Source organism: Faecalibacterium langellae (assembly GCF_002549775.1).
In the GTDB taxonomy this organism is placed as follows: Bacteria; Bacillota; Clostridia; order Oscillospirales; family Ruminococcaceae; genus Faecalibacterium; species Faecalibacterium langellae.
Genome location: NZ_NMTR01000021.1, coordinates 114,920 through 171,349, shown reverse-complemented (window position 1 = coordinate 171,349; position 56,430 = coordinate 114,920). Strand labels below are relative to the sequence as shown.

The window sequence follows — 56,430 nt, the reverse complement described above, 5'->3', positions numbered from 1 at the left end:
GGAGCTGGATGAAGCGAAGCTGCTGGAAAAATTCAGCGACCGCGCTTCCAACGACTGTCTTTTGCGCTACCGGGTGGAGCGGGACACCGCCGACGCGGTGCGGGACTTCTGCGAAGCGAACGGCATCACCGGCATCCGCATCAATCAGGACTCCAAACGCTGGTACCCGCAGGGGGAATTTCTGGCGTCGGTGCTGGGCTTCACCAATGTGGACAACGCCGGGGTGAGCGGGCTGGAGCTGAAGTATAATGATGTGCTCACCGGCGACAACGGCGTGGTGCTGACGGCGGTGAATGCCTGGGGCTATACGCTGGAACAGAGCTACGAGACCGAGAAAGTGCCGCTGGAAGGCAGCGGCCTGCGGCTGACCATCGACGCCAACATCCAGCACTACCTTGAGAATGCGCTGGATTATGCCGTGAAGGAGCACCATGTCTCCGCCCGGGCCGTGGGCATCGTGATGGACGTGAACACCGGCGCGGTGCTGGCCATGTCCACCACGCCCGCCTACGACCCGAACGAGCCCCGGGTCATCTACGACAGCGCCGCCCGCAGCGCGGTGGATGCCCTGACCGGCGACGCACGGGCTGCCGCTTTGCAGCTGGCCCAGCAGACCCAGTGGCGCAACAAAGCCGTCAGCGACCTGTACGAGCCGGGCAGCGTGTTCAAGCTCATCACCTGCGCCGCCGCGCTGGACACCGGGGCCGTGAGCAAGCATTCCACCTTCTACTGCGGTGAGTCCATCTCGGTGGCGGGCACCCGGTTCCACTGCGCCAACCGCAAGCGCCACGGCAGTCAGACCGTGACCCAGGCGCTGGAAAACTCCTGCAACCAGAGCTTCATCCAGATCGGCGCGCGGCTGGGCAAGGAGGCCTTCTGCGATTACTTTGCGGCCTTCGGCCTGCGGGAGCCCACCGGCATCGACCTGCCCGCCGAGCCGAAAAAGAGTCTGTACTACACCGCCGACCGCATGGGCCCGGTGGAACTGGCGTCCTGCTCCTTCGGGCAGAGCAGCAAAATTTCCTATCTGGAAATGGCCGCTGCCGTGTGCGCTGTGGTGAATGGCGGCAGGCTGATGCAGCCCTACCTCGTCAGCGACATCCTGAACCCGGACGGCACAACGTTGCAGCACATCGACCCGGTGTGCAAACGGCAGGTGATCAAAGCCGAGACCTCGGCCACTATGCGGGAGATGATGGAGGCCGTGGTGCTCTACGGCGGCGGGCGCAACGCACAGATCGCAGGCTACCGGGTAGGCGGCAAGAGCGGCACCAGCCAGAAGCTGGACAGTGCCGACGAAAAAGCCCGCATCGCCAGCTTTGTGGCAGTGGCTCCCATCGACGACCCGCAGTTTCTGTGTCTCGTCTGTCTGGATGAACCCCACAGCTGGACGACAGCCGGCGGCAGCCTTTCGGCCCCGGTGTGCGCCGAGGTGCTGGAACAGACGCTGGTGTACAAGGGCATTCCCCGCGCTGCCATGGAGGAAAGTGCCGACTCAGCCCAGACCCTTGCCGATCTGCCCGCCGACGGCGATAGTTTTGACGGGGTGTAGCCGTGAAAAAAAAAAGACCGCCGAAGCGGTCTCAAATGCCCATAATATCATGAAAAAGCGGAGCCAACTCTTGAGTCGACCCCGCTTGATTGCTTCGCCCGGTCAATTTTTATTTTACCGATGTGTCAGAACCGTCACACATCATCTTCACTCGGTCACGTTTTATTTTACCGACGAGTCAGAACCGTCACTCGTCATCTTCAGCGAAGATGGAAAAGCCGAAACTTTTCTCATATACAGTATATCACAGCGCTCATTAAAATGCAACGTCTTTTTGTTCAATTCTGGTGCGGCTGGTCGCGGAAAACGATCTCGCCGGTGGCGCTGTCCATGGACTCTACAATGGCAAGACTCTCCAGCTGGATGCCCTTGCTGCGGATCAGCTCGCCGCCCTGCTGGAAGCCCTTTTCCACCGCGATACCGATGCCTTCCACAGTGGCACCGGCTTCCTTTGCCAGGTCCAGCAGGCCCATCAGGGCGCAGCCGTTGGCCAGGAAGTCGTCGATGATGAGGATGTGGTCCTCCGGGGTGAGGAACTTTTTGGAGACGATGACGTTGTAGATCTTTTTATGGGTGAAGGACTGGATCTTGGTCTCGTAGTTGTTGTAGTCCAGGTTGATGCTCATGGATTTTTTGGCAAACACCACCGGCACGTTGAACTCGCTGGCTACGATAGCGGCAATGCCGATGCCGCTGGCCTCGATGGTGAGCACCTTGTTGATGGGCTTGCCCGCAAACAGGCGCTTCCATTCCTTTGCCATCTCGCGGAACAGCGGGACGTCCATCTGGTGGTTGATAAAACTATCGACCTTCAGCACATTGCCCTCGCGCACAATGCCGTCTTTGCGGATACGATCTTCCAGCATCTTCATAATGAACCAGTTCCTCCAACCTATTCTTTTTTCCATCTGCAATGGTGAACACTGCTGCATTTTATTTCACCTAGTATACCGGAACGCGGCCGTTTTTACAAGGGGCTTTCTTGCCAAATCCGACAAAAATTGCACCGCAGTTTCGGGCACTCAGCCAAAATGCGGCCCTCTGTTCAAAAGTGCTGAAACTTGCGGCGGGCGGCGCACAATTTTGCATTTTTCGGCTCTTGTACTTTCTGCAAAATCGAGTATACTGAAGATAATTATAGATGTTCCGGCCGGATCTGTGCCCCGGCCGACGGGAGAGGGAGAGCTGTTATGAAAACAGGACTTGTGCTGGAAGGCGGCGCCATGCGCGGCATGTTCACTGCGGGTGTTCTGGATGTGCTGATGGAGCACGGCATCGTGCTGGACGGTGCCATTGGTGTGTCGGCCGGTGCGGTGTTCGGCTGCAATTATAAGTCGCACCAGATCGGCCGCACCATCCGCTACAACACCGAATACTGCCAGGATAAGCGCTATGCCAGCTTCGGCAACCTGCTGCGTACCGGCAACCTGTACAGTGAGCAGTTCTGCTACCACACCGTGCCGGAAAAGCTGGACCCCTTCGACGCAAAGACCTTTGCAGAGAATCCTATGGATTTCTTCGTGGTCTGCACCGATGTGCGCACCGGTGACCCCATCTACCACAAGTGCCGCACCGGCGACGCCGAGGACATCCAGTGGATGCAGGCTTCGGCGTCCATGCCGCTGGCGGCCAGGATCGTGAAGATCGGCCACTACCAGCTGCTGGACGGCGGCATTGCGGACTCCATCCCGGTGCGCTTCTTTGAGTCCATCGGCTACAAGCGCAACCTCATCGTGCTGACCCAGCCCAAGGGCTTTGTGAAAAAGAAGAACAAGATGCTGCCCGCCATCCGGGCACGCTACCTGCGCTACCCCGCCTTCGTGGAGGCCGTGGCCGACCGCCACGAGCGCTACAACGAAACGCTGGAGCACATCTCCATGCTGGAGCAGACCGGCCAGGCCTATGTCATCCGCCCGCCCATCCCGCTGGAGATCGGCTCCATGGAGCGCGACCCCGCCCAGCTGCGCCGCGTCTACGAGACCGGCCGTGCGGTGGCGGAAATTCAGGTGGACAAGATCGCGGCCTTTGTGACGGAATCCAAGGCACTGAACGAAGCATGATAACAGGAAACGGCCCGGCCGGAGTTTTTGCGCTCCGCGCCGGGCCGTTTTGTCATGTTTTCGGGCATGCCTCCTGCCGGTATTCCAGCGGCGTGCAGCCGGTCGCCTTTTTAAAAGCGGCCGCAAACTTTCCGGCATTGCGGTAGCCCACCTGCGCGGCGATCTCGGCCACGCTGCCGCCGCTGCGGCGTATTCCATGCGGCCCTCGCGGCAGTAGTCCACCGCAAACAGCCGCTGCCGGGTGGAAAAGCTGGAATCAAAGGACGCCATGTGGAAATCGTTGAAGCTCAGCGCCACGCCGGGGAACAGCTCGTAGGTGGTCATAGTGCCCTCGCCGGTCTCATTGCGGAACTGCCACACGCTCGCGTCGCCGGTCCGGGTCAGCAGCACTGCGCCCTGCCGGTGGAACTCCTGTTCATAGGGCATCAGCGGCCTCCGTTTCTGCGGGCGGCTGGGCCGGTGCGGCCCCGCGGCTGCTCTTGTAGGCTTCGCCCCAGGTCCACATGGCGTCCAAAATCGGTTTCAGGCTATACCCCAGCTCGGTGAGGGTGTATTCCACCCGGGGCGGCACCTCGGCATAGACCTTGCGGGTGAGCAGGCCGCTGGCCTCCATCTCGCGCAGCTGGGCCGTGAGCACCTTCTGGGTGACGTGCCCGATGGATTTTTTCAGCTCGCCGAAGCGCTTCGTGCCCTGCAGCAGGTCCCGCAGGATCAGCACCTTCCACTTGTCGCTGATCAGCGTCAGGGTCGTCTCCACCGGGCAGGCGGGCAGTTCCTGCATCCTTTCTTGTTCCATAGTTTCCTCCAATGGTATCCTTTTGGTAACTACCGCACAATATTGTGCTTACTTTACGAAATGGCTCTACAGCGCTATTATAGTGTCAGCGAGTGAAAAACGCAACCGCTAACAACCACTTTTTCTCATCTGGAGGTAATTTTCCCATGAACAAGGTCGTAGAATTTCTGAACGCAAACCCGGTGCAGTATCTGGCCACCGTCGGCCGCGACGGCAAGGCCAAGTGCCGCCCCTTCATGTTTGCCGGTGAGCTGGACGGCAAGCTGTGGTTCTGCACCAACAACCAGAAGGAGGTCTACAAGGACCTGCAGGCCAACCCGAACATCGAGATCTCCGTCTCCAGCCCGGAGTACGCCTGGCTGCGCCTGCACGGCAAGGCTGTGTTTGAGAGCAACATGGCGGCCAAGGAGATGTGCATCGCGAACCCCATCGTGAAAAGCCAGTACGGCGAGGCCACGAACCCCATCTTCGAGGTGTTTTATCTGGAAGATGCCCACGGCGTGATCGCCGATTTCTCCGGCAACCCGCCGTATGAGTTCTAAGTTTTCCGCATGACCCGCAGGCCTCACAGGGCATTCCTGTGGGGCTTGTGCCGGTTGCTGCGGTTTCGGGAAAGGAGCCTTGCATGAACCAGAGCGAGCGGCGGCTGTTTCTCATCCAGTCGCTTTTAAAGGAAGACCCGGCCTACCGGGACATCTGCATCCCGGCCGACACCGACGGCCAGCGGCAGCTGCTGCGCGGGCTGCTGAATGTGCGTGCGCCGCAGCCCGGCAGGGAAGACTTTTTGCAGGTGCAGGACGCCTACCTGCAGCAGCGGGCTGCGGAGAAGGGCATCACCGATGCCGCAGCCCTTGCCCCCATCCAGCCGGGGCTGTACCTGTGGCAGGGCGACATCACCACCCTGCGGTGCGACGCCATCGTGAACGCCGCCAACAGCGGCATGACCGGCTGCTACTGCCCGAACCACCGCTGCATCGACAACGCCATCCACACCTTTGCCGGCGTTCAGCTGCGGCAGGCCTGCGCGGAACTGATGCGCGCTCAGGGCCGCGAGGAACCCACCGGGCAGGCGAAGATCACGCCCGCCTTCAACCTGCCCTGCCGCTTTGTGCTGCACACCGTGGGGCCCATCGTTACCGGCCGCGTGACCCGGCAGGACCGTGCCCTGCTGGCCAGCTGCTACCGCTCCTGCCTGCAGCTGGCGGCGAATCATGGGCTGGAAAGCGTGGCGTTCTGCTGCATCTCCACCGGGGAGTTCCACTTTCCCAACGAGCTGGCGGCAGAGATCGCCGTGCACACCATCAAAGAATTTCTGGTGCAGGACACCAGCGTGAGAAAGGTGATCTTCAATGTTTTCAAAGATCTGGACTACGAAATCTACCGGCGTCTTCTCGGCGCAGGCTGAGCAGCTGAGGCAGCTGCTGGCAGACGCCGACGCCGTGGTGCTCGGGGCCGGAGCCGGGCTTTCCACCTCCGCAGGCTTCGTCTACGACGGGGCGCGTTTCCGGCAGTATTTTGCAGATTTTGCCGTGCGATACGGCTTTGCCGATATGTACTCCGGCGGGTTTTATCCCTACGCCTCTCTGGAGGAGCACTGGGCCTACTGGAGCCGGTACATTTATATCAATCGCTATCAGAACGCACCGAAGCCGGTCTACAACGATTTGTTCCGCCTGGTGAAGGACAAGGACTATTTCGTGCTCACCACCAATGTGGACCACTGTTTCCAGAAAGCGGGCTTCGACAAAAAGCGGCTGTTCTACACCCAGGGCGACTACGGGCTGTTCCAGTGCGCAGAGCCCTGCTGCCCGGAGACCTTCGACAATGAAGCGCTGGTGCGCCGGATGGTGGAAGCGCAGGGGTACACCATCGCACCGGACGGCAGCCTGACCGTGCCGGAGGGCGTCACACTCAAAATGCGCATCCCGGCAGAGCTGGTCCCCCGCTGCCCGCACTGCGGCCGGCCGCTGACCATGAATCTTCGGGCGGACAACACCTTTGTGGAGGACGAAGGCTGGCACCGCGCCGCCGGGCGGTACAGCGATTTTCTGCGCCGCCACGAGGGGCAGAAAATTTTATTTTTGGAGCTGGGTGTGGGCTACAACACCCCCGGCATCATCAAGTATCCCTTCTGGCGCATGACCGCCCAGAACCCGCAGGCGTTCTATGTCTGCATCAATCCGGGTCCGGCCCAGCTTCCGCCGGAGATCGCACCGCGCGCGCTGTGCATCCGCAAGGATATCGGGGCGGTTGTCAAAGAGGTATAAGGTACAGTCCGCACACCCGCGTGCCCCATTAGAGACGGACACAAAACAAAAAGCTCAACGCAATCGTCCCCCATTGAAATGGTCAGTTGTGGGGCAACCGTGGATTCGCGAGCCGCGCTGCTAAAAAGGAGCACGGGTTGCGGCTCCCTGCGTCTGCTTCGTGCCTTGGGCGGCACTCGCATCCTGCAGGCCGCTGCCCCAACAGCTCCTCCCTGTTTCGGCCGCTGGCCGCGCTCGTCGCCGTTGCACTGGGCTGTTTTTGCGCCGTCTTCAGCGACGTCGCCGCAGCTGTTCGAATCCACCCGCGTCTATGGCCGCAACGGAGTTACATAAGAAAAACGCCTGTGTATTTCTACACAAGCGTTTTCTTGGTGGGCGCGGGTGGATTCGAACCACCGAAGCTGAAAGCAGCAGATTTACAGTCTGTCCCCATTGGCCACTCGGGAACACGCCCATATTCACTTTTTGCTGTCCTGCGGACTGCCTGTATATATTACCACCGGTTCAGTAGTTTGTCAATATTTTTCGTCCAGATTTTCAGATTTTTGCGCTGCCCGGCAGGCAGCACCCCGGCTCCGGTTTTGTTGGCTCGTTTGTTCGCTTATCGTTCGTTTGTTTGGCTGCCCGCGGCCTTCCCCTGCATGGACCGGCGCTGGCGCGTTCCTTCTTTCGGGCCATCCGCAGGCCCGTCATTTCCCGCTTTACAGCAAAAAACGCTCAGGAATCAGCGTTCCTGAGCGGTTTTTCTTGGAGCTGGTGACAGGAGTTGAACCTGCAACCCACTGATTACAAATCAGTTGCGCTGCCATTGCGCCACACCAGCATGACCCGAACGGTTTTTTGATAGGATACCAAAAAAGCGGCGGGTTGTCAATATCTGCTCACCGGAAACTTTCACTGTCCCGGCGCAGCAAAGCGTCTGCGGCCCGGATAAAGCCCGGTTGCCGGTGCGCACCGTCAGCGGGCAAGGGCCTGCTGAAGCTTTGCAAAGTCTTCCAGCGTGAGGGCCTCCGGGCGGATGCGGGCGTCGAAGCCCGCGGCCTCAATGGCGGCGGTCACGGCGTCCTTGGGCAGGCCCAGGCCGCTGGCGATGGCGTTGGCGGCGGTCTTGCGGCGCTGGCCGAAAGCCGCACGGATGAGCGCAAAGTAGCCCGCCTCGTCCTCCACCTGCACGGCGGGGGTGGGGCGGATATCCATGCGCACCACGGCGCTGGTCACCTTCGGGGCCGGGTAGAAGCTACCCGGCGCGGCGGTGAACATGAGCTTTGAGGTGGCGTAGTAGTTCACCGCGCAGCTGATGGCGCTGGAAGCGCGGGTGCCGGGCACAGCGGCCAGGCGGTCGGCGGCTTCCTTCTGCACCATGACGGTCAGGCTCTCGATGGGCAGGCGGTCACCCAGCAGCTTCATCACGATGGGGCTGGTGATGTAGTAGGGCAGGTTGGCGCACACGGCCACCGGCATGCCGGGGAACTCCTCGGCAATGAGGGCTTTCAGGTCCACCTTCAATACATCTTGTAATACCAGCTTGAAATTATCCACGCCAGCCATGGTCTCGGCCAGAAGCGGCGGCAGGCGCTCGTCCACCTCGATGGACACCACCTTGGCCGCGCGCTTGGCCAGCTCCCTGGTCAGCACGCCGATGCCGGGGCCGATCTCGATGACGCCGTAGCGCTTATCCACGCCGCTGGCATCCACGATCTTGGTGGGGATGCCCGGGTTGATGATGAAGTTCTGTCCAAAGCCCTTGGACAGGGCAAAGTCGTATTTTTCGCACAGGGTGCGGATCACCGAAATGTCGGTCAGTTCGGGCATTGGGGGGCCATCCTTTCTCAGAAAAAGGCTGTTGCAGAGTTTGCAGCAGCCTTTTTAGGTGTTACGATTTGAATGCCCTCCGCATTCGCTCTGGGCATCTTCAGCGGAAATATTATTTTTATTTTGCGTTTTGCCGCACCCTGCGGGGCTCTCCAAAACGTCTTTTCATGAGAGGGGCGCACGGACGGCGATCGGCAGCGTACCGCTTTACGCGATCCTTACTCTGCGCTGGATGCGGCCTCACCGGAAGCTTCCGCTGCGGCAGAAGAAGCCGTTTCTTCGCTGGAAGCGCTCACCGCACCGGCGGCCTCACTGTCCGCCGCCTCAGAGGATGCGGCGCTCTCAATGACGCCGCCCAGGGTGGAGGTGCCGCTCAGCTGCTGTGCCGCGCTGACAGCACGCTGCACCTGCGGGTCAGTCTCCGGGGTGTAATCGTAGTAGTTCGCGGCTTCCTCGGTGGTGTAGGCCTTTTCCACATCCACGCTCAGGCCGGTTCCGTCAAAGCTGGTGCCGTCGCCGCAGATGAGCTTTGCCACCGTGATGCTCACGGCGCTGCCGTCCGAAAGGCGCTGCGGGCTGTTCTGGATGGTGCCCTTGCCCATGGTGGTGGTGCCCACCAGGCGCGCGCCGTTCATGCTGCGCAGGCTGGCGGCGAACAGCTCTGCCGCGCTGGCAGTGTTGCCGTTGACCAGGCAGACCATGGGCAGGTCGATCTTGCTCTCGTCGTCGCTACTGCCGAGAACGGTGCGTTCGCCGTTCTTATCCTCGGCATAGGCCACGGTACCCTCCGGTGCGATCAGGTCGATACAGCTGATGGCGTCGTCCAGCACGCCGCCGCCGTTGTCGCGCAGGTCAAACACCAGGCTCTGGACGCCGCTGCTGGTCAGAGAACGCAGGGCATAGTCCAGCTCACTGGGGGTGCTGCCGTCGAACTGGCGAATTTTGATGTAGCCCACGTTGTCCAGCACCTGGTAGTCCACCGTGGTGCTGCTGTAGCCGGAGTGGGTCAGCTCGGCCGTCTTACTGGCCGCCTCGCTGTTCAGCCAGGTGACGGTGACGGTGGTGCCGGCCTCGCCCTGCAGGCGGGTCTGCACGGCATCCACGCCGGAAAGGCTCTTGACGTCGGTGTCGCCGATGGCCGTGATGTAATCGCCCACCGCGATGCCGGCCTCCTGTGCGGGAGAGCCGTCGTAGACCTTGGTCACGCGGGCGTAGCCGGTCTGGTCCATGCCCAGCTCCACGCCAATGCCCATGACCTTGCCGCTCTGGATATTGATCAGTTCGGTGTAGGCATTGGCGGTGTAGTAGCGGGCATACTTGTCGCCGGTGCCCAGCAGGTAGCCTGCGGTCAGGCGGTCGTACAGCATCGTCTCGTCGATGGTGTAATAATCGTTGCTGCGGACATAGCGGTCCACCTCAGCGATCTTGTTGTACATGCTCTCCTTTTCCTTGACGCTGTTCACCGTGCTGTCGAACAGGCGCATGGCCACCAGCATCGTGATGGAAAAGGTCACGGTCATGGCAAGGATCACGATGGTGACCGCCATGCCCACAGAGATCTTACGATTCATGCTCGGCCCCTCCCTGTCAGTACAGCAGCATCATGACGACGCTGCCCAGCAGCGAGAGCGCGAACACGCCCGCCAGAACAAGGCAGCCGATGCGCAGCCAGCGCTTTTGTTTTTGTTCTTTCATAGAAAACCAAACTCCTTACAACACTCAGTTATGCGGGAACGGGATATAACCACGCGGATTGACAGCGTTGGCCTTGCTGCCGCCCTTCCAGACCTCCAGATGCAGATGGTTGCCGGTGGAGTTGCCGGTGGAGCCCACATAGCCAATGAGCTCACCCTGCTTGACGTACTTGCCGGCACTGGTAGCCACCGACTTCATGTGGCCGTAAAGGGTGCTGTAGGTATTGCCGTCCGACATTTTGCCGTGGTAGATGATGACATAGTTGCCGTAGCCGCCGCTGGACCAGCCCGCCACCTGCACATAGCCGCTGGCGGCTGCGTAGATGGGCGTGCCGCCTGCGGCCGCCAGGTCGATGCCGGCGTGCAGCTTGTTCACGCCGGACACCGGGTTCTTGCGCCAGCCGTACTCGCTGGAGATGCGGGTATAGCTCTTGAGCGGGCAGGCAAAGCCAGTAAAGCTCAGCTGCGGCTGGCTGGAAGCAGCGGACGCGATCAGCTGCTGGATCTGCTTTTTGACCGCCTCATAGTTCAGCTCATCGGACTCGATGGCTGCCTGAGCCGCTGCCTGGGCCTTCTTTGCGTCGGCCGCCGACATCTGCGCGGCAGAAATGCTGCCGTTCAGCTCGCTCTGCTTGGACTTCATCTGGCTGTTCTGGGCGTCCAGATCTGCCTTCTGGCTCTGCAGCTCGGCGCGCTGGTCTTCCAGCTCTGCCTTGTCGCTTTCCAGCTGGACCTTGTCCGCTTCCAAGTCGGCCTTGGCGGCCTTCATGTTGTCCATGATCTCGGTATCCTTCACCGAGATATCCTGCATGACCTCATTGAAGGTCAGCAGCTCATACAGGTCGTTCACCGCGCTGAGCATGGCGATGCTGCCGCCGTCCCGCAGCTCCTGCATGGCGGCCATGTGCTTTTTGAAATCGCTCCACTGGCCGTCGATCTCGGTCTGCTTGTCGGCGATCTGGCCTTCTTTTTCGGTGATTTCGGTTTCCTTGCCGCTGATCTTCTGCTCGGTCTCGCCGATGCTGTTCTGCACGGCGGCGATCTGGCCGCTGAGAACGGCGATCTGATCCTGGATGATACCCACCCGCTCGGTCAGCTCACTTTCCAGTGCCTTGGCGGCAGACTCCTGCTTTTTGGCGTCGGAAAGTTCTTTTTTGTGCTGGTCGATGGACTGGGAAAGCTTGTCCAGCTTGTTCTGCAGGCTGGACATGCTGGTGGCTGCCGAGGCGGGGTACACCGTGACGCTGAGCAGCAGGCAGGCTGCTGCCACGCACAGGCTGACGCCCCGCACAAGGCGGGTACCGGCAGGCTCCGGCTTTGCGTGCCGGGCTCTGCGGCCGGTCAGCTGGAACCGGAACGGCTTTGCATGACGTGCTTTTTTCATGTTCGGCTCCCTTTCCTTACACGTTCAGGTGCTTGCGGATGGAGAACATACTGCCCAGACCACCCACGATGGCACCGCCTGCCAGGCTGTAGGTGAGGATTGTGGGCCAGACGGCACTCACCGGCACCAGCGCCTGGCCCATGATCATCTGCCACACGCCGCCCAGGCCGTCAGAGGCCTGCACCATATAAGAGTAGGCACCCACGGTGACGGCTGCGGTCAGCGCGCCGGAGATCAGGCCCATGGCCAGGCCTTCCACCACGAAGGGCAGGGTGACCAGCCCGTTGGTGGCACCCACATACTTCATGATCTCGATCTCGCGCCGCCGGGCAAACACGCTCAGGCGGATGGTGCTGCCCACCGTGATGACGCTGACGATCATCAGCACCAGCACGATGCCGCGGCCCACCCGGGTGACGGACTGCTGGATCTGCACGAAGACGTTGGTCATCTCCACCGGGGCGGTGACGCTGTACACACCCGGGATGGCCTGTAGCTTTTTGCTCATGGCTTCCATCTGGCTCAGGTCGCGGATGGAGACGCGGTAGTTTGCCTTAAAGGGGTTGTCGGTCTCAAACTCATCCCACAGGGAGGAGTAGTCCTGCATGTAGCCGCGGTAGGTGTCCAGCACATCCTGCTTGGAGACGTACTGCACGTTGGTGACGCCGTCCATGGCGGCAATGGTATCACCCACCTGCTGGGCCGTTGCGTCGTCGCAGTCCGGGTCCAGGTAGACCACGGTCTCGTTCTGGTTGCCCAGATAGTTCACCATGCTGTCCACATTCACCTCTGCAAGGCTTGCGAAGGTGTTCAGGGTCATGCAGACGCTGAGGGAAGCGATGCAGGCAACGGTCATGGCCCAATGCTTGCCCAGGTTGCGGATGCCGCGCCGGGTGAGGAACCAGAAAGTCGAAGGTCTCATCATACGGTGGCCGCCTCCTTTTCTTCCGATTCCAGCGTCAGCTCCATGGGCTCGTCATAGAGCGCCCGGTCTTTGTGGTCGGGCCGGGCACGGATGGCTTCCTTGTCGGCGGGCACATCCGAGATGATGCGGCCCTTTTTCAGGGTGACGACCCGCTGGTGGAACTTGCGCACCAGGTCGTGCTCGTGGGTGACCACCAGCACCGTGATGCCCATCTCGCTCACCCGCTCCAGCAGCTCCATCATCTCCAGGCTCAGCTCGGGGTCGATGTTGCCGGTGGGCTCGTCGGCGATGACCAGCTTCGGGCTGTGGGCCAGGGCGCGGGCCACGGCCACGCGCTGCTGTTCGCCGCCGGAAAGGGTGTCCGGGTAGGCGCTGGCCTTGTCTTCCAGATGCACCAGCTCCAGCATGTAGTCCACACGGTCGGCGATCTCCTTGCGCTTCACGTTGGTGACGTGCATGGCAAAGGCGACGTTCTCATACACCGTCATGGACGGGATGAGGCGGAAATCCTGGAAGATGATGCCCATCTGACGGCGCAGATAGGGCACCTGATGGCGGCGCAGGTGGGCAACATCCTTGCCCAGCACGGTCACCTTGCCCTCGGTGGGGGTCTCCTCCCGCAGGATGAGCTTCAGCAGGGTGGATTTGCCCGCGCCGGAATGGCCCAGCAGAAACACGAACTCGCCTTCGTCCACGTGGAAGTTGATGTCTTCCAGCGCCAGCGGCCCGCCCTTTTTATATTCCTTTGAGACGTGTTCAAAGTCTATCATTTGATCTTGCTACTCCTGACGTAATATTTGGTCAAGCTTCCAACGCCAAAAAAGAACCGGCCAGCATCGGTTGCGAGCGGCCGGTTCCGTGCCGCAGCAGATGCGGCAGAAAATCAATATTTGGCCGGGTTGTTGGACAGGTACTTTTTGACCATCAGCGCTACCTTGAAGACGATAGCGTCGTCGAACTCGCGCAGGTCCAGGCCGGTCAGCTTTTTGATCTTTTCCAGACGATACACCAGCGTGTTGCGGTGCACAAACAGGCCGCGGCTGGTCTCGGAGACGTTCAGGTTGTTCTCGAAGAAGCGCTGGATGGTGAACAGGGTCTCCTGATCCAGGCTCTCGATGCTGCCCTGCTTGAACACCTCGCGCAGGAACATCTCGCACACGGTGGTGGGCAGCTGATAGATCAGACGGGCAATGCCCAGGTTGTCGTAGCGGATGATCTGCTTCTCGGTGTCGAACACCTTGCTCACTTCCATGGCGATCTGGGCCTCCTTAAAGGAAGTGGCCAGGTCCTTCACGTTGGAGATGGGGGTGCCGATGCCCACGACAGCCTTGATGTAGTGCTCGCCGGACAGGGTATCCACGATGCTGGCGGCCAGCTTTTCCATGTCGGTGCGGTCGATGCCCTTGCGGATCTCCTTCACCAGCACGGTGTCGGTCTCGCTGATGTTGAACACAAAGTCCTTCTGCTTGTCGGGGAACAGGCTGCTGACCACATCATAGGCCGAGATGTCGCCGCCGGAAGTCACGCGCACGATGAACACCACGCGGGACACGTCGGTGGCAAAGTGCAGCTCGCGGGCCTTGGCGTAGATATCGCCGGGCAGGATGTTATCCAGCACCACGTTCTTGATGAAGTTGGATTTATCAAACTTTTCATCGTGGTACTGCTTGATGCTCTGCAGGCTGATGGACAGCACTGCGGCGAACTGACCAGCCGTCTCGTCTGCGCCTTCCACGAACACTGCATAATCGTTATGCTTGGCACTGGAGAACTGCTGGTAGGTGTAGCCATCGCGCACAAAGCGGTCGCCTGCGGTCAGACGCTCCGCCATGAAGCCTTCGCGCACCTCGCCGATCAGGTTCAGCTCCGAGCAGGAAATAACAGCGCCGGTCTCATCCACCACGCCGACCACCCGGTTGATCGCGTCTTTCATCTGGTAGATCACGCTTTGAAATACTCTATTGGCCATAATGGATACCCCTTTTCCTCGTTTGTGCAAACCGCAGCGGCAGCCGGTTGTGATTTTCAACAATTTAGCTGCATTACATTTTATATTTTACACAAAAGAATTTACTTTTGCAACATATTTCAACAAAAAAGATAGTTTTTTCTTGTGAATATTATCTTTCGGGGTACTTTCAAGCCAAAAAAGTGCCTTTTTGCGTGGTTCTCGTTGTCTATTCTACCGGCAAAATGTGTTGCTTTTTTGAAAAACGGGTGAAAAGGCCGCCCCTTCAGCTGGTAATTTTTGACACTTCTTCGGCAGAAAGCTCCCGCCACTGCCCCGGGGCCAGCCCTTCGTCCAGTGCAAGGCCGCCGATGGCGTCCCGGTGCAGCGCGTTCACCCCCGCGCCGTACACGCCGAACATCCGTTTGATCTGGTGATAGACGCCTTGCTTGAGCACCACCCGCACGGTGAGGCCGTCGGCGGTCAGCGCCGTCACCTCGGCGGGCGAAAGGGCCGTGCCGTCGGCCAGGGTGACGCCCGCCGCAAAGCCTGCTTTCATCTCGTCGGTCAGCGGCGTGTCGAGGGTGACGGTGTAGGTCTTGGCAACATGGCGCTTCGGGGCCAGAATGTCGTGGGCAAAGGTGCCGTCGTCGGTCAGCAGCACAAAGCCGGTGCTGGTCTTGTCCAGCCGCCCGGCCGGGAACAGCTGCCGCCGGGGGTAGGCATCCCCCACCAGGTCCACCACCGTGGTGTCGCGCTTATCGGTGGAAGCGCTCACCACGCCCTCGGGCTTGTTGAGCATGAGGTACACGAACTGCTGGTAGCACAGCACTTTGCCGTCCACGGCCACGGTGTCCGACTCTTTCAGCTGGGTGTCGCCCTTTTTGCACACAGCACCGTTCACCTGCACGCGGCCTTTGGAAAGCATCGCCTTTGCCTCGCTGCGGGTGCACTGGGCCGTCTCCGCTAAGTATTTATCCAATCGCATGATGCGGTTCTCCTTTTTGTATGGGTTTGGTTTTAGTGTAACATGATGGGAGAATTTGTGCAAGGGACGCAAAAAAGGCCGCCGCAGATGCGGCGACCTTTGATATCCAGTTACCTGGTCAGTGGGCCGGTTATTTCTCCGAGGACCGTCCGCTGGGGTGGGACCCTGTTGCCGCAGGCAATAGGGCGGGCGATGGAATGGCCCGATTCGTGTCCGAGCGAGAAATTACCGGCGCGCTGGCCTTACACACTCAAACTTGCATGCTGCTCCACAGCATCGGGGTTGGCATCAAAGATGGGCTGGAGCACATTGGCGATGAACTCCTCCACCTGCTGGGGTGCGCGGCCCACGAAGTTCTCCGGCACAAGGCCCGCCACGATCTCCTCTTTGGTCAGGCCAAAGGCCGGGTCGGCAGCGATGCGGTCTACCATGTCGTTGGGCAGGCCTTCTTCCTTGACCTGCTTACCTGCAGCAATGGCGTGCTGGCGCAGGCGCTCGTGCAGCTCCTGACGGTTGCCGCCCTTTTCCACGGCCTGCATCATAATGTTCTCGCTGGCCATGAAGGGCAGTTCTGCCATCAGGCGGCTGCGCACCACCTTCGGGTACACCACGATGCCGTCAGTGACGTTCAGCATGATATTCAGGATGGCGTCCGTGGCAAGGAAACCCTCGGCCATGGCCACACGCTTGTTGGCGCTGTCGTCCAGCGTGCGCTCGAACCACTGGGTGCCGGTGGTGAAGCTGGGGTTCAGCACATCCACCATCAGGTAGCGGCTCAGGGCGCAGATGCGCTCGCAGCGCATGGGGTTGCGCTTATAGGGCATGGCAGAGGAGCCGATCTGGTTCTTCTCAAAGGGCTCCTCCATCTCCTTGAAGTTGGCCAGCAGACGCAGGTCGGTTGCGAACTTCATGCAGCTCTGGCCGATGCCGGCGAGGGCGTTCAGGATAAAAGCATCCACCTTGCGGCTGTAGGTCTGGCCGGACACCGGGATGACGGCATCCGGGGCAAAGCCCATCTCCTTGGCGATGGATGCATCCACGGCGCGAATTTTCTCGGCATCGCCCTTGAACAGCTCCATGAAGGAAGCCTGGGTGCCGGTGGTGCCCTTGACACCGCGCAGCTGCAGGGTGGCAAGGCGGTGGTCGATCTCGGCGAGGTCCATCACCAGCTCATTGGCCCACAGGGTAGCACGCTTGCCCACGGTGGTGGGCTGGGCAGGCTGGCAGTGGGTGTAGGCCATGCAGGGCATGTCCTTATACTCCTCGGCGAAGCGGGCCAGCTTTGCCAGCACGCCGATGAGCTTCTTGCGCACCAGCTCCAGGCCCTGGCGCATCACGATGATGTCGGTGTTGTCGCCCACGTAGCAGCTGGTGGCACCCAGATGGATGATGCCCGCTGCCTTGGGGCACTGCTGGCCGTAGGCGTAGACGTGGCTCATCACGTCGTGGCGCACCAGCTTTTCGCGCTCAATGGCGACCTCATAGTTGATGTCGTCCACGTGGCTTTCCAGCTCTGCCACCATCTCGGGGGTGATATTGGTCAGGCCCTGATTCATCTCGGCCCGGGCCAGCGCTACCCACAGGCGGCGCCAGGTGCGGAACTTGTTGTCGTCGGAGAAGATATACTGCATCTCGTCCGAGGCATAGCGGGTGGAAAACGGGCTGATATAACGATCATGCTGAGACATTGGTTGTTTCCTCCTGAACGTGTTATAGCGGCAACTTCTCCGCGTCCTCTTGGCTCCCCCCTTGGGGGAGCTGGCGCGAAGCGACTGAGAGGGCGAGCCCGTGCATCTTTGGCAGCGTCCTCGCCCTCTCCGCCTCACATTCGTTCGGCACCTCTCCCAAAGGGAGAGGCAAGTCGAACGTCCTGTTGGCGTTACGCTATCTTTATTTTACCATCAAATCTTGAAATAGTCCACGCCGCCCTCAAAGATCGGCTGATACTTGTCGCCGGTGACGTTCTTGTACAGGTACTCACCGCTGCGCTCCGAGTGGCCCATCTTGCCAAAGACGCGGCCGTCCGGGCTGGTGATGCCCTCGATGGCCAGCACAGAGCCGTTGGGGTTATAGCTCTGGTCCATAGTGGGCTCGCCTGCCAGGTCCACATACTGGGTGGCGACCTGGCCGTTCTTCACGAGGGTGTCCAGCACTTCCTGCGGGGCCACGAAGCGGCCCTCGCCGTGGCTGATGGCCACGGTGAACTGGTCGCCCACAGCGCACTTGGACAGCCACGGGCTGCCGGTGGAAGCGATGCGGGTGCGCACCAGCATGCTCTGGTGGCGGCCGATGGTGTTGAAGGTCAGGGTGGGGTCATAGGCCGTGATGGGGCGGATATCGCCGTAGGGCACCAGACCCAGCTTGATGAGTGCCTGGAAGCCGTTGCAGATGCCCAGCATCAGGCCGTCGCGCTGCTGCAGCAGGCGGCGCACTGCCTCGGTGACTTCCGGGTTGCGGAAGAAGGAGGCAATGAACTTTGCACTGCCGTCCGGCTCGTCGCCGCCGGAGAAACCGCCGGGCAGCATGACGATCTGGCTTGCATCAATGGCCTTGACGAGGGCCTTGCAGCTCTCGGTAACATCGGCAGGGGTCAGGTTGCGGATGACCAGAATCTCAGGGTCGGCACCGGCGCGGGCAAAGGCCTTGGCGGTGTCGTACTCGCAGTTGGTGCCCGGGAACACCGGGATAATGACCTTGGGCTTTGCCACGCCGATCTTGGGTGCGGCGGGCGCGGTCAGCTTGCCGTTGATCTTTTCCACGGTGGAGCCAGCCTTGCGGTAGGGGTACACCGGCTCCAGCTTGCGCTCCCAAATTTCCTGCAGCTCGGCCATATCCAGCGTTTCGCCGCAGGACTCAAAGACGTACTCCTTGGTGGTCTCGCCCAGAATTTCACCGGCAGGGGCATCGGAGACCATCTCCAGCACGATGGAGCCGTACATGGGCTTGAACATATCGTGGGTGGCAAGGTCGGCACGCATCTTGAAGCCGATGTGGTTGCCAAGGCCCATCTTGAACAGGGCCTCGGCAATGCCGCCGTAGCCCACGGAGGAAGCGGAAGCCACCATGCCGGCTTCGATCATGTCCTCCACGATCTTATAGTTTGCTTTCAGGGAGAAGAAGTTCGGGCAGCCGGTCTCGGGGTCAATGATGGGACGCACCAGCACGACGGTGCTCTCCGGCTTCTTGAACTCGGTGGAGACCACCTTGTTGGCCTTGCCGATGGCGGTTGCAAAAGACACCAGCGTCGGGGGCACATCCAGCTTTTCAAAAGAGCCGGACATGCTGTCCTTGCCGCCGATGGAGGCGATGCCAAGGCCCATCTGGGCATCCAGTGCGCCCAGCAGAGCGGCCAGCGGCTTGCCCCAGCGCTCCGGGGCGGTGCCCAGACGCTCGAAGTATTCCTGGAAGGTCAGGTAGGCGTCCTCATAGCGGAAGCCGGAAGCCACCAGCTTGGTGACGCTCTCGATGACGGCCATCTGTGCACCGCGATACTGGTCGGCGCTCATCAGGTAGGGGTTAAAGCCCCAGGCCATGCCGGAGCAGGTATTCGTTTCGCCGTCCACGGGCAGCTTTGCCACCATGGCGTTCTGCGGGGTCAGCTGGTATGCACCGCCGAAGGGCATGAGCACGGTGGCGGCACCGATGGTGGAGTCGAACCGCTCGGAAAGGCCCTTCTTGCTGCAGATGTTCAGGTCGCCCACCATGTTCTTCATCTTCTGGCTGAAGGTCAGGCCTTCCCACTGGGGCTGCCAGACCGTGGCCTTTTCCACATGCACCTTCTGGTGCTTCTCGGCACCGTTGGAGTTGAGGAACTCGCGGCTGATGTTCACGATGGACATGCCGTTCCACACCATGTTCAGGCGCTTCTCGGCAGTCACCTTTGCCACGGGGGTAGCCTCAAGGTTTTCTTCGTTGGCCAGGGCAATGAACTTGTCCACATCCTCGGGGGCAAGGGCCACGGCCATGCGCTCCTGGCTCTCGCTGATGGCCAGCTCCGTGCCGTCCAGACCTTCGTACTTCTTGGTGACCTTGTTCAGGTCGATGTACAGGCCGTCGGCCAGCTCACCGATGGCCACGGACACGCCGCCTGCGCCGAAGTCGTTGCAGCGCTTGATCATGCGGCAGGCGTCCTCGCGGCGGAACAGGCGCTGCAGCTTGCGCTCGATGGGCGCATTGCCCTTCTGCACCTCAGCGCCGCAGTGCTCCAGACTGTCCAGCTTGTGGGCCTTGGAGGAACCGGTCGCACCGCCAACGCCGTCACGGCCGGTGCGGCCGCCCAGCAGCACGATGACATCACCCGGGGCCGGGCACTCGCGGCGCACATGGGAAGCAGGGGTAGCGCCCACGACAGCGCCGATCTCCATGCGCTTTGCCACATAGCCGGGATGATAAATTTCGTCCACCTGACCGGTGGCAAGGCCGATCTGGTTGCCGTAGGAGGAATAACCGGCGGCAGCGGTGGTCACCAGCTTGCGCTGGGGCAGCTTGCCGGGCAAGGTCTCGCTGACGGGCTTGAGCGGGTCGCCTGCACCGGTGACGCGCATGGCCTGATACACGTAGCTGCGGCCGGACAGCGGGTCGCGGATGGCACCGCCGATGCAGGTGGCCGCGCCGCCGAACGGCTCAATCTCGGTGGGATGGTTGTGGGTCTCGTTCTTGAACAGGAACAGCCAGTCCTCATCCTTGCCGTTCACGTCGCACTTGATCTTGACGGTGCAGGCGTTGATCTCGTCGGACTCGTCGAGGTTCTTCAGAATGCCCTGCTTTTTCAGCTCCTTGGCACCGATGGTGGCAAGGTCCATCATGCAGCGGGGCTTGTTCTCGCGGCCCAGGTCGGCACGCATGGCCATGTAGCGGTCAAAGGCAGCCTGCACCACGGCATCGTCGATCTGCACATCGTCCAGAATGGTGCCGAAGGTGGTGTGGCGGCAGTGATCGGACCAGTAGGTGTCGATCATCTTGATCTCGGTGATGGTGGGGTCGCGCTTTTCCGAGCGGAAATAGGTCTGGCAGAACTCAATGTCGCCCAGGTCCATGGCAAGGCCGTTGTCGGCGATGAACTTTTTCAGTTCCTCCTCGCTCAGCTGGTTGAAGCCCTCCAGCACCTTGACCGGGGCGGGCACGGGGTACTCCATTTTCAGGGTAGCCTTCTCGTCCAGAGAAGCCTCGCGGGCCTCCACCGGGTTGATGACGTACTTCTTGATCTCGGCCACCTGTTCATCGGTCAGGGTGCCTTCCAGCAGGTAGACGCGGGCGGAGCGCACCAGCGGGCGTTCACCCTGGCTGATGAGCTGGATGCACTCGGCGGCAGAGTCGGCACGCTGGTCGAACTGGCCGGGCAGGTACTCCACGGCAAAAGCCGCGCCCTCGTGCTCGGGCAGCTGGGCATAGGTGTTATCCACCGGCGGTTCGCTGAACACGGTGTTTGCACACTGGTTGAACAGTTCTTCGTCGATGCCCTCCATGTCGTAGCGGTTCAGCAGACGCAGGCCGGACAGTTCTTTGATGCCCAGCAGGCTGGTGAGCTCATTTTTCAGGCCGGCGGCTTCCACATCGAAGCCGGGCTTTTTTTCCACATAAATACGATAGACCATGGGTAAGTATCCCCCTTATGATAAGTTGATGTGTTTTTCGCCGCCGTTGGCGGCGAAAAACACTTTTTATTTACCCTCTGCCAGTGCCTTCAGCGCCCGCAGGCCGATGTCACTGCGCTTGTGCAGCTTTTCAAAGCTGATCTTCTCCGCCGCTTCGTAAGCGTGGCTCAGGGCGTTGGTCAGGCGCGGGCCGGTGGCGGTCACGCCCAGCACACGGCCGCCTGCGGTGACAAGCGTGCCGTCGGCGGTGATGGCCGTGCCGGAGTGGTAGACCGTCACATTTTCCTCGCCGGGCAGCTGGCCGTCCACAAGGCCGGTAATGGGCTTGCCTTTCTCGTAAGCCACCGGGTAGCCGCCGGAAGCCAGAATGACGCAGGCCGCGGCACCGTCCGAGAACTTGACGTCCTCGCTTTCCAGCGTGCCGTTCGTGCAGGCTTCCATGATGTGCAAAAGGTCGCCTTCCAGCAGGGGCAGTACCACCTGCGTTTCAGGGTCGCCGAAGCGGCAGTTGTACTCAATGACCTTCGGACCGTCCGGGGTGAGCATCAGACCGAAGTACAAACAGCCCTTGAAGGGGCAGCCCTCGGCATTCATGGCCTTGATGGTGGGCAGGAAGATCTTCTCCATGCACTCAGCGGCCACTTCCGGCGTGTAGTAGGGGTTCGGGGCAATGGTGCCCATGCCGCCGGTGTTCAGGCCGGTGTCGTGGTCGTTGGCACGCTTATGATCCATACTGGATACCATGGGCTTGACCACCTTGCCGTCGGTGAAGCTCAGCACGCTGACCTCCGGGCCGGTGAGGAATTCTTCCACCACAACATGGTTGCCGGAAGCGCCGAACTTTTTGTCCAGCATGATCTCCTTCACGCCGTCGGCGGCCTGCTGCTCGTTCTCGCAGATCAGCACACCTTTGCCCAGGGCCAGGCCGTCCGCCTTGATGACCACCGGGTATTTGCCCTCCGCCTTGATGTACGCCATGACCTTGGCGGGGTCGTCAAAGGTCTCGTACCTGGCGGTGGGGATGCCGTATTTCTTCATCAGGTCTTTGGAGAACACCTTGGAAGCCTCGATGCGGGCTGCGGCCTTGTCCGGGCCAAAGGCCGGGATACCGACAGCTGCCAGTGCGTCCACCATGCCGAGGGCCAGCGGGTCGTCCTGCGCCACCACCACATAGTCAAAGGCTTCCTCTTTCGCAAAGGCCACCATGGCCTCCACATCGGTGGATTTGATGTTCTTGCATTTGGCGTCGTAGCTGATGCCGCCGTTGCCGGGTGCGCACCAGACTTCGCCGCAGTCGGGGCTCTTTTTCAGGGCCTTGATGATGGCATGTTCGCGGCCGCCGCCGCCAACCACCAGAATTTTTTTGCTCATTTTTACACCTTCTCTTAGTGATGGAACAGCCGCAGGCCGCAGAAGGCCATGGCGATGCCGTACTTGTTGCAGGTATCAATGACCTGCTGGTCACGGATGGAGCCGCCGGGCTGCACAATGGCGGTCACGCCGGAGCGGCGGGCACGCTCGATGTTGTCGCCAAAGGGGAAGAACGCATCCGAGCCCAGGCACACGCCGGTGACCTTGCTCAGGTATTCCTTCTTTTCCTCTGCAGTCAGCGGCGCAGGCTGCTCGGTGAAGGTCTCGGCCCACACGTCGTCGCCGATAACATCTTCCGGGGTATCTCCAATATAAACGTCAATGGCGTTGTCGCGGTTGGGCTTTGCCACGTCGTCGCGGAAGGGCAGGTTCAGCACCTTGTCCATGTGGCGCAGCTGCCAGTTGTCGGCCTTCTGACCCGCCAGACGGGTGCAGTGGATGCGGCTCTGCTGGCCTGCGCCCACGCCGATGGTCTGGCCGTGGTAAGTGTAGCACACGCTGTTGGACTGGGTGTATTTCAGGGTGATGAGGGCAATGACCAGATCACGCTTCTGCTCGTCGGTCACGTCCTTGTTCTCGGTGACCCAGTTGGTCAGCATGGTGTCGGCGTTGATCTCCAGCTCGTTGCGGCCCTGCTCAAAGGTGATGCCGTACACCTGCTTGTGCTCGATGGGTGCGGGCTTATAATTGGGATCGATGGCGACCACGTTGTAGTTGCCTTTCTTCTTGCCGGACAAAATCGCCAGTGCTTCCGGCTCGTAGCCCGGGGCAATGATGCCGTCGGACACCTCGTGCTGGATGAGCTTTGCGGTGGGCACATCGCAGATGTCAGACAGGGCGATCCAGTCGCCGAAGGAGGACATGCGGTCCGCACCGCGGGCACGGGCGTAGGCGCAGGCCAGCGGGGACAATTCAACCTCCGGGGCGATGTGGTACATTTTGCGCTCCACCTCGGTCAGGGGCAGACCCAGTGCTGCGCCCGCCGGGGAAACATGCTTGAAGGAAGCCGCTGCGGGCAGGCCGCAGGCCGTTTTGAGTTCCTTGACCAGCTGGATGGAGTTGAGCGCATCCAGAAAATTGATGTAGCCGGGCTTGCCGTTCAGCACGGTAACGGGCAGGTCCGAGCCATCTTCCATGTAAATGCGGCTGGGCTTCTGGTTGGGGTTGCAGCCGTATTTCAGTGCAAGTTCATTCATTGGTGCATCCTCCTTTGATGTTCTCTCAGTTTTCTTCGGCGTCCAGCTTGTTCAGCAGTTCCAGCTCCTCAGGCAGCAGCTCCGGCTCCTCGGGGTCGTCCAGATCGCTGCACACGGCGTCGTATTTGTTGAAGATCATGTCGCCGCTCTCGCCGGTATCCAGGTCGATGACACGGGCGAACAGGCTGACCTTGTTGTCCATGTTCAGGCTGCTCCACATATCGGTCGCAAAATCGCCGATGGTGCGGGGGCAGGCAAAGCGCAGCGGCTCGCCCTCAAAGCTGGGGATGGGGCTGCCGTTGTGCTTGTAGGTGCTGATGAAATGGCCCTCACCGGCAACCGGCTGGGGGTAATCAAAGAAATAGCGCTGCACGCTGTCGCCGTTGCCGTCAGCAGACTTGAGGATGCTCATCTGGTAGCTGCCGTCCTCGTACACCACGGCCGAAATGCGGGGGGTGTAGTTGGGGCCGTCCGGCTCAAAGGTGCGGGTACGCAGGCTGTCGGCAAAGCTCTTGCCGCGGCTCATACCGTCGTAGATGGTATCGGTCTGGTCGCCGTTGGTCACGATGTGGGTCTTGCCCAGCGTGAGCACGGGGTTGTAGATGATCAGGCTGGGGTCCTCGAGCTTTGCCGGGTCGGCTGCGATGGTGCAGATGCCGCCGCGCTCGGGCACGGGGTCAAACACACGGTTGCGGCTGTTCTCGCTGCGGCCCATGATAAAGTAGCCGATGAACATCTGCCGGCCATCCGGGGCCTTTGCCACCGCGATGCCGCGGCCCGGGTACTCGTTGGAAGCAAGATATTCGTTCAGGTTGATTTTTTCCATTTGTTGTTCTCCTTTGATTATCCATATATAAAAGAGCAACTCTTGGCTCCCCCTTTGGGGGAGCTGGCGCGTCAACGCCTGAGAGGGCGAGCCCGTTTCTCTCAGGCAGCGTCTTCGCCCTCTCCGTCACGGCTCACGCCGTGACACCTCTCCCAAAGGGAGAGGCAAGAACAACGTCTCTCTGTCTTTTATTGGATCTCTCCGCTGCACACCATAGCCACAGCCTTCGGCAGCAGCTTCCACTCGGCCTGTTCCATCACGCGCTTCTGCAGCACCTCCGGGGTGTCGCCGGGCAGGATGTCCACGGCCTTCTGCAGCAGGATGGGCCCGCCGTCGCACTCCTCATTGACAAAGTGGACGGTGGCGCCGGTCACCTTGCAGCCGCGGGCCAGTGCGGCTTCGTGGGGGCGCAGGCCGTACATGCCGGGGCCGCAGAAGGACGGGATGAGCGCCGGGTGCACGTTGAGGATGCGGCGGGGATAGGCTTCAATGACGCTGGGGCCCAGTACGGACAGAAAGCCCGCCAGCACCACCAGATCAATGTTGTGTTCTTTCAACGTTTTCAGCAGGGCAGCGTCGAAATCCTCACTGCTGGCGTAATCCTTGCGGCGCACCACACAGCTTTCCACACCCGCCTTGGCGGCACGCTCCAGCGCGTAAACGCCGGGCTTGGACGCCACTACCAGCGTAATTTTACCGTTGGGGTTCTCGCCCCGGGCTTCGCTGTCCAGCAGAGCCTGCAGATTGGTGCCGCCGCCGGAAACTAACACTGCAATGTTCAGCACAGCTCCACACCCTCACCTTCTGCGATGACGCCCAGACGGTAAGCTTCGGGTTCCCCATTTGCGTGCAGGATGTCCAGCGCCTTGTCTGCCTGCTCGGCGGGCACGGTGAGCACCATGCCAACGCCCATATTGAAGGTATTGAACATATCATGCTCGGAGATGTTGCCGGTCTTCTGCATCAGGTGGAACAGGGCCGGGGTACGGACATCTTCCTTCTTGATGCGGGCGCAGCAGCCCTTCTTCAGGCTGCGGGGGATGTTCTCGTAGAAACCGCCGCCGGTGATGTGGGAGATGCCCTTCACGTCCACTTCTTCCAGCACCTTCAGCACGGGCTTGACGTAGATTTTGGTGGGGGCCAGCAGAGCCTCGCCCAGCGTCTTGCCGCCCAGCTCTGCGGGAGCCGTGTGCAACACGTCGGGGTTCGAGTCAATATCAAAGATCTTGCGCACCAGCGAGAAGCCGTTGGAGTGCACACCGGTGGAAGGCAGAGCGATGATCACATCGCCGGGCTTCATGGTGTCGTTGTTCAAAATCTTCTCTTTGTCCACAACGCCCACGGTGAAACCGGCCAGATCGTACTCGTCCTCCGGCATCATGCCCGGGTGCTCGGCGGTCTCGCCGCCCACCAGAGAGCAATCTGCCTGCACGCAACCCTCGGCCACGCCCTTGACGATCTCGGCGATCTTCTCCGGGATATTGCGGCCGCAGGCGATGTAATCCAGGAACACCAGCGGCTTTGCACCGGCGCAGATGACATCGTTGACGCACATGGCCACACAGTCGATGCCGATGGTGTCGTGCTTATCCATGATCATGGCGATCTTCAGCTTGGTGCCCACGCCGTCGGTGCCGGAGATCAGCACCGGGTGCTTGTAGCCGGTGCAGTCCAGTTCAAACAGACCGCCAAAGCCGCCCAGACCACCAATGCAGTGCTCGTTCATGGTGCGGGCCACATACTGCTTCATCAGTTCAACGGAACGATAACCGGCGGTGATATCCACACCGGCTGCTGCATAGCTTTCAGAATAGCTCTTTTCCATGGTCTTACTCTCCTAACTTTTTCTCGTCTTTGGGGCGGTCGTTCAGGTGGCGTTCGTGGATATCGGTGGAAAGCACCTCGTCCGGCTTCACGGCATATTCGCCGGTGAAGCAGGCAGTGCAGAATCCGCATTTTGCGTCCTTGGCCAGCTGCACCACATGTTCGGTGGACAGGTAGCCCAGCGTGTCGGCCCCGATGATCTCGTTGATCTGGTCTACGGTGCGGCCGGTGGCAACCAGAAGCTTCTGGTCCGGGATATCGGTGCCGAAGTAGCAGGGGTACTTGAACGGCGGGGCGGACACCATGAAGTGCACCTCGGCGGCACCGGCGTCCCGCAGCAGCTTGATGATGCGGGCAGAGGTGGTGCCGCGCACGATGGAGTCATCCACCAGCACCACACGCTTGCCCTTGACCGTGCTGGAAACAACGTTCAGCTTGATGCGCACGCTGTTCTCGCGCTGCTTCTGGCTGCCCTGAATGAAGGTGCGGCCGATGTACTTATTTTTGATAAAGCCGATGCCGTAGGGAATGCCGCTCTCCTGCGAGTAGCCGAGGGCTGCATCCAGACCGGAATCCGGCACGCCAATGACCACATCTGCTTCCACGGGGTGCTCCTGTGCAAGGAACCGGCCCGCCTGCTTGCGTGCTTCGTGCACCGAGCAGCCCTCAATGATGCTGTCCGGTCGGGAGAAGTAGATGAACTCGAACACGCACATCTGGGTGTCCGGGCGTCCGCAATGGTCTTTGATGCTGCGCAGCTCGCCGGTTTTTGCGTCTGCCACCACGATCTCGCCGGGCTCCACGTCCCGCAGCAGGGTAGCACCGGCAGCGTCCAGTGCACAGCTCTCGCTGGCAAACACATAGCCGCCGCCGGGCAGGGTGCCAATGCACAGGGGCCGGTAGCCGCGGGGGTCACGCACTGCAATGAGCTTGGTGGCCGACATGATCACCAGACTGTAGGCACCTTCCAGCACATCCATCGTCTTGCTGATGGCGGTCTCGATGCTGCCCATGCGCAGGCGGTTGCGGGTGATGAGGTAGCAGATGACCTCGGTATCAGAGGAGCCGTGGAAGATGGCCCCCTCGTTTTCCAGCTGACGGCGCAGCTCGATGGCGTTGGTCAGGTTGCCGTTGTGGCACAGGGCCATGGTGCCGCGGCCATGGCGGACGATCATGGGCTGTGCATTGGCCCGCACGCGGCTGCCAGCAGTGGCATAGCGCACATGGCCGGTCGCCATGTGCGCATTGGGGTTTGCCAGACTTGCCAGCACCGCCGGGGTGAACACCTCGTTCACAAGGCCGAGGTCGCGGTGGCCGTTGATCACGCCATCATCGTTGACGGCGATGCCGCAGCTCTCCTGGCCGCGGTGCTGCAGCGCATACAACGCCGAGTAGGCGGCAGCGGCCACGTCCTCGGTACCGGCGCGGTCATAAATGCCGAAAACGCCGCATTCTTCGTGCAGCGGATATGCAAAATCAGACATTGGTTCTCCTTTTACAGTTCAGCGATCTCGGCCTGCAGCTTTTCTTCCTTGGCGGCGATCTGTGCAGCCATGGCGGTGCGCTCGGCGGCCAGCTTTTCGGCAAGGGTGTCATCGCTGAGGGCCAGAATTTCCGCCGCCAGCCAGGCGGCGTTCTTCGCGCCGTTCAGCGCCACGGTCGCCACCGGGATGCCGCTGGGCATCTGGACCGTGGCAAGCAGGGCGTCCAGGCCGTCCATGGCACCGCCCTTCATGGGGATGCCGATCACCGGCAGGGTGGTGTTGGCGGCAAAGGCACCGGCCAGATGGGCTGCCATGCCCGCCGCGCACAGAATGACGCCGAAGCCGTTGGCGCGGGCGCTCTTGGCAAACTCCGCTGCCTCGGCAGGGGTGCGGTGGGCCGACAGGATGTGCGCCTCAAAGGGGATGTCCAGCGCCTTGAGCTGGGCGCATGCACCCTTCACCACGGGCCAGTCGCTATCGGAACCCATGATCACTGCCACTTTACGAATCATATCTCCAGACCTCTCTTTCTCAAACCCGACAAACAAAAAAGGCTGTGGTACACCTGCACCACGGCCTTTATTTCTGCATGATTTTTCCCGATGCTCCGCACAGAGCTGCACGATGCCCCTGACATGCATGGATAGCGCTTTGACCCATGAGACCCGGCAGCATCTTCTTCATAGAAGTTCTCCTCCGCAGTTCGTTGTGCTGGCATTTTTCAGGGGGGTGCAGCGGGGCATTTTGCGCCCCACCGTCCCCGTGCTACATACAGTTTACGGCAAAAGGACCGCTTTGCAAAGGGTGTTCGGGCAAATTCTCCCTTGTGTTCTCATGCCGCCAAAAAACTTTCGAAAGTTTTGTGCAGTTTCGACACCGTTTTTCTTTTTAAGTATGACTTATGGTTTGAGTATATTTTATGTAAAACCATTCGTGTGAACTTTTGCGGAATAGACGGACTTTTTAAAAGATAATCTTTGCCGTGGTCGCCCGGGCGGCGCGGATGAGGTCGGCCGGGGCACAGCACACCTGGGTACCGATGCGCCCGCCGGAGACATAGACCTTCTCCTGCGCGAGAACGCTCTCGTCGAACACGGTCTTGTACTGCTTTTTCATGCCCACGGGGCTGCAGCCGCCGCGCACATAGCCCGTCACCTTGTTGATATCGGCCACATGGATCATGGCCACGCTCTTTTCGCCCACGCTGCGGGCGGCAGCTTTCAGGTCCAGCTCCGCCGCCACCGGGATGACGAACACAAAGTAGTTCTTGCTGCTGCCCTGGGTCACCAGCGTTTTGTACACGCAGGCCGGGTCTTCGCCCATGCTGCCCGCCACGTCCACACCGGCCACGGCCACGCCCTCCTCGTGGGCGTACTCATGGGCGGTGTAGGGCACCTTTTCGCGTTCCAGAATGCGCATGGCGTTGGTTTTTGCTTCTTTTCCCATAATATCTCTGAATTCCCTTCTATCGGTTTAACGGCTCCCCCGCCCTCTCCGTCACGGCTTACGCCGTGCCACCTCCCCCAAAGGGGGAGGCAAGAGCTTCGCCTTCACGTCCTTGGCTCTCCCTTTGGGAGAACTGTCGAGCAACGCGAGACTGAGAGGGCGCAGCACCTTTTGTCTATTCTACCACTTTCTCCACAAAAATTCAAAATTTCCTCTTGACTTCAGTCTCCTGAAGTGATATGATAGCCTCACCGCTTCAGGAAACTGAAGTTTGACGAAACAAGCTGCGGCAAAGGAGCCGGTCTCCCTCGCCGTTTGGATTTTTTGAAAAGGCAAAGGAGACAAAACACTATGATCATCGTACTGAAACAGGACGCCCCCGAGGTACAGGTACGCGAGTTCTGCCACGAACTGCAGGATATGGGCCTGCAGATCAACGACTCCAAGGGCAGCGAGAGCCACATTCTGGGCCTGATCGGCGACACCAAGGCCGTGGCCGAGAGCTGGGTGCTGGCAAACCCGGTGGTGGAGGCCTGCCGCCGCGTGTCCGAACCTTATAAGAAGGCCAACCGCAAGTTCCACCCGGACGACAGCGTCATCGACGTGGACGGCGTGAAGATCGGCGGCGGCAACTTTGCCGTCATCGCGGGCCCCTGCAGCATCGAGAGCGAGGACCAGATCACCTACTGCGCCCAGCGTGTGAAGGCGGCCGGTGCTTCCCTGCTGCGCGGCGGCGCGTTCAAGCCCCGCACTTCTCCCTACTCTTTCCAGGGCATGCGCAGCGAGGGACTGGACCTGCTCAAGCTGGCCCGCCGCGCCACCGGTGCCCCCATCGTCACCGAGATCATGAACACCGAGCACCTGCCCCTGTTCGAGAATGTGGACCTCATTCAGGTGGGTGCCCGCAACATGCAGAACTTTGAGCTGCTCAAGGCCGTGGGCCGCCAGAAAAAGCCGGTGCTGCTCAAGCGCGGCCTGGCAAACACCCTGGAAGAATTCGTCATGAGCGCCGAGTACATCATGGCCGAGGGCAACGAGAACGTCATCCTCTGCGAGCGCGGCATCCGCACCTTCGAGACCAGCATGCGCAACACGCTGGACCTTGCCGGTGTGGTGATGCTGCACAAGATGACCCACCTGCCCGTGGTGGTGGACCCCAGCCACGCCTGCGGCCACGCATGGATGGTGCCGGAGCTGGCCAAGGCCGCCGTGGCCGCCGGTGCCGACGGTTTGATGATCGAGGTGCACAACAACCCCGCCAAGGCCAAGTGCGACGGTGCCCAGAGCCTGACGCCCGACCAGTTCGACGAGCTGATGCAGTTCATCGGCAAAGAGGTGGAGTTCTTCGGCAAGAAGCTGAACTGAGTTTTCCACAGTTCCACACGCAAAAGACCGCCTGCAGCGCGATGCCGCAGGCGGTCGTTTTTTTGGGTTTCAGCGTTGATCCATTTCACCGAGAGGGCCGTGAGATGATGCGCTGTGCTGTGCCGTCAGCCCACAAGGCCGCGGTCCCGCGCCATGTCCCACACAAAGCAGGTGCGCAGCTTGGTCACATAGCCATAGGGTTTGAAGCTGCCGTCGTCCCGTGCTTCCATCAGGCCCTGTTCTTCCATCCAGCTGGCGGCCTTGCGCAGGTAAATGTCGCTTTCGTCCACGTCGCTGTAGGTCTTCAGGGTCTGGGGTTCGGGCTGACCGGCCTTTTCCCAGATGAGGGTGGCCAGACCGGCGCGGTTGGAAGGCATGGGGATGCCCCGCATGTTCAGCACGCGGTAAATGCCGGTGGCGGTCTCGTAAAGGCCCCAGGCGGCAACGCCGGTCACGGCGGCTGCCTCAAAGAACTCGGTCACAGGGTCGTCGCCGCCGCCGGGGTTGACGGGGTCCGGCGTGTTGTTCTGGTACAGGGCGGCAACGGTCACATTGCAGCCGGGCATTTTAAAGGTGATGGTCTGGGGGTCGTCCTCAGCCGGGGTCCAGTCCAGTGCTTCGCCGTCGGCACGCACAACGCTCCATTCCAGGAACTCTGCCCCTGTCGGGATATCCGCCGTCACGGTCACCGTGGTGTTTTCGGGCACAACGTCGGTGGTGTCCAGCTGCTGGGCACCGGCACCGAGGTTTGCCGTCGCCTTTGCGTCCTGGGTGGAGACAGCATTGCCGTTCGCATCGGCGAGGTAGCGGTATTCCACGCCGTCCTCGCGCTTATAGCCGACGATATAACCCTCGTTGTTGCTCACAAGGTTCAGGTCCTTCTGGTAGCGGGTGTCGTCGTTTTCCTGGGTGATCCGGCGGCCTGCTTTGGCATCGTCCACCAAAATCTTTGCCTTGCCGGTGAAGGTCTTCTTGATGTTGATCTGCTGGCCCTTGCCCAGGTGGATATCGTTTTGGCTGCCCTCAAAGGTCACCTGCTGCAGGGTCACTTCGGAGCTGCCGAGGTCGCGCACATAGATGCCGTCTTTGATGCCTTTGATCGTGCCGCCGATGAGCTTGATATCGCCGTAATTGCCGGAAGCATCAATGACAACGCCGTCTGCTTTCGTGTTGGCGACCGTGCCGCTGGTCATGCGCAGACCGCCGCGATTGTAAATAGTGCTTTCCGCACCCGAAGTGAAGGTGCCGCCGTTGATTTCTACAAAGCCCCGGTTATTGATGCAGCTGGCACTCTCAGATTCAAATTCACCTTTCGTTGTAGTACCTTCATTGATTGTCAGGCTGGAAGCACTGAGAACAAAGCAGCTTTTACTGCCAGTGCTTTTAAAATTACCGCCGTTGACGATTGCAGTGCTGTTCGCAAGTTTGAGCACCGTTCCTGTCGAGTTTGCTGTAACATTGTTCAGCGTTATGGTTCCACCCGCTTCACCATAAAAAGCGGATCGGTCATTTGCCGTGGAGCTGTATGTATATTCGCCTCCGTTCACGGTTGCAACACCAGAACTACCAACGTAAATGGAGTAGCAGTCCGACTCCATCTTTGCATCATTTACAGTAAGTGTTCCTGCGTGCACCATGATTATATTGAGGCTTGTTGACTTATATTGGCCTCCTGTTATCGTTACCTGTGCCCCCGCGTCTCTTTCATACATGACATGCTTTCCGGAACAGTCAACATCATAGCCTTCATTGACGATGTTCACAACACCTGCATTTGTCACATTAAATAAGGGGTCGTCCAGAGTTTCGGCTACATTTCCTTTGATTGTAATATTCACAGGCTTCGTCGTGTCGGTCATATTGATTTCGATTCGGCCGTAATTTCCTCCCAGAAGTTCGTAATTACCGCCTTCTGCAATAGTATAAACCTTTGTCTCCGTAGGAATCGTCGTGACCGTCTCTGCAACCGTCTCCTCTGCCTGCGTGCTCACGCCGCTTTCCGGTGCGGTGTCCCCCTCCAGCGCGAACGCGCCCACCGGCAGGGTGGATGCCATCATGCACGCCGCAAGCGCTGCACTGATGAACCGCATACTCTTTTTACGCATAGTCCTCGCTCCTTTAATTTTTTGCTTTCTTCTTCGGGCCGTCCCCTCTCGAAAAAACGACGTCCCATCTTCATTTTACCCCCCCCCCCTATAGGTTTTTCAATGGTAAATCGCACGTTTTTCTGTAAAAGTTTTTTCCGTTTTTTTAGCAGTTTGCAACACAACGCGCAAAATGCCCCCTTGCCGCATTTTCTTTTTCCCGCGTTTGTGGTATACTATAGTGTATTTCGTGTATTTGCACCCACTCTGAAAGGAGTTTTTTACCGATGAAAGCACATATCGCACGCAACCAGAACGCCGGTGTGCCGCTGGCGCTGGGCTGGAACCTTTCCCCCGCCGACCGCGGCAAGCTGGAGGGCATGGCTCCTGCTTTTGGCATGAAGCTGCTGCTCGTCTCCCCTGCCGATGCAGGCAGGACCGTGGCCCAGCTGCTGGGCGAAGTGGAGACCAAAACCGCCCGCACCCTGGTGCTGGAGCCGGGCGCTTACCCCCCGGCGCTGGTGCTGGCCAACTTCAAGGACAAGGACGTGGACACCCTGCTGGACCTGATGAAGCAGGCCCAGGTGAACATCCCCCTCAAGGCCGTGGTGACGCCTGCGAACCGCAGCTGGGTCTTCGGCGACCTGCTGGCCCACCTGCAGGAGGAGCACGCCGCCTTTACCGCCGCAAAGGAGAGCAAGCCCTTATGAAACTGACCTGTGCCAAACGCCTGCTGGCCGCCGTGCTGGCCGGGGCGCTGTGCCTGAGCCTGCTGGCGGGCTGCAGCGCCAAAAAGCCCACCCAGGAGCGCTACACCGCCGTCTTCTACGACGTGTTCGACACCATCACCACCGTCATTGCCTACTGCGACAGCGAGGACGAATTCAACGCCCAGATGGACGCTCTGCACGCCGACCTGGTTGCCTACAACCAGCTCTACGACATCTACAACGACTACGACGGCGTCACCAACGTGAAGACCATCAACGACAACGCGGGCAAGGCCCCCGTGGAGGTGGACGACCGCATCCTGTCCATGCTGGAGCTGGCCGACCGGATGTACCAGACCACGAACGGCAAGTTGAACATCGCCATGGGCAGCGTGCTGCGCATCTGGCACACTTACCGCGAGGCCGCCGAGGCCAACGAGAACGAGGCCGACAACAAGCTGCCCACCACCGAGGAGCTGGAAGCCGCCGCCCAGCACTGCGACATCAACGACCTTGTCATTGACGAAGACGCCAAGACGGTCTACCTGGCCGACCCGGAAATGTCGCTGGACGTGGGCAGCGTGGGCAAGGGCTACGCCACCGAGATGGCCTGCCAGGCCGCCGAAGCCCGGGGCCTGACCAGCGCGCTGGTGAGCGTGGGCGGCAACATCCGCGCCATTGGCACCAAGCCCGACGGCACCCAGTGGACCGGCGGCGTGGAGGACCCCTGGAACGCTTCGGACTACTACACCTCCGACACCATGCTCACCAGCCCCATCAACATCAGCGATATGGCGCTGGTGACCAGCGGCGACTACCAGCGGTATTATGTGGTGGACGGCAAGCGCTACCACCACCTCATCGACCCGGACACCCTGTTCCCGGCCGCTTACTTCAACAGCGTCACGGTGCTGTGCAGCGATTCCGGCCTTGCCGACTGCCTGACCACCGGCCTGTTCTGTATGCCGCTGGAGGAAGGCCAGAAGATCGTGGAAAGCCTGGACGGCGTGGAGGCCCTCTGGTGCACCAGCGACCAGCAGGTGGTCACTTCCTCCGGGTGGGATGAATATTTGAAAAAGTAAGCAAAAAGGCAAAAAGAAAAGCATCTGCAGTGTTCGCTGCAGATGCTTTTTTTCGTGTGCACGTGCTCTGCGCCCTCTCCGTCTGCTCCCGTTGGTCGCAGCCACCTCTCCCAAAGGGAGAGGCAAGAAACGCTCCCTCCACGGTCTTGGCTCCCCCTTTGGGGGAGCTGTCACCGAAGGTGACTGAGAGGGCGTAGTGGGCGTAGAGGTCCCTCACAGCCTCGTCGGCGGGACGCTTTCGCCGGGCTGGCCTGCGGGCTGGTTTGCCGCGCCCGCCGCCTGCTGGCGCAGGGCCGAGCGGGTGACCTCGGCCCAGGAATACTGGGTCATATACTCGCCCCGGTAGGTGTTGGCGGACGAGCGGTCGCCCCGCAGGTAGTTGTAGTAATCGCAGTCCACCTTGCCGGTGTCGATGGCCAGCATGCTGCGGCCGCGCACCAGCAGGCCGGTGACGCCCGCGCCCTCCAGCGTGTGGTTGAGATCAAAGATCAGGTTGCGCAGGTGGCTGTGCAGCGAGGCGGTGTCGGGCCGGTCCTCCCACAAAACGGCCAGCATCTCGCCGTTGGTGCAGGCAGCACCGTTGCGGTCCACCAGATAGGCCAGCAGCTCCTTGCTCTTGCTGCGCTTGAAGGCCAGCGGGCGGCCGCCCACAAAGATCTCAAAGTTGCCGAAGCACTGAATTTTGATGCCTGCGGGGGCTTCGGCGGGCGGGTAGCGCAGATTTGCCAGCACGGCGCGCACATCGGCCTCGCCGGCCGGTTTGAGCAGAAAGCCGCTCACGAACATCTGCAGTGCTTCCAGCGCATACTCCGGGTGCGCGGTGGCCACGATCAGGTTGCAGCGGGGCTGCAGTTTTTGCAGCGTGCGTGCCACGGCAAGGCCCCCCATGCCCGGCATTTCCAGGTCCAGGAAGGCCGCGTCCAGCGGGCCACGGCGCGCCAGGCGCAGGGCGTCGGCGGCGGTCGGGGCGCAGAGGTATTCGCTGCCGGGTGCGGCGCGGCACAAGGTGCGTGCCAGAGAGCCGGCGGCCTGCTGCCCATCCTCCACAACAAGTATCTTCATCTCGATCCCCTCCGCATCACAGCCCGCTGCCCGGGCAGATCCACCCGTTTACTCTTTGTCAGTTTACCATGCAGGTCGGTAATTGGCAAGCACCCTGCAGCAAAAAGCCCCGGCAGCTCAGAGGGTGTCCAAGCTGCCGGGGTGTGTTTCCCGTTTATTTGATGTCCAGCTCCGGCGGCACATCGAGCTGGTCGGAGACGTATTTGCCGTTCTTCTTGCGCTGGCGCACGCACTCGGTGAGCAGATATTCGATCTGCCCGTTCACCGAGCGGAAGTCATCCTCTGCCCAGGCGGCAAGGGCATCGTAGAGCTTCGCGTTCAGGCGCAGGGGCACCTGCTTTTTGGGTTCTGCCATCAGTACAGGCTGCCGCTGTTCACAACGGGCTGGGCATCACGGTTGCCGCACAGCACCACCAGCAGGTTGGAGACCATCGCCGCCTTGCGCTCGTCGTCCAGCTCCACCACCTTGTTCTCGTTCAGGCGGTCCAGAGCCATTTCCACCATGCCCACGGCACCGTCCACGATCATCTTGCGGGCGTCGATGATGGCGCTGGCCTGCTGGCGCTGCAGCATCACGGCTGCGATCTCGGGCGCATAGGCCAGGTAGGTGATGCGAGCTTCTACTACCTCGATACCGGCCTGCTCCACGTTCTTCTGGATCTCATCCCGGATGCGGGCGGCCACCACCTCGGAGGAGCCGCGCAGGCTGCCCTCGTCGGCCACGCCGTCGCCGGTGGTGTCCACATTGGGGGCCACATCATAGGGGTAGACGCGCACCACATTGCGCAGGGCGCTGTCGCACTGCAGGGAGAGGTACTCTTTATAGTTGTCCACGTTGAACACGGCCTTGGCGGTGTCGGTGACCCGCCAGATGACCGCGATGCCGATCTCCACCGGGTTGCCCAGGCAGTCGTTGATCTTCTGGCGGGAGTTGTTCAGGGTCATCATCTTGAGGGAAATTTTCTTGCTGGTCAGCTCCGTCGTCTGGATACTGCTGCCGTTGCCGGCCTTGAGCAGGGCGGCCATGCCGCCCTCGCCGCTGTTCACATCGCCGCTCTGGCTCAGCTTGGTGCCCGCAGCAGGGTTGACTGCGGTGCAGAAGGGGTTCACCCAGTAAAAGCCCTCGCCCTTCAGGGTGCCGATGTAATCGCCGAACAGGGTGAGCACCAGCGCTTCCTGGGGCTTGAGCACCCGCAGGCCGCAGAACAGGAAAATGCCTGCAATGCAGTAGGCGATGGCCAAAATCAGCAGCAGGACGCCCGGAAACAGGCTGTCGTCCAGCAGCACGATGCTGTACACGAACAGTGCCACGGCGGCCGCATAGCCCAGCAGCGTGAGCAGCAGCACAGCCATGCCGTTCTTGCGGGTCTGCAGAATCTTTTCTTCCATAACAAGTCCCTCCTTCTCAGGGTGCGGAAGTGTTTCTTTGTGATATCAAAATCATATCACTTTGCAGGAAGATTGTCAAGGGGGAACCCTCTCAGTCATCTCACTTCGTTCGATGCCAGCTCCCCCGAAGGGGGAGCCTTTGGCGATCCATACAGACTGCATCGTTAAGCCAAGGCCTCTCCCCTCGGGAGAGGTGGCTTTGCGGAGCAAAGACGGAGAGGGTTCAAACAAACAAAACAAAAAAAACCCGTTTCCCCAGAAAAACTCCGGGAAATCGGGTGTTTTGTCATCTTGCTGCTCAGCGGCGGTACTTTGCCGAAGTCTGTAGGCGCTGCATGGCACGGCTGAGAGCGATCTTGCTCTGGTAATACTCGTGCATGCTCTGCTTGTGCTGCAGGCGCTCCTCGGCACGGATGCGGGCTGCCTCGGCGCGGTTCTTGTCGATGTCCTCCGGGCGCTCGGCGCTGTCCACCAGCACCATCACGTAAGCCGGGGTCACCTCGGCGATGCCGTCACCCACCAGGATGTCGCGGCTCTCGCCGTCCACCACAAAGTGCAGCATGCCCATGTGCAGGGCCACCAGCACCGGGCTGTGGCCGGCCTGCACGCCGTACACACCGTCGCCGGTGGGCAGGGTGAGGTCCTCGCAATAGCCCTGGTAGAACTCGCCGCTGGATGCCGTGATGTTCAGGATGAACTTGTTCATCAGACGGCACCGCCCTTTTCAGCGGCCTTCTGGCGGGCATCTTCCAGCGTACCCACGTTGAAGAAGGCCCACTCCGGCAGGTCGTCGGCCTCGCCGTCCACGATGGCGGCAAAGCTGCGCACGGTATCCTTCAGCGGCACATACTTGCCCTGCAGGCCGGTGAAGTTCTCGGCCACCGCAAAGGGCTGGGAGAGGAACTTCTGCAGCTTGCGGGCGCGGACGACGGTGAGCTTGTCGTTGTCGTCCAGCTCGTCCATGCCCAGAATGGCGATGATGTCCTGCAGCTCCTGATAGCGTTGCAGAATGGACTGCACCTTGCGGGCCACGCGGTAGTGCTCCTCACCCACGATGTCTGCTTCCAGAATGCGGGAGGTGGAGGCCAGCGGGTCCACAGCGGGGTAAATGCCCTGCTCCACGATCTTACGGGACAGCACGGTGGTGGCGTCCAGATGGGCGAAGGTGGTGGCGGGGGCCGGGTCGGTCAGGTCGTCAGCGGGGACGTAGACAGCCTGCACCGAGGTGATGGAGCCTTCCTTGGTGGAGGTGATGCGCTCCTGCAGAGCGCCCAGCTCGTTGGCCAGGGTAGGCTGGTAGCCCACGGCGGAAGGCATGCGGCCCATCAGAGCGGATACCTCAGAACCTGCCTGCACGAAACGGAAGATGTTATCAATGAACAGCAGCACGTCCTTGTGGGTCTCCTCACGGAAGTACTCTGCCATGGTCAGGCCGGTCTCGGCCACGCGCATACGGGCTCCGGGGGGCTCGTTCATCTGGCCGAAGACCAGCGCGGTCTTGTCCAGCACGCCGGAAGCGTTCATCTCGCCCCACAGGTCGCAGCCCTCGCGGGAGCGCTCGCCGACGCCGGTGAAGATGGAATAGCCGCCGTGCTCGGTGGCCACGTTGTGGATCAGTTCCTGGATCAGCACGGTCTTGCCGACGCCTGCGCCGCCGAACAGACCGATCTTGCCGCCCTTTGCATAGGGAGCCAGCAGGTCGATGACCTTGATGCCGGTCTCCAGAATTTCCGTTGCAGGCTTCTGCTCTGCAAAGCTGGGTGCCTTGCGGTGGATGGGCCAGTGCGGCACGTCATCCACGGGGCCCTTGCCGTCGATGGGGCGGCCCAGCGGGTCGAACATGCGGCCCAGCGTACCCTCGCCCACCGGCGCGGTCAGGCCGTGGCCGGTGGCCTGTACGGCCATGCCCTTTCCAAGACCCTCGCTGGCGGAAAGCATGATGCAGCGCACCGTCGTCTCGTTGACGTGCTGCGTCACTTCCATCGTGCGCTCGGTGCCCTCAGCGGTCACGGTGAGCGCCTCCTGCAGGGCAGGCAGCTTGCCTGCGGTGAACTGCACGTCCACCACAGGGCCCGCTACGCGAATAATAGTTCCCTGTATCATACGATTGCCTCTATAATCATGTGTAAATACGTTTTAATCTGCCCGGTTCTGCACTGCAGCCGCGCCGCCGATGATCTCGGTGATCTCCTGCGTAATCGAGCCCTGACGGGTGCGGTTGTATTCCAGCTGCAGCTCCCGGATCATCTCATTGGCGCTCTTGGTGGCGGAGTCCATGGCAGTCATGCGGGCACTGTGCTCAGCGCAGTAGCTCTCGGTCATGGCACCAAAGATCATGCCGTGCATGTAGATGGGTGCCGTCTGCTGGAACACGGTCCAGGCGTCTGGGAACAGCTCCACCTCGCCCTTGGGGTCGCCCAGGCCTTTCGGCGCAGGCTGCAGATGTTCGCGGTCCAGCGGCAGCAGCCGCACCATGGTGGGTTCGCTGGTCAGCGCGTTCTCGATCTTGGTGTAGATGAGGTAGATCTCATCCAGCTTGCCGGACTCGAAGTCGTCGATAGCGTCCACCGTGATGTCGCGGGCACGCTGCAGCGTGGGAGCCGTTGCGCCGTAGTGGAACTCCTCCACCAGGCGCGGGTCCCTGTGGTACAGGGCGCGGTAGCCCGTCTGGCCGATCACATAGAACCGGGCATTCGGGTCATCCCCGGCCTGCGCCTTCAGGAACTTGATGATATTCTGGTTGTAAGCGCCCGCCATGCCCTTATCGGCCGTCAACACGATGTAGGCCCGCTTGGGGTTCGCTGCATTGCGCTGGTGGAAGTAAGGGTGCACCGGTTCTTCCGGCAGGTGGGGCACCACACGGGAGATGGTGTCCCGCATACGGTTGAAGTAGGGCTGCACGTTCTGATAGTTCTTGCGCGCCTTGCGCAGCTTGGACGAGGAGATCAGATACATGGCGTTCGTGATCTTCATGGTGTCCTGGATGCTCTCAATGCGCTCTTTCAGCAGCTTACTGGACGGCATGGCTGTCGCCTCCCGCATAAGCTTTCCAGGCGTTCAGGATGGCATCGACCATTTCAGGTTCCAGCTTGCCGGTGGCGGTGATCTTATCCATCGTGCCGGACACATCCGCACGGAACTGACGCACAAATGCGGAAGTTTTGCTGCGCAGCTCCGCGGTGGGCAGGCTGTCCAGCATACCATGGGAAGCCAGCACCAGGGTGACCACCTGCTCGGCGTCGGACTTGGGCTGGTACAGCGGCTGCTTGAGCATCTCCATCAGGGCCTTGCCGTGGTCCAGCTGGCGGCGGGTCTCGGCGTCCAGATCGGAGCTGAACTGGGCAAAGGATTCCATATCCTTGTACTGTGCCAGCTCAATACGCAGGTTGGCGTTGGCCTTCTTCATGGCCTTGGTCTGGGCTGCGCCGCCCACACGGGACACCGACAGTCCCACATTGACGGCGGGGCGGTTGCCTGCGTTGAACAGGGCGCTCTCCAGGAAGATCTGGCCATCGGTGATGGAAATGACGTTGGTGGGGATGTAAGCGGAGACATCGCCTGCCTGGGTCTCAACGATGGGCAGGGCGGTGATGGAACCGCCGCCCAGGTCGTCGCGCATCCGGCAGGAGCGCTCCAGCAGACGGGAGTGCAGATAGAAGACGTCGCCGGGGTAAGCCTCACGGCCCGGAGAACGGCGCAGCAGCAGCGAGATGGCACGGTAGGCCACGGCGTGCTTGGACAGATCGTCGTAAACGATCAGCACGCTCTTGCCCTGTGCCATAAAATACTCGGCCAGTGCGGTGCCGGCGTAAGGTGCGATGTACTGCAGCGGAGCGCTGTCGGAAGCGGTAGCCGCCACGATGGTGGTGTAGCTCATGGCACCGTGCTTCTGCAGATCACCTGCCACGCGGGCGATGGAAGAAGCCTTCTGTCCGATGGCCACATAGATGCACAGCACACCGGTGTCCTTCTGGTTCAGGATGGCGTCGGTGGCAATGGAGGTCTTGCCGGTCTGGCGGTCGCCGATGATCAGCTCACGCTGGCCGCGGCCGATGGGGAACATGGAGTCGATGGCCAGGATGCCGGTGTGCAGCGGGGTATCCACGCTCTGGCGCTCCAGAATGCCGGGGGCCTGCTTCTCGATGGGGTTGTAGCCCACAGACTCAATGGGGCCCTTGCCGTCGATGGGCTCGCCCAGCGGGCTGATGACGCGGCCCAGGAAGCCGTCGCCCACCGGGATGCCCGCGCGCTTGCCGCTGCGGGTGACCAGAGTGCCCACGCCGACCTTTTCAATGTCGTCGAACAGCATGACGCCCAGACGATCGGGCTCCACGCTCTCCACCATGCCCTTTGCGCCGGTGTCGAAGGTGACGATCTCGCCGTAAACGGCTTTGTCCATGCCCTTGACTTCCACGACGCCGTCGGCAGCGGAGACGACCGTGCCGCCCTCGCTGGCCTCGGCAGCGGGCTTGTAGTCCTCTGCGCGGGTCTGCATGGTGGCAAGGTCCGGGGTGCCTGCGGTGATGGTCTCCAACATGTGTTTTGCGGAGTTGTCGATCACCTTGTCGCCCACCTGCAGCACATAACCGGAGAGCAGCTCCGGCTCCACGCTGACGGTGAGCTCTACATCCGTGCCGTACTGCTTTTTCAGCTGGGCACGGATGCGCTCCAGCGCCTGCTCAGAAGGGGTGCGGGCGCTGTGCAGATAAGCCTTCAACGTTTCAGCTGCGCTTGCCATCGCCGTCCCCCGCTTTCTGCAGCAGGTCCGCCAGCAAACGCTCGTCGTCCTGCTGCGTCAGGTTGCGTTCCAGCACCTTGGCGCACACGGTACGGGTCAGGTCGGCGATCTGTGCATCGGCCTGACGCAGCTTGCTGGCGCGCTCCGCCTCGGCAGCTGCCTTGCCGTCTGCGATGATGGCATCGGCCTGGCGCTGGGCGTCGGCCAGCAGCTGCTCTTTCTGCTTTTCTGCCTGCTTCTCGCTGGACTGGCGGAGCTGTGCAGCTTCGATGTCCACGTTGTGCAGTTTATCTTCGGCTGCGCTCAGTGCAGCCTGTGCCTTGTTCTGTGCTTCCTGCGCATCGGCCATGCTTGCATCCACCATCTGCTGGCGCTTGTCCAGCACGTCCTGCACAGGTTTGAACAGGAACTTGCGCAGCAGCGCGTACATGATGAGGACGTTGACCACCGTATACAGCAGGTTGATATCCAACTTCAGCATTCGTTCACGCCTCCATTATCAGCCCAGGAACAGGATGATCAGCAGTGCAACGACGAAGCCGAAAATTGCAGTACCTTCTGCCAGAGCAGCGCCCAGCAGCAGGTTGGTCTGGATCTTGCTGGCAGCTTCGGGCTGGCGGGAGATGGCCTCCGTAGCCTTGCCAGTTGCAATACCAATGCCGATACCGCCGCCAATGCCGGTCAGCGCTGCAATGCCAGCGCCCAGAGCAATCAAACCGTTCATAATAAAATCTCCTTTATTCAATCATTTTCAAGGCTTCCCTCTCGGGGGAAGCTGTCGCGTGAGCCTTTTATTCCTCTCCGCCGATGCTCTCTTTCATGAACAGCGAGGTAAGGAACACGAAAACGTAGGTCTGGATCAGGCCATCGAACAGGTCAAAATACAGGCTGAACACCGCCGGGACGAACACGGGCACCACCAGCTTGATCAGCTCCATGATGACGAATGCGCCCAGCACGTTGCCGAACAGTCGCATGCACAGGCTGGTGGGGCGAATGGCGATCTCGAGGATGTTCATGGGGGTCATGACCGGGGTGGGGGCAGCCAGGCTCTTGAGGAAGCCGACGCCGCCGCGGGCACGGATGCCGGAATACTCGATGAGGACGATGCTCATCAAAGCCAGCGCTGCGGTCACGTCCAGGTCCTTCGTGGGGGGCTTGACGCCGAACACGCCGATCAGGTTCGAGCAGGCGATGTAAATGGCCACGGTCATCAGGTAAGGCACATAACATGCACCCTCCTTGCCCAGCAGGCCTTCAAAGAAATTTTTGCCCGCCGTGTAGGCCAGCTCCAGCACAGCCTGACGCTTGCTGATGTGGTCCACCTTCAGGTTGCGGGTGAGCAGGATGGAACCCAGCACCACCAGCACCATGATCACCCAGCTGATGACCACGGATTCCGGGATCTGCAGCGGGCCGACCTTGACGTACTCGACGGTCAGTTCTTCCATCAACGCTTGAGTCAACTTGTTCATTTATTTCTCCTCCTTCCTGAAGAATCAATTTCCGGGGATTTGGGTCGTCCGCGCCGCTTGAACGGCACGGCCTTCTTATCGCTGGAAGAAAAGGCGCTTCTTCGTGAAAAAAGCAAGGAAGGCGCTGGTTTTGAACCGCTTGGCGCCCTCCTTTGCTCTGGTCACTTCGTCTTTTTTCGTTCGATATCATAGTACGAATGTCAAAAATTCGCAAGTCCCTTTGTGCACATTCTACATTTTAGGTGATTCTACTGCATTGATATATTAAAAAAGTTGTGCATCTTGTCCAACAAAGTGTCCTTTGCATGTACTTTTTCCACAAATTTCTTAGCCAGTTCTTAGGTTTCGATGGTTATTTCAGGACATTCCGGAAAATATTTCCATCAAAAATGCCCTATTGTACATGCTTTATATGCCAGATATATAAAAATCGTATAGGTGTCTTGTCCGGTATTGCGCCCTCTCCTATACATATTTATTATAACTGCATATCTAAAATCTATCAGTCCGCCTGTTTTGCGCTGCGGCGGAACACCAGCCGGAAGATGGCACGGGCAAGCGGGCCGCAGTACAGCATCTGCCAGCACAGTGCCATAGGCATATTGCAGCCCCAGGTATGCACCCAAGTGCCAAAGCCGGGTTCTTTAAACAGCACCGTTGCGATCAGACTCATCACTGGGCACATGATGCACACGATCATCAGAGAGATGGCATAGGTGATGAACTGCGGACGATCTGTGGGCCGCATGAACATAAACGCCAATCGGGTGGCCAGTTTCTCCACCACGAAAAATTCCAGCACGCAGGCAACGGGCACCATAATGGGCATTTCATGCAAAGCCATCACAAAGGTGGCATTGGTGACGCCATTGGTGTTCAGCGCCACATTGTAAACGATCATGCCATACACCATAATGGCAGCCATGACAATGGTAAAGAAGATACGTTCCGGTAAAGTTTTAGGCATTTTGATTGTGTCTCCGTTTCTTTTATGTGTAAATTTTTGCCGCAAAAAAGCCGCCCCGCGAAACTTTCATCTCGCGGGGCGGCGGCGACTACCATTCATTGGCGCTATTTTAGCACAAACGAAGCCATCACATAATACCCAGCGGACACTTTCTCCCGTTTTGCGTAAAATCCTCCACAAACGGCCCGGAACTTCTGGGCAACTTTGCTGTGGTTCCCCAGCACCCCTCCCTGCTGGGAACAAAGTTTCTCTCCAAAGGTTCCGATCGTCCGGACAGGCCGGCAGAAAGCAGCATTTTGCACGTTCCATCTGCTGTTTTTCAAGAACTGCACAATTTTATATTTCTATCCTTGTGCACTCTGCGAATAGACAAATCGTTCAGGAATATGTATAATAAAGCCAGAAACCAGAGAAGTACAGCAGAAGCTCAAGAGAGAGCTAATCCCGCTGACTTGAAGCAGAAAGGAGCGAGACCGATGGTCGATATGGAACCCGCACAGCAGGGACAGGCTGTCGGGGTTCGCTGAGAAGCAAAACAGAGGCTCACCACAAACGGGATGTTTCCCCCGTATAAAAACACAACAAAACATGAGCCGGTCTTGAGCATCAAAAACGCGAAACACGACAACCTGTCGTTAAACAAAATACCCCAAGGCAATTCAAATAGATCCGCCGGAGATGGTTCTTATGAAAGTACCTGCAATACGGAGAAGCTTATTTGAATAGCTGAAAAGGAGTTCTACCAATGTACTGAGTAAGATGCCCCTTAGCAAATCTAACTCGAAAGAATGTGGTAATATGAAATTCATTTTCCGAATCTCGGTGCCGCACTCCATCAGTTAAGAGAAGGGTCAATCCAATGTACTAGAGTAATCAGTCCCCTTGAAATCGTTTCTCAGTTTCCAGTAGTTTCCAAGGAGAGTCACCCTATGAAACGCTTACTCCGAAAATGAGAAAACCCAGGGAGAGAGGCTTATGACTCCGAAGAAGTAAGGATCCAGCCGGACGATGGCTTGCAACCGCATCGTCCGGCTGGTTTTATTTTGTGCTGTTTTCACCAACAGTCAACGTCCGATTTGTGCAAATTTTACGCTGCGCGGTTGAATACCGTCCTTTGTTTTTGCACTTTTCTGTGGTATACTGTGGAAAAAGATGGGAGGTGCATTCCATGGAGTCGTTCTTGTCGTTTTCCACCCTGTTTAACCTTGTGCTGACCGTTATTTGGTTTGTCTCCGGCATTCGGGATTTTCAAGGCAAAGACCCGCTCATCAATCTGCCGTTCAACCAGTATAACCGTGACCCGGAATACCGCGCCATGTGGCAGAAAAAGAACGGCGTGTTTTACATGCTCAACGGCATCGCCTTTCTGATCTTAACGTTCACACCTGTTACATCGCTGCTCTACCGTATCATCTTCGGCGTCGCCATCGGAGGCGATCTTCTTTATCTCGTCGCTTACGAAAGCTGGAACCATAGCGCGGACTGACCGCCGGAAAGGAGTGTCTATGAGTAATTGGCTAAGCCTTCTCTGCGGTGTGCTGTTTGTGTATCGCGGTATCCAAGACCTGCGCAATGGCGGCGGCACCGGCTGGAGCAGTGAGGATGAAAAGAAGCATTTCAGCAAATTTTCCGGCATTGCGCTGCTGCTGTGCGGGGCCGTTTATCTTGTAAATGTATTTCTGCCCCGGGTCGAACCGCTGCACACCATTTTAATGGTCACCGCGCTGCTGGTCTGCATCGGCTTTTTGATCTCCAATCTGTGCTATCATGGCACACGGAATGATGGCAAAAAGTGAGGTGCCGCCATGGACACGATTCTTCTCATTCTGCTGTTGTTTGTTTGCATCGGGTTCGGGCTGTTCTCGTTTTTTCTGCCGGAAGAAGCCATCTCTTTGCAGACCCGCTGGCGGTACGACCGGGCCGAACCTTCTGAAAAATACATTCGCTACACCCAGATCGAGGGCATTTTTATGGCCGTCGCCGGTGCGGTGTTTCTGGTCGTGCTCCTGTTCTTTCCACCATCTTAACGTTTTCCTCTTGCGTTCGTTTTCTCACCCTGCTACAATGAGAAAAAACGCAGGAGGATTTTTTGTTATGGTCAAGCATGTCATTCTCTGGCAGCTGAAAGATGAGCTGTCCGACGCCGAGAAAGCCGCTGTGAAAGCGGGCATCAAGGAAGGGCTGGAAGGCCTTGCAGGCAAAATTCCCGGCCTTGTGGAAGTGCACGTCAACATCAATGGCCTGCCTTCTTCCACCGCCGACCTGATGCTGGACACCACCTTTGAGAGCGCTGAAGCCCTCAAGGGCTACTCCACCCACCCCGCCCATGTAGCCGTGGCCGACGGCAAGGTACGGCCCTACACCAAGGCACGGTTCTGTCTGGATTACGAGGTTTCATATTGACAAACCCACCGTTTTTGCGTATTATAGGCATAACAATGTAAATTGGCTGCGATGAGGAGAGTACGCACCGTCTGCGCCTGACAGAAAGCCCGAAGGATGGAACCGGGCAGGCTGCGCGGAGCGGAACATGGCCTCGGAGCTGCGCGGGCGAACAATGAGCCTGCGACGGGTGCGCCCGTTACCGCGCTGCGCCGGGAGGCTTCCCGGCAAAAGGCTGTGCCTGCAAGGGCACGGCGAAGCAAGGTGGTACCACGAAAGTTTCAGCTCTCGTCCTTGTCCGGCATCTGTCCGGCAGGGCGGGAGTTTTTTCGTTGCAGCGCCAAATCAGGAAAGGAAGATTTTATCCCATGAGTGAGCACAAGACATTCTACATCACTACCCCCATCTATTACCCCAGCGATAAGCTGCACATCGGCCACAGCTACACCACCGTCGCCTGCGACGCACTGGCCCGCTTCAAGCGGATGCAGGGCTACGACGTCATGTTCCTGACCGGCACCGATGAGCACGGCCAGAAAATTCAGGACAAGGCTGCCGATGCCGGTGTGACCCCCAAGGAGTATGTGGACAAGATCGTAGCCACCGTTAAGGACCTGTGGAAGCTGCTGGACGTGAGCTATGACCGCTTCATCCGCACCACCGACGACTACCACATGGAAAGCTGCCAGAAGATTTTCACCAAGCTGTACGAGCAGGGCGACATTTATAAGGGCGAGTACATCGGCCACTACTGCAAGCCCTGCGAGAGCTTCTGGACCGACAGCCAGCTGGTGGACGGCAAGTGCCCCGACTGCGGCCGTGAGGTCTACGATGCCCACGAGGAAGCCTACTTCTTCAAGACCAGCAAGTATGCCGACCGCCTGCTGAAGCTCTACGAGGAGAACCCCCAGTTCATCCAGCCCGAGAGCCGCAAGAACGAGATGATCGCCTTCATTAAGCAGGGCCTGCAGGACACCTGCGTGTCCCGTACCTCGGTCAAGTGGGGCATCCCGGTGCCCTTCGACCCCAAGCACACCATGTATGTGTGGGTGGACGCCCTGAGCAACTATATCTCCGCGCTGGGCTACGGCAACGAAAAATATCACGACTACGACAAGTTCTGGCCCGCCGACCTGCACATGGTGGGCAAGGAAATTCTGCGTTTCCACACCATCCTGTGGCCTGCCATGCTGATGGCTCTGGACCTGCCCCTGCCCAAGCGCGTGTTCGGCCACGGCTGGCTGCTGATGAACGGCGGCAAGATGTCCAAGTCCGTGGGCAACGTGGTGGACCCCGTGATCCTGTGCGACCGCTACGGCGTGGATGCCATCCGCTACTTCCTGCTGCGTGAGATCCCCTTCGGCAACGATGGCATGTTCACCAACGAAGCCCTGATCACCCGCATCAACAGCGATTTGGCGAACGATTTGGGCAACCTGCTCAGCCGCACCGTCGCCATGTGCGAGAAGTACTTCGGCGGCACCGTGCACAATGTGGCCGGTACCGAAGCCATCGACACCGAGCTGGAGACCATGGTCAACGAGCTGACCGCCAAGGTCACGGCCGACATGGACAGCCTGACCATCCCGCAGGCCCTGATGGAGATCTTCGCGGTCATCCAGCGCGCCAACAAGTACATCGATGAGACCGCTCCCTGGGCGCTGGCCAAGGACGAGGCCAACAAGGCCCGTCTGGAGAGCGTTCTGTACCACCTGTGCGAGGCACTGCGCGTGTGCGGCATCCTGCTGAACGCCTACCTGCCCACCACCGCCCCCAAGATGATGGAACAGCTGGGTCTGGACGCATCTGCTCTGGACCTGACCAAGACCACCTACGGCGCACAGGAGACCTACACCGTCCACAAGGGCGATGCTCTGTTCCCCCGTATCGACGTGGCCAAGGAGATCGCCCACCTGAAGGAAGAAGACGAGAAGCGCAAGGCTGCTGCCGAAGCCGCCAACAAGGCCAAGGCGGAAGCCGAAAAGAAGGCTGCCGCCCCTGCTGCTGAGGAGAGCGGCGTGGACTTCACCCACGAAGCCGAGATCGACTTTGACACCTTCTGCAAGGTGGAGCTGCGCGTGGCCGAGGTGCGCGCCTGCGAGAACCTGAAGGAGAGCAAGAAGCTGCTGCACCTGACCGTGTTCGACGGCGAGCGCGAGCGCTGCATCCTGTCCGGCATTGCCAAGTGGTTCAAGCCGGAAGACCTGATCGGCAAGAAGATCGGCATCGTGTGCAACCTGGCACCCCGCCCGATGATGAAGGGCAAATATGTCAGCGAGGGCATGATCTTTGCTGCTGATACCGCCGACGGCGGCTGCTCCATTGCTTTCTACGGCGATGATGTCCCCGTGGGCAGCCGCATCCACTGAGCCGCCATGCAGGAAAACAAGACGCTTTCCAGAGCGGAAAAACTGGATCGTATCTTCGGCACACCGGTGTGTGCCGTGCTGCTGGCTATTTTCTGCAATGTGCTGTGGGGCTCGGCCTTTCCCTTCATCAAGCTGGGCTACCGGCTGTTCTCCATCGGCACCGGCGACACCGCCTCCATCTTCTGCTTTGCGGGGGTGCGGTTCACACTGGGCAGCTTTCTGGTGCTGCTGGGCAGTGTGCTGCTGCAAAGCCGGATGCCCCGCCTGCCCCGGGGCAAGGTGGCGGCAGAGTGCTGCGCGCTGGGTCTGTGGCAGACCACCGCACAGTATGCCTTCTACTACATCGCCGTGGCGATGCTCACCGGTGCCTTTGGGGGCATCCTGAACAGCACCCAGAGCTTTCTGGGGGTCATCTTTGCCCACTTCCTTTATGGCAATGCGGACCGCATGACCCCTGCCAAAACGCTGGGCTGCGTCGTGGGCTTTGCGGGCGTACTCATCGGCACGCTGGGCAACCACGGCAGCGGCAGCGGCTGGGGCGTATTCTGCATGATGGCGGCAACCGTCATCTTCACCCTGTCCGGCCCGTGGAACAAGTCGGTCACCAAAAAGGCCGACAGCTTCGGCGTCTGCTTCATCAACCTCTTTGTGGGCGGCGTGGCGCTGTTCCTCATTGGCACTGCCATGGGCGGTCGGCTGCAGGTGCAGAGCGCGCTGGCGGTGGTGGTCATGCTGTATCTGGCCTTCATCTGCGGCGCAGGCTATGTGCTGTGGGCCCTGCTGATGAAGAACAACCCGGTCAGCCGCATTGCCATCTTTGGCTTCGTGAACCCGGTGGTCAACGTACTGCTGAGCGCCGTGCTCAACGGCGAACCCCTGTTCCGCTGGCAGTATCTGGCGGCGCTGGTGTTCGTGTGTGTGGGCATCTGGCTGGTGAACAAGGCCCCCGCCAAAAAGGAGGGCAAATGACCGGCCCCATTTTTGACACCCACGCCCATTACAGTGCCCGCGCCTTTGACACCGACCGATTTGCCCTGCTGGACAGTCTGCCCGGCAAGGGCGTGGTAGGCGTGTGCGAGCAGGCCACCCACTCCGGGGACGCGCCCTGGGTGCTGGGGCTGGCGCACCGCTACCCGTGGGTGGTGGCAGCTGTTGGCATCCACCCGGAAAGCCTGCTGCCCGCCGCCGACTGCGGCGAGGAAGGCCCGGCTCCTACGGTCTCGGTGTACGGCGGGGACTGGGCCGCAGAGATGCGCGCTCTGGCCCCGTATTACGAGGACCCCAAGGTGGTAGCTGTGGGTGAGTGCGGGCTGGACTACCACTGGCCTGTGCCCAAGGATGCCCAGCTGGCCATGTTTGAGGCACACATCCGGCTGGCGCTGGAACTGGACAAGCCCATCATCGTGCACGACCGCAACGCCCACGCCGACGTTTACGCCCTGCTGAAAAAATACCATCCCAAGGGCATCGTCCACTGCTATTCCGGCAGTGCCGACGACGCTGTGTGGCTGGCAAAGCAGGGGCTGTATATTGGCTTCGGTGGTGCCTGCACCTTCAAAGGTGCAAAGCGGGCAGCCAAGGCCATCAGCGCCCTGCCGCTGGAACGCATCGTGCTGGAGACCGACTGCCCCTACATGGCCCCGGAGCCGGTGCGCGGCACCCGCTGCGACAGTTCCCTCATCCGCTATGTGGGCGAGTACATCGCGCAGGTGAAGGGCGTCCCCGCCGAGGATGTGTTCCGTGTAACCACGGAAAATGCCCGTCGGGTGTACGGACTGTAAAATTTTTTCGCAAGTTGCACAGGTTCAGGCCCGTGCTTCTGTATAAATGAACAAGTAAAATCCAAACTGTTATAAGGAGATTTCTACCATGAAAGCACGTATCCCCAAACACCGCGAGTTCATCATCAACTTCCCCGACAGCATCGACAACGCCAAGGCCAACGAGGGCTGGGCAAAGCTGCAGCAGATCGTGGAGGACTACAAGAAGGCTCACAACGGCGCTTCTGTCTATGCTCCCACCTTCATCGAGGACTGCGAGCCCGAAGTGAAGAAGCTGCAGGAGGAGTACGGCTTCGAGTACACGGTCGAGTACGTTCAGTAATTTCTTGCATTGAAAATCCCCTCTGTGCATCTGCACAGAGGGGATTTTTGTTTTTCCTATAATTACGGCTCTACCTTGCTCAGCAGGATGCGGTCATTGTCCAGATTCTTGCCGGCATTCTCGCGGAACTTCTCTAACAAATCGTCCACAGTCATCTTGCTGCGCTGTTCGCCCTTCACGTCAAAGACGATGCAGCCCGCATCCATCATCAGGGTTCGGTTGCCCAGCTCCAGCGCCTGATGCATGTTGTGGGTGACCATCAGGCAGGTGATCTTCTTTTCGGCTACGATGCTCTTGGTCAGCTCCAGCACCTTTTCGGCGGTGGCCGGGTCCAGGGCGGCGGTGTGCTCGTCCAGCAGCAGAAGCTTCGGCGTGACCAGCGTTGCCATGAGCAGGGTCAGTGCCTGACGCTGGCCGCCGGACAGCAGGCCCACCGGCTGCTTCATGCGGTCCTCAAGGCCCATGTCCAGCAGCGCCAGCTTCTCGCGGAACACATCCTTATCCTTGCGGGAGATGCGGGAGAAGATGGCGTGGGGGGCGGTGCCGGCCCGCAGGTAGGCCAGCGCCAGATTTTCCTCAATGGTCATGTTGGGCGCGGTGCCCTTGAGGGGGTCCTGGAACAGGTGGCCGATGTATTTGCTGCGCTGGTGTTCCGGTTCAAAGGTGATGTCCTGCCCGCCCAGCAGGATGCTACCCTCGTCGGCGATGAAGCCGCCGGTGATGGCATTGAACAAGGTGGATTTGCCCGCGCCGTTGGAGCCCACGATGGTGGCAAAATCGCCTGCTTCCATGTGCAGGCTGACCCCGTTCAGGGCCACCTTTTCGTTGACGGTGCCGGGGTTGAAGGTCTTGTGCAGGTCATTCAGCTGAAGCATTTCCATCTTACTGTCCCTCCTTGCCGGTGGTCACGCGGCGGCTGCGTGCCCCGCGCTTGCGCTGCTCGAAAGCAACTTTTTCCTTGATGGCGGGCATCGAAATAGCGATGGCCACGATGATGGCAGACACCAGCTTCATGGCGGCAGCGGGCACATTGAAGCGCAGAGCCACGGCCACGATAAAGCGGTACAGGCAGCTGCCGAACACCACGCCGATGATGCGGCGCAGCATGGTGCGCTTGCCAAGCAGGGTCTCGCCGATGATGAGGGACGCCAGCGCGATGGTCACCATGCCGGTGCCTACGTTGATGTCGCAGCTTTTCTGGTACTGTGCCAGCAGACCGCCGGACAGCGCGCACAGCGCACCGGAGATGCACAGACCCACCGTGATGGTGAAGGCCGGGTTGATGCTGGAAGCGCGCACCATGGCAGCATTGTCACCGGTGGCGCGGATGGACAGGCCCAGCCGGGTGCCGAGGAAGCCCAGCATCGCTGCGCCTGCCAGCACGATGATGACCAGCGCGATCACCAGCTTATACCAGCCGCCGAGGAAGCTCAGCGAGCCCTTTGCCAGCAAGAAGATGGTGTCGGTCTTGACCAGCGACATGGTGGACGAGAAGCCCATCACGGCCAGATTGATGGTGTAAAGGCCGGTGTTGACGATGATGCCGGCCATGATGCTCTCCACGCCGAGGCGGGTCTGCAGAAAGGCCGTGACAAAGCCGGAGCACACGCCCGCCGCCATGGCGGCAAACAGGGCCAGAACGGGGTGGCCGGTCAGAGCCACCTGGCAGGCCACCGCGCAGCCCAGGGTAAAGCAGCCGTCGGTGGACAGGTCTGCAATGTTCAGAATGGAATAGCTCAAGAACAGCGCCAGCGCGACCAGGGCATAGATACAGCCCAGTTCCAGCGCCGTCTGCAGGACGTTGAGCGAAAAAATACTCGCCAGCATGTGTGTGCTCCTTTTAACATTATGTATTTTAGAACGGCCCTCTCAGGCCGCTTCGCGTCCAGCTCTCCCGAAGGGCAAGCTTTTATTGGGACGGAAAACTTTTCCTATAGCCGCCAAAAGCTCCCCCTTTCGGGGGAGCTGGCAAAACCGTCAGGTTTTGACTGAGAGGGTTATCTTTAAGAGAAGTTCTCTGCGGTGGTCACTTCCACGATCTCGGTGCAGTAGGGCTTGAAGGCTTCCTTCACGGTGTCGAGGTCGAGGCCCAGGGCTTCGCAGGTCTCAGTGTTGATGGTCACGATGCCGTTGTCGAAGGTCTGGTACGGCATATCGGAAGCGCTCTTGCCATCGCACAGGATCTCGGCCACCATGTCGGCGGTGGCTTCGCCCAGCTGGACGTAATCGACGCCGTAGCCCACGAAAGCACCGTTCAGGGCAAAGCTGTCGGCACCGGTGTAGTGCTGGACGCCTGCTTCGGTGAAGGTCTCGTAGATGGACAGCTCGGCGGTCATGACGGTGTTGTCGGTGGGGGTGAACACCGCCTTGACACCGGCAGCGATCAGGGCCTCGGCCGCCATCTGTACCTCGGCGGTGGTGGTGCCGTTCTTCTCAATGTACTTGATGCCCTTCGCCTCGCAGAAGGCCTTGGCGTCTGCAATGGCCTGCGTGGAGGCATCCTGGCTCAGGTCGTACAGCAGGCCGATGGTGTCGATGTCCGGGTCCACCGCAAGGATCAGGTTCATAATGGCATCGGTATTCAGGGCATCGGAGGTGCCGGTGATGTTCTCGCCATCGTCAAAGCCTGCGGCAGCGGGGTCGGTGACGGCGGAGTAGACCACCGGGATGTCGGTATCCTCCACGGCAGCCAGCATGGTGGCGGCAGTGGGGGTCGCCACAGCCACGATCACATCCACGCCATCGCCCACCAGATCGGCACCGATCTGGTTCAGGTTGGACTGATCGGCCTGTGCGTTGGCGTAGTAATCGGCGTAATCGAAGGTGACGCCCTTCTCCTTGCCCAGCTCGTCCAGGCGGCTCTCGACGGACGCCACGATCTGGTTCAGGGATGCATGGTCCACATAGTTGACGATGCCCACCTTGAAGGTCTGGCCGCCCTCAGCTGCAGCAGATGCGGCAGCGGAAGAAGCGGAGCCGCCGCAGCCGGTCAGTGCCAGTGCGGAAACGGCGGAAGCTGCCATAGCGGCCTTCAGGAAGCTGCGGCGGGAGATCATGGTAACGTTTTTCATAATAAATGACTCCTTTCCCGGAGCGGGCGGCCCAAAAAATTATAAATAAAAGACCCGCTCCCTTTGCGGGACGGGTCTTACAAAAAAACGACCCTGTCCCTGTGTGTTCATCCACAAGGACAGGATCGGTAAAATACGATTCTGCGGTGCCACCTTGCTTGCCCTGCTCTCAAAACGCAGAGCCTCTCACGGAGAGCCAACACTCCCCTGCCCTGTAACGGAGGCTTCCGTCCCAAGCTACTGAAAATGCGCTGGCATCTCGTTTGCCCGGCCCTCGGCGGCCCACGAATCTCTGCCCCGCTCTCGCCCGTTTTCACTGTCCGGGCTCACTGAAGATGCGCTGTGCAGGTTCTCCTCCGCCTCATCGGTTTGATTGCATTATACACTTTATCCGGATAAAGTCAAGGGGCAACTGCAAAATTTTATTTTTTCTCCGGGGCAAAGTCATTCTTCCGGCGCTTGCGCCAGACAAAGTATGCCGTGTACACCAGCCACACGCCGATGCCGCCAAAGGTCAGCGGGCGGCTCAGCCGGATGCCGTCGGGCTGATACACAAAGTCGATGGTGTTCTCCCCTGCCGGGCAGAGCACCGCCATCAGGCCTTCGTCCACTTCCACGATCTCGGTCTCCTGCCCGTTGACATAGGCTGTGAAGCCGTCGTCGTAGGGCACCGAGAAGAACACAAGGTTCTCTTTGCCCAGCGTGATCTCGGCGTGGAAGCCGGAATTGTTCATCTGGAACACGCTGGCGGCCGTGGCGCGGCGGTCGGCGCAGTCCTGCACGTACTCCTCGTAGTACAGGTCATTGAGCTTGTCGTCCGGCAGATGGGTGAGATACTTGCCATAGGTCTCGGCGGCTTCATCCGGCAGCACCAGCGCCCGCATCAAAAGGTTTGAGCGGGTGGACTTGACCGTGTCCTCGTACTCGTTCTCGGTGAGGTAGTAGTCATAGGTGAAGCCCATGGGCACATAATTCGTGTTGCGGTAGAGCACATAGCCGTCCTTTGCGCTGTCGTAGACCCAGCCGTCGTCGGCTTCGGCTTCAAAGGCACCCTGCTTTTCCGGCGTGGTGATGAGGTATTCCACGCTCAGCAGGCCCCGCAGGGCGTAGTTGGAAAGCTCCGGCTCGCTGCGCACATCCCGCTTGACACCCAGTGCCGGATAAAAGCTGAGGATGCTGGGCGCGGCCGTGCTGCCAAAATACTGCAGGCAGCTCTTGTCCAGCCACATGCCGATGTTATCATGAATTTTGTAGGTGTCGATGCGGCAATCGCCCTCGGGCAGGTCATTTTTCAGCAGCAGGGCGTTGGTGTCCTGCTCCACGAGGTCGCTGTCGGTGTACCACTGGCCGAACTTGCCAATGCCGATGTGCACCACGCTGAACAGGAAGGCGAAGGCCAGCACTGCCGCCGTCATGCGCTGGGCAAAGCGGCTGTCTGCCCGCCATTTGCCACAGATATAGCGGTAGACCAGCAGCCCCAGCAGGCCGAAGCCCAGCACCGCGCAGTACTGGCCGGGGTTCTTGAGCACGCCGAAGGACCAGCTGCCGGTGTCGCCGTCCTGCACCGGCACCACGGCAAAGGCCAGCGTGGCGATCATCAGCCAGCTGATGCCGCCCGCAGGGGAATCCAGATCGGTGTTGTGGTCTTCCAGCGCGTTCACCGTCATGGCAGCAAGGATCAGCACCGGCATATAATACCAGCGCGCATAGTAGCTGGAATTGAGGGCGTAGAAGGCACTGTTCAGGATAGGTACCAGCGCAAAAACGGCGCAGGTGGCCACGATGCGCTTTTTGCTGTCGCCGCGGCGGGCGCGCCAGTAGGCCACCGCACCGGCCAGGCTGCACAGCGGCAGGTAGGCCGACATGCTGGTCCACTTGATGACGCCCTCGGACCAGATGGAGGTGAGATAGGGCGAATCCGGCGGCATGATCCAGCTGACGAGGATGGCAAGGTACTGCTGCACCTTGCTGTAGGTCAGGAAGCCCCAGCCGGAGGAAAGGTCCACCGTGCGGGGGTTCTGCAGCAGCGAGAGGATGGCCGGCACCAGCAGCAGGCTGCCCATGGCCACGCCCAGCAGGCTTTCGAAGGCCAGCAGGCCGAACTTTTTCACCGTGAGACGGAAGTCGCCGGTACTGAGCTTGCACACAAAGTAGATGGCAAGGAACACCACCTGCCCGATGAAGAAGAAGTAGTTGTTGAAAAGGTTCACCGCCACCCAGAAGGCAAACCAGCTGTGCTTGTTTTCATAGAGCACTTCGTCCAGCGACCACAGCAGATACGGGAACAGGGCCACCACGTCCACAAAGTGGTTGAAGAAAATGTTGTACACCGCAAAGCCGGAGAAGGTGTAAAGGCAGGCACCCAGCACCGCATAGTCGATGTTTTTGACGTAGCGGCGCAGGTAAAGGTACGCGCCGCCGCCCGCCACGGCAAATTTGAGCACGAGCAACGGCACCATGAGGTAG

General features: G+C 60.0%; 52 protein-coding genes and 2 tRNA genes (2 of these 54 only partly in view). 16 read left to right on the top strand and 38 right to left on the bottom strand.

The window, feature by feature from the left end; all coding sequences use genetic code 11:
• Positions 1 to 1,552 carry the 3' portion of a peptidoglycan D,D-transpeptidase FtsI family protein gene (locus tag CGS49_RS09385; RefSeq protein ID WP_097801582.1) on the top strand. The gene continues 341 nt to the left of window position 1, outside the view, so 1,552 of the gene's 1,893 nt are visible here — the last part of the coding sequence; its start codon lies beyond the left edge, outside the window; it ends in the stop codon at positions 1,550 to 1,552.
• 278 nt (positions 1,553 to 1,830) lie between these two features.
• Here CGS49_RS09385 and CGS49_RS09380 read toward each other — a convergent pair whose 3' ends face one another.
• Positions 1,831 to 2,424, bottom strand: coding sequence for a xanthine phosphoribosyltransferase (locus CGS49_RS09380; RefSeq protein WP_097801581.1), 594 nt, complete (start codon positions 2,422 to 2,424; stop codon positions 1,831 to 1,833).
• Between the two features lie 318 nt (positions 2,425 to 2,742).
• Here CGS49_RS09380 and CGS49_RS09375 point away from each other — a divergent pair, with 318 nt between their 5' ends.
• A complete protein-coding gene (locus CGS49_RS09375; RefSeq protein ID WP_097801580.1) occupies positions 2,743 to 3,612 on the top strand; it encodes a patatin-like phospholipase family protein in 870 nt (289 codons plus the stop codon).
• A gap of 52 nt (positions 3,613 to 3,664) precedes the next feature.
• Here the strand turns inward: CGS49_RS09375 and CGS49_RS09370 are convergent, their stop codons facing one another.
• Both CGS49_RS09370 and CGS49_RS09365 read right to left on the bottom strand, forming a co-directional pair.
• The gene (locus tag CGS49_RS09370) at positions 3,665 to 3,784 is read right to left on the bottom strand and encodes a helix-turn-helix domain-containing protein (RefSeq protein ID WP_242975430.1); all 120 of its coding nucleotides are present in this window, start codon (positions 3,782 to 3,784) and stop codon (positions 3,665 to 3,667) included.
• Positions 3,785 to 4,027: 243 nt separating this feature from the next.
• Positions 4,028 to 4,408 carry a winged helix-turn-helix transcriptional regulator gene (locus CGS49_RS09365; protein WP_097801578.1) on the bottom strand — a complete coding sequence of 127 codons (381 nt, stop codon included), beginning with the start codon at positions 4,406 to 4,408 and terminating at the stop codon, positions 4,028 to 4,030.
• A gap of 146 nt (positions 4,409 to 4,554) precedes the next feature.
• Between CGS49_RS09365 and CGS49_RS09360 the strand changes: the two genes are divergently transcribed.
• The 3 genes from CGS49_RS09360 to CGS49_RS09350 all read left to right on the top strand — a co-directional run bounded on the left by CGS49_RS09360 (position 4,555) and on the right by CGS49_RS09350 (position 6,675).
• A complete protein-coding gene (locus tag CGS49_RS09360) occupies positions 4,555 to 4,950 on the top strand; it encodes a pyridoxamine 5'-phosphate oxidase family protein (RefSeq protein WP_097801577.1) in 396 nt (131 codons plus the stop codon).
• Between the two features lie 83 nt (positions 4,951 to 5,033).
• Entirely contained in the window at positions 5,034 to 5,813 is a 780-nt protein-coding gene (locus CGS49_RS09355) for a protein-ADP-ribose hydrolase (protein ID WP_097801576.1), read from the top strand.
• Positions 5,758 to 6,675, top strand: a complete 918-nt coding sequence (locus CGS49_RS09350) for an SIR2 family NAD-dependent protein deacylase (RefSeq protein ID WP_097801575.1) — start codon at positions 5,758 to 5,760, stop codon at positions 6,673 to 6,675. The genes CGS49_RS09355 and CGS49_RS09350 overlap by 56 nt, the downstream gene beginning before the upstream one ends.
• 369 nt (positions 6,676 to 7,044) lie before the next feature.
• Here the strand turns inward: CGS49_RS09350 and CGS49_RS09345 are convergent.
• The 19 genes from CGS49_RS09345 to ybaK all read right to left on the bottom strand — a co-directional run bounded on the left by CGS49_RS09345 (position 7,045) and on the right by ybaK (position 29,167).
• Positions 7,045 to 7,129 (bottom strand) — tRNA-Tyr (locus tag CGS49_RS09345).
• A 294-nt stretch (positions 7,130 to 7,423) separates the two neighbouring features.
• A tRNA-Thr gene (locus tag CGS49_RS09340) sits at positions 7,424 to 7,498 on the bottom strand.
• Between the two features lie 134 nt (positions 7,499 to 7,632).
• Complete coding sequence (gene rsmA, locus CGS49_RS09335; protein ID WP_097801574.1) at positions 7,633 to 8,487, bottom strand: 16S rRNA (adenine(1518)-N(6)/adenine(1519)-N(6))-dimethyltransferase RsmA; 855 nt, start codon at positions 8,485 to 8,487, stop codon at positions 7,633 to 7,635.
• Between the two features lie 218 nt (positions 8,488 to 8,705).
• Entirely contained in the window at positions 8,706 to 10,058 is a 1,353-nt protein-coding gene (locus CGS49_RS09330) for a S41 family peptidase (protein WP_097801573.1), read from the bottom strand.
• Positions 10,059 to 10,206: 148 nt separating this feature from the next.
• On the bottom strand, positions 10,207 to 11,565 hold the full coding sequence (locus CGS49_RS09325; RefSeq protein ID WP_097801572.1) for a murein hydrolase activator EnvC family protein: 1,359 nt from the start codon (positions 11,563 to 11,565) through the stop codon (positions 10,207 to 10,209).
• Positions 11,566 to 11,581: 16 nt separating this feature from the next.
• On the bottom strand, positions 11,582 to 12,490 hold the full coding sequence (locus CGS49_RS09320) for a cell division protein FtsX (protein ID WP_097801571.1): 909 nt from the start codon (positions 12,488 to 12,490) through the stop codon (positions 11,582 to 11,584).
• Positions 12,487 to 13,260, bottom strand: a complete 774-nt coding sequence (ftsE, locus tag CGS49_RS09315) for a cell division ATP-binding protein FtsE (protein WP_097801570.1) — start codon at positions 13,258 to 13,260, stop codon at positions 12,487 to 12,489. Before ftsE ends, CGS49_RS09320 begins: the two co-directional genes overlap by 4 nt.
• 113 nt (positions 13,261 to 13,373) lie before the next feature.
• Positions 13,374 to 14,459 (bottom strand): PucR family transcriptional regulator, encoded by a 1,086-nt coding sequence (locus CGS49_RS09310; protein WP_097801569.1) that lies wholly within the window; start codon positions 14,457 to 14,459, stop codon positions 13,374 to 13,376.
• A gap of 265 nt (positions 14,460 to 14,724) precedes the next feature.
• A complete protein-coding gene (locus CGS49_RS09305) occupies positions 14,725 to 15,426 on the bottom strand; it encodes a pseudouridine synthase (RefSeq protein WP_097801568.1) in 702 nt (233 codons plus the stop codon).
• 242 nt (positions 15,427 to 15,668) lie between these two features.
• Complete coding sequence (gene purB, locus CGS49_RS09300) at positions 15,669 to 17,114, bottom strand: adenylosuccinate lyase (protein ID WP_097801567.1); 1,446 nt, start codon at positions 17,112 to 17,114, stop codon at positions 15,669 to 15,671.
• Between the two features lie 213 nt (positions 17,115 to 17,327).
• Entirely contained in the window at positions 17,328 to 21,020 is a 3,693-nt protein-coding gene (locus CGS49_RS09295) for a phosphoribosylformylglycinamidine synthase (RefSeq protein WP_097801566.1), read from the bottom strand.
• 66 nt (positions 21,021 to 21,086) lie between these two features.
• The gene (purD, locus tag CGS49_RS09290) at positions 21,087 to 22,391 is read right to left on the bottom strand and encodes a phosphoribosylamine--glycine ligase (protein WP_097801565.1); all 1,305 of its coding nucleotides are present in this window, start codon (positions 22,389 to 22,391) and stop codon (positions 21,087 to 21,089) included.
• A gap of 14 nt (positions 22,392 to 22,405) precedes the next feature.
• Complete coding sequence (locus tag CGS49_RS09285) at positions 22,406 to 23,587, bottom strand: phosphoribosylaminoimidazolecarboxamide formyltransferase (protein WP_097801564.1); 1,182 nt, start codon at positions 23,585 to 23,587, stop codon at positions 22,406 to 22,408.
• A gap of 25 nt (positions 23,588 to 23,612) precedes the next feature.
• Positions 23,613 to 24,413 carry an IMP cyclohydrolase gene (locus CGS49_RS09280; RefSeq protein WP_097801563.1) on the bottom strand — a complete coding sequence of 267 codons (801 nt, stop codon included), beginning with the start codon at positions 24,411 to 24,413 and terminating at the stop codon, positions 23,613 to 23,615.
• Positions 24,414 to 24,601: 188 nt separating this feature from the next.
• On the bottom strand, positions 24,602 to 25,198 hold the full coding sequence (gene purN, locus CGS49_RS09275; protein WP_097801562.1) for a phosphoribosylglycinamide formyltransferase: 597 nt from the start codon (positions 25,196 to 25,198) through the stop codon (positions 24,602 to 24,604).
• A complete protein-coding gene (purM, locus tag CGS49_RS09270) occupies positions 25,192 to 26,238 on the bottom strand; it encodes a phosphoribosylformylglycinamidine cyclo-ligase (RefSeq protein WP_097801561.1) in 1,047 nt (348 codons plus the stop codon). Before purM ends, purN begins: the two co-directional genes overlap by 7 nt.
• A gap of 4 nt (positions 26,239 to 26,242) precedes the next feature.
• Positions 26,243 to 27,721: an amidophosphoribosyltransferase gene (purF, locus tag CGS49_RS09265; protein ID WP_097801560.1), complete on the bottom strand. Its 1,479-nt coding sequence runs from the start codon at positions 27,719 to 27,721 to the stop codon at positions 26,243 to 26,245.
• A gap of 11 nt (positions 27,722 to 27,732) precedes the next feature.
• On the bottom strand, positions 27,733 to 28,233 hold the full coding sequence (purE, locus tag CGS49_RS09260; RefSeq protein ID WP_097801559.1) for a 5-(carboxyamino)imidazole ribonucleotide mutase: 501 nt from the start codon (positions 28,231 to 28,233) through the stop codon (positions 27,733 to 27,735).
• A 451-nt stretch (positions 28,234 to 28,684) separates the two neighbouring features.
• On the bottom strand, positions 28,685 to 29,167 hold the full coding sequence (gene ybaK, locus CGS49_RS09255) for a Cys-tRNA(Pro) deacylase (protein WP_097801558.1): 483 nt from the start codon (positions 29,165 to 29,167) through the stop codon (positions 28,685 to 28,687).
• Positions 29,168 to 29,518: 351 nt separating this feature from the next.
• Between ybaK and aroF the strand changes: the two genes are divergently transcribed.
• Positions 29,519 to 30,532 carry a 3-deoxy-7-phosphoheptulonate synthase gene (gene aroF, locus CGS49_RS09250; protein WP_097801557.1) on the top strand — a complete coding sequence of 338 codons (1,014 nt, stop codon included), beginning with the start codon at positions 29,519 to 29,521 and terminating at the stop codon, positions 30,530 to 30,532.
• Between the two features lie 125 nt (positions 30,533 to 30,657).
• On the opposite strand, the gene CGS49_RS09245 is transcribed toward aroF, so the two are convergent.
• Entirely contained in the window at positions 30,658 to 32,637 is a 1,980-nt protein-coding gene (locus CGS49_RS09245) for an S-layer homology domain-containing protein (RefSeq protein WP_143405844.1), read from the bottom strand.
• Positions 32,638 to 32,903: 266 nt separating this feature from the next.
• Here CGS49_RS09245 and CGS49_RS09240 point away from each other — a divergent pair, with 266 nt between their 5' ends.
• Positions 32,904 to 33,326, top strand: a complete 423-nt coding sequence (locus CGS49_RS09240; protein WP_097801555.1) for a DUF3783 domain-containing protein — start codon at positions 32,904 to 32,906, stop codon at positions 33,324 to 33,326.
• Positions 33,323 to 34,408, top strand: a complete 1,086-nt coding sequence (locus CGS49_RS09235) for an FAD:protein FMN transferase (RefSeq protein WP_097801554.1) — start codon at positions 33,323 to 33,325, stop codon at positions 34,406 to 34,408. Before CGS49_RS09240 ends, CGS49_RS09235 begins: the two co-directional genes overlap by 4 nt.
• Before the next feature lie 213 nt (positions 34,409 to 34,621).
• Here CGS49_RS09235 and CGS49_RS09230 read toward each other — a convergent pair whose 3' ends face one another.
• The 11 genes from CGS49_RS09230 to CGS49_RS09180 form a co-directional block, all read right to left on the bottom strand.
• Complete coding sequence (locus CGS49_RS09230) at positions 34,622 to 35,470, bottom strand: response regulator (protein ID WP_097801553.1); 849 nt, start codon at positions 35,468 to 35,470, stop codon at positions 34,622 to 34,624.
• A gap of 154 nt (positions 35,471 to 35,624) precedes the next feature.
• On the bottom strand, positions 35,625 to 35,825 hold the full coding sequence (locus CGS49_RS09225; protein WP_097778339.1) for a type II toxin-antitoxin system antitoxin: 201 nt from the start codon (positions 35,823 to 35,825) through the stop codon (positions 35,625 to 35,627).
• Positions 35,825 to 36,859, bottom strand: a complete 1,035-nt coding sequence (locus CGS49_RS09220; protein ID WP_097801552.1) for an SPFH domain-containing protein — start codon at positions 36,857 to 36,859, stop codon at positions 35,825 to 35,827. Before CGS49_RS09220 ends, CGS49_RS09225 begins: the two co-directional genes overlap by 1 nt.
• 298 nt (positions 36,860 to 37,157) lie before the next feature.
• Positions 37,158 to 37,565, bottom strand: coding sequence for an ATP synthase F1 subunit epsilon (gene atpC / locus CGS49_RS09215; RefSeq protein ID WP_097801551.1), 408 nt, complete (start codon positions 37,563 to 37,565; stop codon positions 37,158 to 37,160).
• Positions 37,565 to 38,962, bottom strand: coding sequence for a F0F1 ATP synthase subunit beta (atpD, locus tag CGS49_RS09210; RefSeq protein WP_097801550.1), 1,398 nt, complete (start codon positions 38,960 to 38,962; stop codon positions 37,565 to 37,567). Before atpD ends, atpC begins: the two co-directional genes overlap by 1 nt.
• Positions 38,963 to 38,995: 33 nt before the next feature.
• On the bottom strand, positions 38,996 to 39,883 hold the full coding sequence (gene atpG / locus CGS49_RS09205) for an ATP synthase F1 subunit gamma (protein ID WP_097801549.1): 888 nt from the start codon (positions 39,881 to 39,883) through the stop codon (positions 38,996 to 38,998).
• Entirely contained in the window at positions 39,870 to 41,597 is a 1,728-nt protein-coding gene (gene atpA / locus CGS49_RS09200) for a F0F1 ATP synthase subunit alpha (protein WP_097801548.1), read from the bottom strand. Before atpA ends, atpG begins: the two co-directional genes overlap by 14 nt.
• Entirely contained in the window at positions 41,581 to 42,078 is a 498-nt protein-coding gene (locus CGS49_RS09195) for a F0F1 ATP synthase subunit B (protein ID WP_097801547.1), read from the bottom strand. Before CGS49_RS09195 ends, atpA begins: the two co-directional genes overlap by 17 nt.
• Before the next feature lie 18 nt (positions 42,079 to 42,096).
• Positions 42,097 to 42,321, bottom strand: a complete 225-nt coding sequence (gene atpE / locus CGS49_RS09190) for an ATP synthase F0 subunit C (protein WP_097801546.1) — start codon at positions 42,319 to 42,321, stop codon at positions 42,097 to 42,099.
• Positions 42,322 to 42,388: 67 nt separating this feature from the next.
• Positions 42,389 to 43,072 carry a F0F1 ATP synthase subunit A gene (locus tag CGS49_RS09185; RefSeq protein ID WP_097801545.1) on the bottom strand — a complete coding sequence of 228 codons (684 nt, stop codon included), beginning with the start codon at positions 43,070 to 43,072 and terminating at the stop codon, positions 42,389 to 42,391.
• Between the two features lie 502 nt (positions 43,073 to 43,574).
• Entirely contained in the window at positions 43,575 to 44,039 is a 465-nt protein-coding gene (locus CGS49_RS09180; RefSeq protein ID WP_097801544.1) for a DUF2798 domain-containing protein, read from the bottom strand.
• 1,168 nt (positions 44,040 to 45,207) lie between these two features.
• On the opposite strand from CGS49_RS09180, the gene CGS49_RS09175 reads away from it, so the two are divergent.
• The 8 genes from CGS49_RS09175 to CGS49_RS09140 all read left to right on the top strand — a co-directional run bounded on the left by CGS49_RS09175 (position 45,208) and on the right by CGS49_RS09140 (position 50,893).
• The gene (locus CGS49_RS09175; RefSeq protein ID WP_097801543.1) at positions 45,208 to 45,525 is read left to right on the top strand and encodes a hypothetical protein; all 318 of its coding nucleotides are present in this window, start codon (positions 45,208 to 45,210) and stop codon (positions 45,523 to 45,525) included.
• A gap of 19 nt (positions 45,526 to 45,544) precedes the next feature.
• Positions 45,545 to 45,835 (top strand): SdpI family protein, encoded by a 291-nt coding sequence (locus CGS49_RS09170; protein ID WP_097801542.1) that lies wholly within the window; start codon positions 45,545 to 45,547, stop codon positions 45,833 to 45,835.
• 9 nt (positions 45,836 to 45,844) lie between these two features.
• Positions 45,845 to 46,066, top strand: coding sequence for a DUF6199 family natural product biosynthesis protein (locus tag CGS49_RS09165; protein WP_097801541.1), 222 nt, complete (start codon positions 45,845 to 45,847; stop codon positions 46,064 to 46,066).
• Positions 46,067 to 46,133: 67 nt separating this feature from the next.
• Entirely contained in the window at positions 46,134 to 46,442 is a 309-nt protein-coding gene (locus CGS49_RS09160) for a Dabb family protein (protein WP_097801540.1), read from the top strand.
• A gap of 347 nt (positions 46,443 to 46,789) precedes the next feature.
• Complete coding sequence (gene metG, locus CGS49_RS09155; RefSeq protein ID WP_097801539.1) at positions 46,790 to 48,790, top strand: methionine--tRNA ligase; 2,001 nt, start codon at positions 46,790 to 46,792, stop codon at positions 48,788 to 48,790.
• Between the two features lie 6 nt (positions 48,791 to 48,796).
• Entirely contained in the window at positions 48,797 to 49,759 is a 963-nt protein-coding gene (locus tag CGS49_RS09150) for a DMT family transporter (protein ID WP_097801538.1), read from the top strand.
• Positions 49,756 to 50,571, top strand: a complete 816-nt coding sequence (locus CGS49_RS09145) for a TatD family hydrolase (RefSeq protein ID WP_097801537.1) — start codon at positions 49,756 to 49,758, stop codon at positions 50,569 to 50,571. The genes CGS49_RS09150 and CGS49_RS09145 overlap by 4 nt, the downstream gene beginning before the upstream one ends.
• An 88-nt stretch (positions 50,572 to 50,659) precedes the next feature.
• Entirely contained in the window at positions 50,660 to 50,893 is a 234-nt protein-coding gene (locus tag CGS49_RS09140) for a methylenetetrahydrofolate dehydrogenase (RefSeq protein ID WP_097801536.1), read from the top strand.
• Positions 50,894 to 50,955: 62 nt separating this feature from the next.
• Here the strand turns inward: CGS49_RS09140 and CGS49_RS09135 are convergent, their stop codons facing one another.
• From CGS49_RS09135 to CGS49_RS09120, 4 genes are all read right to left on the bottom strand, one after another.
• Positions 50,956 to 51,768 (bottom strand): ABC transporter ATP-binding protein, encoded by an 813-nt coding sequence (locus CGS49_RS09135; protein WP_343215875.1) that lies wholly within the window; start codon positions 51,766 to 51,768, stop codon positions 50,956 to 50,958.
• Positions 51,769 to 51,775: 7 nt separating this feature from the next.
• A complete protein-coding gene (locus CGS49_RS09130; protein WP_097801534.1) occupies positions 51,776 to 52,720 on the bottom strand; it encodes an ABC transporter permease in 945 nt (314 codons plus the stop codon).
• A gap of 176 nt (positions 52,721 to 52,896) precedes the next feature.
• Complete coding sequence (locus CGS49_RS09125; RefSeq protein WP_097801533.1) at positions 52,897 to 53,964, bottom strand: ABC transporter substrate-binding protein; 1,068 nt, start codon at positions 53,962 to 53,964, stop codon at positions 52,897 to 52,899.
• A 422-nt stretch (positions 53,965 to 54,386) separates the two neighbouring features.
• Positions 54,387 to 56,430: the 3' portion of a YfhO family protein gene (locus tag CGS49_RS09120; RefSeq protein WP_097801532.1), read on the bottom strand. Its footprint extends 359 nt past the window's final position; the window shows 2,044 of its 2,403 coding nt (coding positions 360–2,403); its start codon lies beyond the right edge, outside the window; it ends in the stop codon at positions 54,387 to 54,389.

What these genes read in the sequence shown, in the direction of transcription:
- CGS49_RS09350 (WP_097801575.1), top strand. Translation starts at nt 5,758, where the DNA reads ATGTTTTCAAAGATCTGGACTACGAAATCTACCGGCGTCTTCTCGGCG.
- CGS49_RS09165 (WP_097801541.1), top strand. Translation starts at nt 45,845, where the DNA reads ATGGACACGATTCTTCTCATTCTGCTGTTGTTTGTTTGCATCGGGTTC.
- CGS49_RS09285 (WP_097801564.1), bottom strand. Translation starts at nt 23,587, where the DNA reads ATGAATGAACTTGCACTGAAATACGGCTGCAACCCCAACCAGAAGCCC.
- metG (WP_097801539.1), top strand. Translation starts at nt 46,790, where the DNA reads ATGAGTGAGCACAAGACATTCTACATCACTACCCCCATCTATTACCCC.
- CGS49_RS09245 (WP_143405844.1), bottom strand. Translation starts at nt 32,637, where the DNA reads ATGCGTAAAAAGAGTATGCGGTTCATCAGTGCAGCGCTTGCGGCGTGC.
- CGS49_RS09280 (WP_097801563.1), bottom strand. Translation starts at nt 24,413, where the DNA reads ATGGAAAAAATCAACCTGAACGAATATCTTGCTTCCAACGAGTACCCG.
- atpE (WP_097801546.1), bottom strand. Translation starts at nt 42,321, where the DNA reads ATGAACGGTTTGATTGCTCTGGGCGCTGGCATTGCAGCGCTGACCGGC.
- CGS49_RS09185 (WP_097801545.1), bottom strand. Translation starts at nt 43,072, where the DNA reads ATGAACAAGTTGACTCAAGCGTTGATGGAAGAACTGACCGTCGAGTAC.
- atpG (WP_097801549.1), bottom strand. Translation starts at nt 39,883, where the DNA reads ATGCCGTCCAGTAAGCTGCTGAAAGAGCGCATTGAGAGCATCCAGGAC.
- aroF (WP_097801557.1), top strand. Translation starts at nt 29,519, where the DNA reads ATGATCATCGTACTGAAACAGGACGCCCCCGAGGTACAGGTACGCGAG.
- CGS49_RS09310 (WP_097801569.1), bottom strand. Translation starts at nt 14,459, where the DNA reads ATGGCCAATAGAGTATTTCAAAGCGTGATCTACCAGATGAAAGACGCG.
- CGS49_RS09355 (WP_097801576.1), top strand. Translation starts at nt 5,034, where the DNA reads ATGAACCAGAGCGAGCGGCGGCTGTTTCTCATCCAGTCGCTTTTAAAG.
- ybaK (WP_097801558.1), bottom strand. Translation starts at nt 29,167, where the DNA reads ATGGGAAAAGAAGCAAAAACCAACGCCATGCGCATTCTGGAACGCGAA.
- CGS49_RS09145 (WP_097801537.1), top strand. Translation starts at nt 49,756, where the DNA reads ATGACCGGCCCCATTTTTGACACCCACGCCCATTACAGTGCCCGCGCC.
- atpC (WP_097801551.1), bottom strand. Translation starts at nt 37,565, where the DNA reads ATGAACAAGTTCATCCTGAACATCACGGCATCCAGCGGCGAGTTCTAC.
- CGS49_RS09180 (WP_097801544.1), bottom strand. Translation starts at nt 44,039, where the DNA reads ATGCCTAAAACTTTACCGGAACGTATCTTCTTTACCATTGTCATGGCT.
- CGS49_RS09135 (WP_343215875.1), bottom strand. Translation starts at nt 51,768, where the DNA reads ATGCTTCAGCTGAATGACCTGCACAAGACCTTCAACCCCGGCACCGTC.
- CGS49_RS09125 (WP_097801533.1), bottom strand. Translation starts at nt 53,964, where the DNA reads ATGAAAAACGTTACCATGATCTCCCGCCGCAGCTTCCTGAAGGCCGCT.
- CGS49_RS09230 (WP_097801553.1), bottom strand. Translation starts at nt 35,470, where the DNA reads ATGAAGATACTTGTTGTGGAGGATGGGCAGCAGGCCGCCGGCTCTCTG.
- CGS49_RS09240 (WP_097801555.1), top strand. Translation starts at nt 32,904, where the DNA reads ATGAAAGCACATATCGCACGCAACCAGAACGCCGGTGTGCCGCTGGCG.
- CGS49_RS09330 (WP_097801573.1), bottom strand. Translation starts at nt 10,058, where the DNA reads ATGAATCGTAAGATCTCTGTGGGCATGGCGGTCACCATCGTGATCCTT.
- ftsE (WP_097801570.1), bottom strand. Translation starts at nt 13,260, where the DNA reads ATGATAGACTTTGAACACGTCTCAAAGGAATATAAAAAGGGCGGGCCG.
- CGS49_RS09225 (WP_097778339.1), bottom strand. Translation starts at nt 35,825, where the DNA reads ATGGCAGAACCCAAAAAGCAGGTGCCCCTGCGCCTGAACGCGAAGCTC.
- CGS49_RS09325 (WP_097801572.1), bottom strand. Translation starts at nt 11,565, where the DNA reads ATGAAAAAAGCACGTCATGCAAAGCCGTTCCGGTTCCAGCTGACCGGC.
- purE (WP_097801559.1), bottom strand. Translation starts at nt 28,233, where the DNA reads ATGATTCGTAAAGTGGCAGTGATCATGGGTTCCGATAGCGACTGGCCC.
- CGS49_RS09375 (WP_097801580.1), top strand. Translation starts at nt 2,743, where the DNA reads ATGAAAACAGGACTTGTGCTGGAAGGCGGCGCCATGCGCGGCATGTTC.
- CGS49_RS09130 (WP_097801534.1), bottom strand. Translation starts at nt 52,720, where the DNA reads ATGCTGGCGAGTATTTTTTCGCTCAACGTCCTGCAGACGGCGCTGGAA.
- purF (WP_097801560.1), bottom strand. Translation starts at nt 27,721, where the DNA reads ATGTCTGATTTTGCATATCCGCTGCACGAAGAATGCGGCGTTTTCGGC.
- CGS49_RS09295 (WP_097801566.1), bottom strand. Translation starts at nt 21,020, where the DNA reads ATGGTCTATCGTATTTATGTGGAAAAAAAGCCCGGCTTCGATGTGGAA.
- CGS49_RS09220 (WP_097801552.1), bottom strand. Translation starts at nt 36,859, where the DNA reads ATGGAAGAAAAGATTCTGCAGACCCGCAAGAACGGCATGGCTGTGCTG.
- CGS49_RS09170 (WP_097801542.1), top strand. Translation starts at nt 45,545, where the DNA reads ATGAGTAATTGGCTAAGCCTTCTCTGCGGTGTGCTGTTTGTGTATCGC.
- atpA (WP_097801548.1), bottom strand. Translation starts at nt 41,597, where the DNA reads ATGGCAAGCGCAGCTGAAACGTTGAAGGCTTATCTGCACAGCGCCCGC.
- atpD (WP_097801550.1), bottom strand. Translation starts at nt 38,962, where the DNA reads ATGATACAGGGAACTATTATTCGCGTAGCGGGCCCTGTGGTGGACGTG.
- CGS49_RS09160 (WP_097801540.1), top strand. Translation starts at nt 46,134, where the DNA reads ATGGTCAAGCATGTCATTCTCTGGCAGCTGAAAGATGAGCTGTCCGAC.
- CGS49_RS09380 (WP_097801581.1), bottom strand. Translation starts at nt 2,424, where the DNA reads ATGAAGATGCTGGAAGATCGTATCCGCAAAGACGGCATTGTGCGCGAG.
- CGS49_RS09320 (WP_097801571.1), bottom strand. Translation starts at nt 12,490, where the DNA reads ATGATGAGACCTTCGACTTTCTGGTTCCTCACCCGGCGCGGCATCCGC.
- CGS49_RS09195 (WP_097801547.1), bottom strand. Translation starts at nt 42,078, where the DNA reads ATGCTGAAGTTGGATATCAACCTGCTGTATACGGTGGTCAACGTCCTC.
- purB (WP_097801567.1), bottom strand. Translation starts at nt 17,114, where the DNA reads ATGTCTCAGCATGATCGTTATATCAGCCCGTTTTCCACCCGCTATGCC.
- CGS49_RS09235 (WP_097801554.1), top strand. Translation starts at nt 33,323, where the DNA reads ATGAAACTGACCTGTGCCAAACGCCTGCTGGCCGCCGTGCTGGCCGGG.
- CGS49_RS09175 (WP_097801543.1), top strand. Translation starts at nt 45,208, where the DNA reads ATGGAGTCGTTCTTGTCGTTTTCCACCCTGTTTAACCTTGTGCTGACC.
- CGS49_RS09150 (WP_097801538.1), top strand. Translation starts at nt 48,797, where the DNA reads ATGCAGGAAAACAAGACGCTTTCCAGAGCGGAAAAACTGGATCGTATC.
- rsmA (WP_097801574.1), bottom strand. Translation starts at nt 8,487, where the DNA reads ATGCCCGAACTGACCGACATTTCGGTGATCCGCACCCTGTGCGAAAAA.
- CGS49_RS09305 (WP_097801568.1), bottom strand. Translation starts at nt 15,426, where the DNA reads ATGCGATTGGATAAATACTTAGCGGAGACGGCCCAGTGCACCCGCAGC.
- CGS49_RS09140 (WP_097801536.1), top strand. Translation starts at nt 50,660, where the DNA reads ATGAAAGCACGTATCCCCAAACACCGCGAGTTCATCATCAACTTCCCC.
- purD (WP_097801565.1), bottom strand. Translation starts at nt 22,391, where the DNA reads ATGAGCAAAAAAATTCTGGTGGTTGGCGGCGGCGGCCGCGAACATGCC.
- CGS49_RS09360 (WP_097801577.1), top strand. Translation starts at nt 4,555, where the DNA reads ATGAACAAGGTCGTAGAATTTCTGAACGCAAACCCGGTGCAGTATCTG.
- purM (WP_097801561.1), bottom strand. Translation starts at nt 26,238, where the DNA reads ATGGAAAAGAGCTATTCTGAAAGCTATGCAGCAGCCGGTGTGGATATC.
- CGS49_RS09365 (WP_097801578.1), bottom strand. Translation starts at nt 4,408, where the DNA reads ATGGAACAAGAAAGGATGCAGGAACTGCCCGCCTGCCCGGTGGAGACG.